The following is a 57,671-nucleotide window of genomic DNA, read 5'->3' on the forward strand; positions in this document are numbered from 1 at the left end:
CCTGTCTCTGGTCAGTTTGCTGGATACGATAAACCGGCTTCAGAGCCAATCATGAACCGCCGTGGTACGGAACCGTATGCCCGGTGGTGTGAGAGGACGGGGGAGGCAACTCCCCCTCCTACTCGATCATAGCGCTGATTATTGAGACAGATCATTTCTCCGTAACCGGGCTCGTGTTTTATTTCGTCCCGGGAGTCAATGTAATGCCAACCGGCGGCGGGCCGGCTCTGTGGAGGCTGGTGCCCGTGTGGGTGGGTAAATCCACGTATGGTGTTGGTTGCTGGCCCGTCTGCAAACGGGTAGATTACAAAAGATTTTGCCTTCCGAATGCGACTGGTTCTGCTGGGAACCGGTAGGGAGTGTCGGAGAATAAACCCGTACAAAAACAGGTATTAATCCATGAGTGACTTGATGACCAAGGCTGTCGAGCTGATGGTCGCGGGCATGGGCTTTGTCTTTGTTTTTCTGATAATTCTCGTGTTTGCAACCACGTTGATGTCGAAGGTTGTGGCCCGCTATGCGCCACCGGAACCGGCAACACCGGCACGGACTCCTCGTTCCAAACCACCCGTTCCGCCGTCAGTGGACCCTGATACGGCAGAAGCGATCAAGCAAGCGATTACCAAGTTCCGCGCACGCCATAAAAAATAATGCGGACGGCTCATCTCCTTCGACAATAAGGCTGACACGATGACAGAAGCAAAAAAACCACTCGGGATTACCGATGTCATCTTGCGTGATGCGCATCAATCCCTGCTGGCAACGCGCCTGCGCCTGGACGACATGCTCCCGATTGCGGAAAAGCTCGACAAGGTAGGGTTCTGGTCCCTGGAATCCTGGGGCGGCGCGACCTTTGACGCCTGCATTCGCTATCTTGGGGAGGATCCCTGGGAGCGCATCCGCGAGCTGAAAAAAGCCATGCCCAACACACCTCAGCAGATGTTGCTGCGCGGACAGAACCTGTTGGGGTACCGACATTACGCCGACGATGTCGTGGAGCGCTTCGTCGAGCGTGCGGCGGAAAACGGCGTGGATGTTTTCCGGATCTTCGACGCGATGAATGACCCGCGCAACCTGGACACCGCCATCAAGGCTGTTCGTAAGGTTGGCAAGCATGCCCAGGGTACGATCGCCTATACCATCAGCCCTGTTCACACCATCGATATGTGGGTCGACCTGGCTAAGGAAATCGAGGCCATGGGGGCCGAGTCGATCGCGATCAAGGACATGGCGGGACTGCTCAAGCCGTATGTGGCCTATGAGCTGGTCACCAAGCTCAAGAAGGCGCTTTCCGTTCCTGTCCACATGCAGTGCCACGCCACAACGGGGATGTCCACGGCGACGGCGATCAAAGCGGCCGAGGCCGGCATCGATAACGTCGATACGGCCATTTCGTCCATGAGCATGACCTACGGGCATTCACCGACCGAGTCCCTGGTGGCGATCCTGGAGGGTACCAACCGCGATACCGGTTTGGATATTCACCTGTTGGAAGATATTGCCGGTTATTTCCGTGAGGTGCGCAAGAAGTACGCAAAGTTCGAAGGCAGCCTGCGGGGTGTCGATTCGCGGATCCTGACGGCCCAGGTGCCGGGCGGCATGCTCACCAATATGGAGAATCAACTGCGCGAACAGAACGCATCGGACAAGTTTGACGCTGTGCTCGAGGAGATCCCCAAGGTCCGCGAGGACCTGGGCTACATTCCGCTGGTGACGCCCACTTCCCAGATCGTTGGCACCCAGGCCGTGCTGAATATTCTTACGGGAGAGCGCTACAAGTCCATTTCCAAGGAAACGGCGGCCGTCCTGAAAGGAGAGTATGGCGCGGCGCCGGCGCCGTTCAATAAGAAGCTTCAGGAGAAGGTGCTTGACGGCAAGGCGCCGATTACCTGTCGCCCGGCGGATTTACTGGAGCCGGAAATGGACAGGCTGTCTGCCGAGCTGAAAAAGCTGTCGGAGGAAAAGGGTTTCAAGCTGGCAGCCGAGTCGGTGGATGACGTGCTGACCTACGCGCTGTTCCCGCAGATCGGCCTGAAGTTCCTGGAGAACCGGGGCAAGCCAGAGGCCTTCGAGCCAGCGCCGACGGCTGAGGACGCGACTGCTGCTGCGGCTCCGGCCAGGTCAGGCGGTCCGGAGACCTACACCGTTTCTGTCAACGGCAAGGACTATGTGGTGGCGGTCAGTGAAGGCGGCGAGATCAGCCAGATCCAGCCTCACGGGGTGGCCACCGCGACGGTTACCCACACGTCGGCGCCGACACCGACACCGGCAGCCGGGGAAGGCGAACCGGTCAATGCTCCTCTCGGCGGCAACATCTTCAAGGTTCTGGTTTCTCCCGGACATCAGGTGGAAGAGGGCGACGTGTTGATCATCCTGGAGGCCATGAAAATGGAGACCGAGATTCGGTCACCCAAGGCCGGCACTGTCGGTGACGTCTTCATCAAGGTCGGTGACGCGGTCGCCGTCGGCGATGAAATGCTGACTATTGGATAAGGGCCGCTGTCATGGAGAAGATGATCACGCTGTGGACGGGCAGTGGCCTGTTCAACCTGAGTATCGGCCAGGCGGTCATGATCGCGGTCGGTCTTTTGCTGCTGTTTCTTGCGATCCGCAAGGGCTTTGAGCCGCTGCTGCTGATACCCATCGGGTTCGGCGGCATCCTGGCGAATATTCCGGAGGCGGGGCTGGCCCTGTCGGCGGCGGAAAATGCGATCCATATGGCCCAGCCGCAGGTACTGGCTGCGCTGGGGCAGATCCTGCACGTACCCTATGAAGCCGGTCAGGCCGTCACGCCGGATGTCATGCAGGCCTTCAAGGAGGCCTACAAGCACGGCGGAGTGGAGATGATCGCTGCGGCGAACGCGCTGGCCGTGGACAGCGGGTATGCCAACGGCATGCTCTACAACTTCTACACCGTGGCCATTGCCAGTGGTGCCGCGCCGCTGATCATCTTCATGGGTGTGGGGGCGATGACGGACTTCGGACCGCTGCTGGCGAACCCGAAAACGCTGTTGTTGGGAGCGGCGGCACAGTTTGGCATCTTCGGCACGATCATAGGCGCGGCGTTGCTGGACGCCAGCGGTACCATGGATTTCACCATCCTCGAAGCGGCGGCGGTCGGCATTATCGGCGGTGCCGATGGCCCGACATCCATCTACGTCTCCAGCATCCTGGCGCCACACCTGCTGGGTGCGATTGCCGTGGCAGCCTATTCCTATATGGCGCTGGTGCCGATGATCCAGCCTCCGATCATGCGTGGGCTGACGTCGGCGAAAGAGCGGGCAATCAAGATGAATCAACTGCGTCATGTCAGCAAGCAGGAGAAGATCGTTTTCCCGATTGTTGTGCTGATGCTGGTGGTACTGTTCCTGCCGGATGCCGCGCCGCTGCTGGGTATGTTCTGCTTTGGTAACCTGATGCGCGAGTGCGGGGTGGTGGAGCGCCTGAGCGATACCTCCCAGAACGCCTTGATCAATACCGTCACCATCTTCCTGGGGCTGTCGGTGGGCTCCAAACTGAGCGCGGACAAGTTCCTGGACCTGCAGACCCTGGGCATCCTGGCCCTGGGGATGGCGGCCTTCTGCGTAGGCACGGCCTGCGGCGTGCTGATGGCCAAGTTGATGAACCTGTTCACCAAGGAGCAGATCAATCCGCTGATCGGTTCGGCTGGCGTGTCGGCGGTACCGATGGCGGCACGGGTCTCCAACAAGGTGGGGCTGGATGCCAACCCGCACAATTTCCTGCTGATGCATGCCATGGGCCCGAACGTGGCCGGCGTGATCGGCTCGGCGGTGGCTGCGGGGGTGATGATCAAGCTGCTTGGCTGATCGTTTGGTGCATAAAACATAGCCTCGCAGTCGCGGGGCTTTTTAATGTTGGCAATGCCGTCTCCAGGTCCGCTGAAATGGGGCTCACCAGGGCATCGGCAATCCAGGGCGAGCACGCCATGCCCGAAGTGGTCACATCACCTCCTGGCATGGCGCGCTGTGGGAGATCGCCGGCTCAGGAGAATGCCTCGCTCCGGGTTGCCTGGATCACTCCCAGTTTGCTGGACCGGCGCAAAGCCAGCGCGCCATCACCGAGTAGCGCCTGCGCCAGGGTGGCTACCGTCAGGAGCAATGGGTATTCCCAGCCACCACCGGCATTGGTGAACAGCCAGCCATTCGCCGCGTGCGCCCAGGTGGCGCCGGCCAGAACGGGCGCGGCGAGCAGTGCTGCCCACCGGCTTTCCACTCCCAGCACCAGGGCGATACCGGTCATGGCCTCGATCAGGAAAACGACGTAGGCAACGAAGCCGGGAAGCCCGATGCTCTCAAAAAAAGACGCCGTTCCGGGCAGGGTGAAGACGATCAGTTTGAGCCACAGGCTGTGGGCGATCAGGATTATTCCCAGGCTGACCCTCAGGGTGGTGATGCCATAGTTTTGCAGGGTTTGCTCGTTCATGTCCGTGTCCTCGTGGTGTTGTTGACGCGATTTAGGTTTGGCGTAGCCGCCCTTGATGGAACTACTTTAAAATTGCGTAAGAGCAAATAGAATGTCAGATTTCGCATTCATGTATTGCAATAATGCAAGGTGCGGTAAACCTGGCTATAAGGTGCGGAAGTTATGGATTGGGGGCTTTTACCGGATTTCCTGATGGTGGCCCGGACCCGCTCATTGACGGCTGCGGCGGACCGGCTTGGGGTAAACCACAGCACGATCTACCGGCGACTGAACCAGTTGGAGTCCCAGCTCAACTGTCGCCTGTTCGAACGCCTGAGTACCGGCTATCGCCTGACGTCCGAGGGCGAGGCCCTGCTGTCTCATGCAGAGGTTATGGAGGCCGAAGCGTTTCAGGCGGAACGGCTGCTCGGTGGCGCGGACGTTACATTACGGGGCGAAGTGCGTCTGACGGCGCCGGAAAATCTGGTTTATGACTTCCTGCCGGATTACCTGAAGAGATTTCACCAGCAATACCCGGAGATCCGGGTCAGCGTGCTGGTGACCAATACCGATCTCGATCTCAACCGGCGCGAAGCCGACGTTGCCCTGCGGGCGACGCCGGGCCCGCCGGATTACCTGGTGGGACGCAAGCTAACGGACATTGGCTGGGCGGTTTTCGGAGCGCCAGAGTTCATTGAGGAGAGGGGGAGGCCGGTCGACCTCAACGCGACCAGCGATTATCCATGGATCGGGCCTGAAGCGGCCTTGATGCACATTCCGGGCTACCGCTGGGTTGTTCGCCAGATTCCGGAAAAACTCATCGTCATGCGCGGCAGCACGTTGAATGCCATCGCTCGCTTTGCCCAGTCCGGGCTGGGGCTGGCCGCCCTGCCGATGGATCAGGCCAGGCCTGAGCTGCAACCCTTGCTTGCGTTGCCGACCGCCCCCGTAAGCGCGCTTTGGTTGCTGACCCACGCAGACCTTCGGCATGTGGCCCGAATCCGGGTGCTTATGGATTTCCTGGCAGGGGCGTTCCGTGAGGATCCGCGCTGGTCGTCGTTTCCGGGTATTGCGTCGGGTGGTTCGGTCGCTTTCAGCGGAAATCCCTTGAGTGAACCTTCAGGGAGCCCAACAGGTGACTGAGATCGGTTAACTTGCCGGCCATCACGTGGACGATATCGCCTTCCCGTTCCAGGATGCCTTTCACGTGCAACAGCCGCGACTTGATCAGCGGCTGGCGTTGCCGGCGGGCCGTGTTGAGCCAGACCACCACGTTGGTATTGCCGGTTTCGTCCTCCAGGGTGACGAAGGTGACGCCCTTGCCTGATCCCGGCCGCTGGCGTCCGGTGACCAGTCCGGCCACATGCACCAGCCGGCCATTGGGGTAGGATTTCAGGCCTTCGGCCGTCTGGCAGTGCCTTAGCTGACCTTGCTCCCGGAGCAGGGCCAACGGGTGGCGCTGCAGGGTCAGCCCCTGGCTGGCGTAATCCTCCAGCACGTCCTCGCCCTCCGAGGGTATCGGCATGCGGATATCTTCAGGCTGCGGGCCGTGGACGGTGTAATGCGAGGGCTCTTCCTGCGCGAAGATGGGCGCGGGAGCGTCGTAGTCGAGGATGTCCCAGCGGGCCTGGTGCCGGTTGTCACTGAACGCGCGCAAGGCGCCCGCGCTGGCCAGGCATTCCAGGTCCCGGTTGTCGAGTGCCGCCCGCTGGCGCAGTTGCTCGATGGTGGTGTAGCCGCCGGTTGGGCGTGCCGCGACAAGTCGTTCCGCACCGGCTTCGCTGAGCCCTTTGACCAGCCGAAGACCCAGCCGTAGTTCCTCGTACCGGTTTTCCAGGGTGTGGTCCCAGAGGCTGTGATTGACGTCGATGGGGTGGATGACCACATGATGGCGCCGGGCGTCCTGCACCAGTTGTGATGGCGAGTAGAATCCCATGGGCTGGCTGTTCAGCAGGGCGCAGTAGAAGGCCGGTGCATGGTGGCACTTGATCCAGGCAGAAACGTAGACCAGCAACGCAAAGCTGGCGGCATGGGATTCCGGGAAGCCATAACCGCCGAAGCCGCTGAGCTGCGTATAGATCCTTTCGGCAAAGGCTCTGGTGTGGCCTTTCGCGAGCATGCCATCGATCAGCTTGTCCCTGAACGGTGTGAGATCACCATCGGATTTCCAGGCGGCCATGGCCCTTCGCAGCTTATCGGCCTCACTGCCGGTAAAGTCGGCCGCCACCATGGCCAGCTTGATGGCCTGCTCCTGAAAGATGGGGACACCCTCGGTGCGTTCGAGCACGGCTTTGATCTCCGGATCGCCGCCGTAGTCCGGCTTTTCCTTTCCATCCCGCCGTTTCAGGTAGGGATGGACCATGTCCCCCTGGATGGGCCCCGGTCGCACGATGGCCACTTCAATCACCAGGTCATAATATTTACGCGGTTTAAGGCGGGGCAGCATGTTGATCTGCGCCCGGGATTCCACCTGGAAGACGCCGATGCTGTCGCCAGTGCAGAGCATGTCATAGACCCGGCTGTCCTCCCGGATGACGTCCGGCATGCGAAAAGGCCGCCCTTCTTTCAGTCCGATCCACTCGAAGGCCTTGCGGATGGCAGAGAGCATGCCCAGTGCCAGCACATCCACTTTCATCAGGTTCAGGCTTTCCAGGTCTTCCTTGTCCCACTGGATCACGGTGCGGTCCGCCATGCTGGCATTCTCCACCGGCACCAGTTCGGCCAGCGGGCCTTCGCTGATCACGAAGCCGCCCACATGCTGGGACAGATGGCGGGGAAAGCCGTACAGCGTGTTCACCAGGCTGATGAACTGGCCGACGGCCCGCTCGCTGCGGGTAATGCCTTTCTCCAGCATCTGCTCGCGCCAGTCCTGCTGCTTGTCGCGCCAGTCCACCTTGTCGATCAGCTGCTCCAGCAGGTTCAGGTCAAAACCCAGGGCCTTGCCCACATCCCGGATGGCGCTGCGGTGACGATAGCGGATCACGGTGGCGGCCAGGGCGGCCCGCTCACGGCCATAGCGCCGGTAGATGTACTGGATGACTTCCTCGCGCCGCTCGTGCTCGAAATCCACGTCGATGTCCGGCGGTTCATCCCGGTCGGCGGAAATAAAGCGCTCGAACAACAGTTCCACCTTGCCGGGATCCACCTCGGTGATGCCCAGGCAATAGCAGACGATGGAGTTGGCGGAGGAGCCCCGGCCCTGGCACAGGATGCTCTCGCGTCGGGCGAATTGGACGATGTCGTGGATGGTCAGGAAGTAGGGCTCGTACTCCTTCTCCCGGATCAGGGTGAGCTCCTTTTCCACCAGCGCGCGTTTGTCCACCGGGATACCATCCGGAAAGCGCCAGCGGATGCCGTCTTCCACCAGTTCGCGCAGGTAGCTGCCCGGTGTGTGGCCGCGCGGGACCACTTCCGGCGGGTAGCGGTAGCGCAGCTCGCTGGGGCAGAAGGTGCACCGGTCGGCAATCACCAGGCTTTGCTCGATCCAGTCGGACGGGAACAGCTTGCGCAGGGTGTCGATCGGGCGCAGGTAGCGTTCGCCATTGGCAAACAGGTGGTGGCCGGCTTCGGCGACGGTGCAGCCGTGGCGTATGGCCGTCAGCACATCCTGCAGGGGCTGGCGGCTGCGCTGGTGCATGTGGACATGACCTGTAGCGACGATGGGCAACTCCAGTTGCTGCCCGAGGTGACGCCAGTGAGTCATGTTGTCATCGTCCCGGCCGTCCAGGGTCCGTTCGGCCATGATCCACAGCCGCTCCGGAAACAGTGCCTTCAGCCATTGGCCCCGTTCGGCCTGAGCGGCTTCGGAGGCCGGGTCGGCCTGCCAGAGTGCCAGGCACTCGTCCAGGGCATGGGTTTCCAGATCGTCGCCAAACAGGCTGTAGGTGCCTTTTTCGGCCCGGCGCCGGCCGGTGGTGATCAACTGGCAGAGCTGGCCATAGCCCTTGCGGGTCCGGGCCAGCAGGACCAGTTGCAGTTCCGGTGTCTGGATGAGGAACTCGCTGCCGGTAATCAGTTTGACCGGGTTGCTCTTCAGGGCGGCATAGGCCCTGGGCATGCCGGCGACGGAGCACTCGTCGGTGATGGCGAGGGCATGGTAACCCTGGCGGCAGGCTTCCTCGGCCAGTTCCCGGGGATGGGAGGCGCCCCGCAGGAACGAGAAATTACTCAGGCAATGCAGTTCGGCGTACGACATGATGCTCTATCCAAACCAGCCGTGAAGGAACCAGCCGCCGGTCCCGTCCCGGAACAGCCAGCCGGTCTGGCCGCTGTGCAGCCGGGCGATATAGTAATCCCGCTGGACCCGCTCGCCATCCCACCAGCCGGCGCTGATACGCTCCGGACCGGCGAGCCATTGGCAGGGCATTTCCCTGAGGGGCTGGGGCTGGCGCAGCAACCAGAGCGGGCGACGGGGCATGACCGGTGTCGAAGGGAGGCAACCATCGCCGACCGGCGTAGCCCGCCAGGCCCGTTCGGGTCGGTGGTCGGCATTCAGGGCCAGGTGGTGCAGGGCATCTTCCCCGAGCCGGGCCTGCAGGCGGCTGAGCAGATGCTGGCGGGCTTCTTCCTGGTGCTGGAGCGTTTCACCAAACAGGTCATCGCCCTGGGGCGTATGCCGATCGAGGAAGCGCCGGGTTTTGAGGGACAGGCCGGTTGCAGGCGCTTCCAGTGAATGACGCTCCAGTTTCAGGCGCGCCAGCTCGATAAATGCGTCCGCCCGATGCTCCGGTGCTGTGGAGCGGATTTGCAGGGGCGTCACCGGTCGACGGCGATGACGGATTTCCAGTTGCAGCGTGTCGGTCTGTTGCTGGCGCCAGCACAGTTCCGCTTCCAGTTCCTGTAACGCCCGCTGCAACGGGAAAAGCAGGCCGCTGTTGTGCTCGACGTCTTCGGCAAAATCCAGGCGTCGGTGGAAATAGGGTGGGGGGTGCCAATCGGTCTGGGGATCGACGGCGCGCCCCTCGATCTGCTGCAGGTGCAGGGCAGTCTCCGGACCCAGGCGGCGGGCCAGTTCGCGGTCGGGCAGCGCCAGCACGGGGCCGAGCGTATGCAGTCCCATGCGTTGCAGGCGTTCAGTGGTTCTCTCGTCCAGGTCGGCAGCGGCAACCGGAAGATCGTCGAGCGACTGCCGCAGGGCCTGGGCATCCTCGGTGCACCGGCCGCGCCGGCTCCGGGCCAGGATACGGGCCGACCGGGGCGTCAGGCCACAGGCGAGCCGGGCGGTCAGGCGACGCTGGTCGAGTTCGTCCTGCAGCTTCCGCCAGAGGCCCGGCAAGCCGCCATGTAGGCGCCGCAGGCTGCCGGCTTCGGCCAGGATGCCGTCCGGTGGATACAGGATGATGCGGGCTGCATGCCGGTAGAGCCAGATGGCCTGTTGGTCCAGCACGCCGGTCTGCTCTTCCAGGTCGGCCGCAATCAGGTGCAGGTTGTCGGCCAGGGCCGAGGCGGTCTGTGGGCTTTGGCCTTCGGTCACGCCGGCCCGGGCCGCTTCCGGGTTGAGTTGGATGACCTGTGGCGGGTGCCCGCCGATCAGTGCCATGGGGCGGGAGGCGGTCTCACTCTGCTGGAAGTGCTCCAGCAGCAGGTAGGGGAAGTGCAGGTAAAGCCAAAGCATGGATGGCCTCAGTGCGTTCGCGGCCAGGGGCCCCGGATCACGTTGCTGGCTGGCTCCGGAGGTCGTGTGGTGATCGCCGGTATGGCCAGTTGCAGGCCGCTGACGGGCCAGCCGCCGCGCCGCTTGAGGATATCCGGGCAGAGCTGCCCGCTGTCCTCTCCGGGATTCAGCAACAGCCGCAGGGCTGCCGGGGACTGCTGATCGGCATAGCGGCTGTGACGGAACAGGATGCAGAGGCTATCACCAGCCTCGGCGGCCAGCTGGATGCGGCGAATGTCGCTGCGTTTGGCGCTGTCCAGCCAGATCATGGCAAGCCCCGTGACCGGGGAGCGCAGGCAGTTCTCGAGGGTCCAGAGCTGGTCCTCGCGGGTCTGCGTCCGGATCGTGACGAGGTGGCGGATATCGACATCGGCACGGGCCAGGGCGGGGGCATAGGGAATGTGTGGGGCGTCGATCCAGAAAACGGTCTGGCCAGCCTGGGTCATCCGCTGCAGGGCCGGCAGCATCAGACGCAGTTCGCCGATGCCGGGCGTTGCGACCAGGCATTCGATCATCGCCCCCCGTGGCCAGCCACCGCCGGGCAGGTAGGCATCCAGGGCAGGGAAGCCGGTGCTTTCGATGCCGGGGTTGAGGGCCTGTCTCTGGCGGCTGGCCTGCCAGATCTGGGCGTTGTCGATCAGTTTGTCGAGAATGTCGCTCATTGCGTCGCTCGTCACGATACTGTTTATTTGTACAGTATATTGAGCGCTGCCCGTTTTGCAAAGGGTTGACCCATTTGCCGGCCGGGCGCAGTCTGTTGGCAGGATGCTGAGAACGCATTCGCAACCCAAGGAGGATGCCATGTCAGATCTGAAGTCTGAATCCTGCGAAGCCTGCCGCGCCGATGCGCCAGAGGTGAGCGAGCAGGAAATCAATACCCTGAGTGCCCATTTGCCGGACTGGTGTGTGGTGGAGAAGGATGGCGAGCGCCGACTGGAGCGGGTGTTCCGCTTCAAGAATTTTGCCCAGGCCCTGGCCTTTACCAATAAGGTCGGTGAACTGGCCGAATCGGAAGGCCATCACCCGGCCCTGCTCACGGAGTACGGCAAGGTGACCGTGTATTGGTGGACCCACAAGATCGGCGGGCTGCATCGTAACGACTTCATCATGGCGGCCCGGACCGACGCGCTGACGCACGAGGGCCAGTCTCGGTAATCCCCGCCGGGCCGGTGGCTTACGCCGGCCCGGACAATCCGTTATCATGCACCGTTTCGTTGGAGGCCCATGCCTCCGGACCCGTTTTTGACCGAAGGGCTGCGGCGACCATCCACCGCATGGGTGGCCCTTCCGCATGGCTGTGATAACGCATGGAACATACATATCGTCTGGTGATTTCCTGTCCTGACCGGGTCGGCATCGTGGCCAAGGTCAGTAACTTCCTGACTACCTACAACGGCTGGATTACCGAAGCCAGCCACCACGCCGACAACCAGGCCGGCTGGTTCTTTATGCGGAACGAAATCAAGGCCAGTTCCATTCCGTTCGGGCTGGACCAGTTCCGGACCGCGTTCGAGCCGATTGCCCGCGAGTTCGACATGACCTGGCACATCGCCGATTCGGCAGCACCGAAGAAGGTGGTGCTGATGTGCTCGAAGGAATCCCACTGCCTGGCCGATCTGTTGCACCGCTGGCACAGCAAGGAACTCAACGCGGAAATCGCCGCGGTCATCTCCAACCACGACGACCTGCGCCGGATGGTGGAATGGCATGACATTCCCTATCATCACGTGCCGGTCACCCGGGAGAGCAAGCCGGAGGCGTTCGCTGAAATCAGCGAGTTGTTTGCCCGCTATCAGGCCGAAGTTATCGTGCTCGCACGCTACATGCAGATCCTGCCGCCGGAGGTGTGTGAACAGTACGCCGGCAGGGTGATCAATATCCATCACAGCTTCCTGCCATCGTTTGCCGGGGCGCGCCCATACCACCAGGCCTACAGTCGCGGCGTGAAGCTGATCGGGGCGACGTGTCACTACGTGACCCAGGACCTGGACGAAGGGCCGATCATCGAGCAGGACGTGATCCGGGTGAGCCACAGTGACACCATCGAGGACATGGTGCGCCTGGGCAAGGACGTGGAGAAGAACGTGCTGTCCCGTGGCCTGCGCGCCCATATCGAAGACCGGGTCATCACCCACGAGAACAAGACCGTCGTCTTCAACTGATCCCGCATCTCTCCGGAGGTCGCCCGGCCTCCGGAAAATTCCCCCTCCTGCTTCATTTAGAAGTCATTTCAGTGTCACCCTGAGTTCCCGATTGTGGTATTATTGACGGCTTATAAATGCGCCCGAGGAAGCCTCTCACGTGCGAAAGAGGTGATTCGTCCCGGGAGACAAAGACAGCGTCGAGTATGGCGCCCTGTAGAACGCTTTTTGCGCCTCCGGTTATCTGGGGAGGACGCGTCCGTTCGCAATTCCATACAGTGACGACTTCCAGCAAACGCAAAGGAACCTTTCTCGATGGGTGAATTAGCCAAAGAGATCCTGCCCGTAAATATTGAAGAAGAGCTGAAACAGTCCTACCTCGACTACGCCATGAGCGTTATCGTCGGGCGGGCTCTGCCGGACGTCCGGGACGGCCTGAAGCCGGTTCACCGTCGCACCCTGTTTGCGATGTCTGAGCTGGGTAATGACTGGAACAAGGCCTACAAGAAGTCCGCCCGTGTGGTGGGTGACGTCATCGGTAAATATCACCCGCACGGTGACTCAGCGGTCTACGACACCATCGTCCGGATGGCCCAGCCTTTCTCGCTGCGCTACCCGCTGGTCGATGGTCAGGGCAACTTTGGTTCCATCGACGGTGACAACGCGGCGGCCATGCGTTACACCGAAATCCGCATGGAGAAGATCTCCCATTCGCTGCTGGCGGACCTGGACAAGGAAACCGTCGATTTCGTACCCAACTACGACGGCACCGAACAGATTCCCGATGTCCTGCCGACGCGGGTGCCCAACCTGCTGGTGAACGGCTCCTCCGGTATTGCCGTGGGCATGGCGACCAATATCCCGCCGCACAACCTGACCGAAGTGGTCAATGGCTGCCTGGCACTGATCGACAACCAGGACATCACCATCGACGAACTGATGGAGCATATTCCCGGTCCGGATTTCCCGACCGAGGGCATCATCAGCGGCCGCGCCGGCATTATCGAGGCCTATCGCACAGGCCGGGGCCGCATCTATATCCGTGCCCGCCATGAAATCGAGGTCGACAAGAAGACCGGCCGTGAGGCCATCATCATTACTGAGCTGCCGTACCAGTTGAACAAGGCGCGCCTGATCGAGAAGATCGCCGAGCTGGTCAAGGAAAAGCGGATCGAGGGCATCTCCGAACTGCGTGACGAGTCGAACAAGGAAGGCATTCGCGTCGTCATCGAGCTGCGACGTGGCGAGAATGCCGAAGTGGTGGTCAACAACCTGTTTGCCCACACCCAGCTGGAAACCGTCTTCGGCATCAACATGGTCGCCCTGATCAACGGTGAGCCGAAGATCCTCAACCTGAAGGAAATCCTCGATGCGTTCGTGCGTCACCGCCGCGAAGTGGTGACCCGCCGGACCATCTACGAGCTGCGCAAGGCCCGCGAACGTGGCCATATCCTGGAAGGCCTGACGGTCGCGCTGGCCAATATCGATGAAGTCATCGAACTGATCAAGCAGTCCCCGTCCGCGGCCGAGGCGAAAGAAAAGCTGATCGCCAAGGGCTGGGAGCCGGGCCAGGTCTCCGACATGCTGGAGCGTGCCGGCCAGGACGCCTGCCGTCCCGACGACCTGCCGGAAATTTTCGGCATGCGTGACGGGCTCTACCATCTGTCACCGGAGCAGGCCCAGGCGATCCTGGATCTGCGCCTGCACCGCCTGACCGGTCTCGAGACCGAGAAGCTGCAGAACGAATACAAGGAAATCCTCGACAAGATCGCCGAGCTGATCCATATCCTGAGCGAGCCGGCGCGCCTGATGGAGGTTATCCGCGAAGAATTGGAGGCCGTCGTCAACGATTTCGGCGACGAGCGTCGCACTGAAATTACGACATCCCGCCGCGACCTGACCATCGCCGACCTGATCGACGAAGAAGACCTGGTGGTCACCATTTCCCACAACGGCTACGCCAAGACCCAGCCGGTGGAAGCCTACCAGGCCCAGCGCCGTGGTGGCCGCGGCCGCTCCTCGACCGCGATGAAGGAAGAGGATTTCATCGAGAAGCTGCTGGTCGCCAACTCCCACGATACCATCCTGTGCTTCACCAACAAGGGCAAGGTGTACTGGTTGCGGGTGTTCGAGATTCCGCAGGCCAGCCGTGCGGCACGTGGCCGACCCATGGTCAACATCCTGCCGCTGGACGACGATGAGCGGATTACCACCTTCCTGCCGGTGCGGGACTACCCCGAAGATCATTACGTGCTGATGGCGACGTCCGCCGGTGTGGTCAAGAAGACGCCGCTGCCAAACTTCTCGCGTCCGCGCAGCAATGGTTTGATTGCCCTGTCCCTGGACGAGGGCGATACCCTGATCGGTGCCGCGATCACCGCCGGTGAGTCCGAAGTCATGCTGTTCTCCTCCGCCGGCAAGGCCGTGCGCTTCCAGGAAGAGCAGGTGCGGGCGATGGGCCGGACGGCCCGCGGTGTGCGTGGTATCAAGATGCCGGCAGGGCACACCGTCGTATCCCTGATCATTCCGGAAGAAAGCGGCATGATCCTGACCGCCAGCGAGAACGGCTACGGCAAGCGGACCCAACTGGACGAGTTCCCGGCCTACAGCCGCGGCAGTCAGGGCGTCATCGCCATGCAGTGTTCCGAGCGGAATGGCAACCTCGTCGCGGCCACCCAGGTGTTCGAGGGCGATGAGATGATGCTGATCTCCGACAAGGGCACGCTGGTGCGCTCAAGCACTGAAGAGGTGTCCCTGTTGAGCCGGAACACCCAGGGCGTGCGCCTGATTCGCCTGTCCCAGGAGGACGAGCGACTGGTCGCGGTTCAGCGGATCGCGGAAAGCGATGATGAAGACGAAGAGGGCGACGGTGTGGAAGAGGGTGATACCACCGACGCACCGGAAGTCGGAGGCGATGCGGACTGAACCGTCCGCTTCCCCAAGCAACGAGGAGAGAACAGGCGGTAATGAGCAGAGCGTATAATTTCTGTGCTGGTCCGGCGATCCTGCCGACCGAGGTGCTGCAACAGGCCCGCGAAGAGATGCTGGACTGGCGCGGCACAGGCATGTCGGTGATGGAAATGAGCCATCGCAGTGGCGAGTTTGTGGCGATTGCCAAAGAAGCGGAGCGGGATCTGCGCGACCTGGCCGGTGTTTCCGACGATTACGCGGTCCTGTTCATGCAGGGTGGCGCAAGCAGCCAGTTTGCCACCGTGCCGCTGAATCTCCTCGGTGACAAGTCATCGGCGGACTACATCAACACCGGGATCTGGTCCAAAAAGGCCATCGCCGAGGCCAGCCGCTTCGCCGATGTGAACGTCGCGGCATCCAGTGAAGCCGATGGGTTCACCACCGTTCCGGACCAGTCTGTCTGGCACACCAACCCCGATGCGGCCTACCTGCATTACACGCCCAATGAAACCATCGGCGGCCTGGAATACGATTTCATTCCGGAAAGCGGCTCTGTTCCCCTGGTGGCGGATATGTCCTCCACGATCCTGTCGCGGCCGCTGGATATCTCCCGTTTCGGGCTGATCTACGCCGGCGCCCAGAAGAACATCGGGCCATCCGGTCTGGTGGTGGTGATCATCCGCAAGGACCTGTTGGGGCAGGCCCGGGCGCAGACGCCAACGATGCTGAACTACCAGGTCATCGCCGATAACGACTCCATGTACAACACACCGGCCACCTATTCCTGGTACCTGGCCGGTCTGGTGTTCAAGTGGCTCAAGGCCCGAGGCGGTGTACAGGCCATGGGCGAGATCAACAGGCGCAAGGCCGACAAGCTCTACGGCTATATCGACGCCAGCGATTTCTACGCCAATCCGATCGAGCCGCGTTTCCGTTCCTGGATGAACGTGCCGTTCACCCTGGCGGACGACAGCCTGAATAGCGCCTTCCTGAAGGGCGCCGAAGAGCGCGGCCTGCTCAATCTCAAGGGGCATCGCACCGTCGGTGGCATGCGGGCCTCGATCTATAACGCCATGCCGGAAGACGGCATCGATGCGCTGATCGACTACATGCAAACCTTCGAGAAGGAGCGGGCCTGATATGAGCGACGAACAGACCCGCCTGGCGGAGCTGCGCGACCGGATCGACAGTCTCGACAAGCAGATCATGGACCTGATCAGCGCCCGGGCCCAGTGCGCCCAGGAAGTGGCGCACGTGAAAATGGCGTCGCGCCCGGACGAGGATGTGTTCTTCTATCGTCCCGAGCGTGAAGCCCAGGTCCTGCGCCGTATCAAGGCCGAGAATCCGGGGCCGTTGTCCGGCGAGGAAATGGCGCGTCTGTTCCGTGAAATCATGTCGGCCTGCCTGGCCCTGGAAAAGCCGATGCATATCGCGTTCCTGGGGCCGGAGGGCACCTTTACCCAGGCCGCTGCACTCAAGCATTTCGGGCATTCGGTCATCAGCGTCCCGCTGCCGGCCATCGATGACGTGTTCCGGGAAGTGGAGTCCGGCGCAGCCCAGTACGGTGTGGTCCCGGTGGAGAATTCCACCGAAGGCATGATCAACCATACCCTCGATATGTTCATCGGCTCGCCGCTCAAGATCTGTGGCGAGGTCCAACTGCGCATCCATCACCACCTGCTGGCTGCGAAACATACCGATGACAAGGCGATTACCCGGATCTATTCCCACCAGCAGTCGTTCGCCCAGTGCCGTCAGTGGCTGGATGCCCACTGGCACGGGGTTGAACGGGTTGCCGTGAGCAGCAATGCCGAGGCGGCCCGGCGGGCTGCCGATGAGCCGGGGACAGCCGCGATTGCCGGCGATATGGCGGCCGAGCTGTACGGTCTGCGCAAACTGGCGGCCACCATAGAGGATCGCCCGGACAATACCACCCGTTTCCTGATTGTCGGGCGAGAGGAGGTCGGACCCAGCGGTCACGACAAGTCTTCCATCCTGGTATCCATGCGGAATAAGCCGGGGGCACTCTATGAACTGCTCGAACCGTTCCATCGTCATGGCCTGAGTCTGACCCGCCTCGAGACCCGGCCTTCGCCGAGCGGGACCTGGGCATACGTCTTCTATATCGATTTCGAAGCCCACGTCGAAGATCCGCAGGTCCAGGCCGTGCTCGCTGAAATTGAAAACGAGGCCGTCGAGCTGAAACGCCTGGGATCCTATCCCATCGGCGTGCTCTGATTCCCGCAGCATGAGCAAGGGGCGGGCGCACGTCCCGCCTGCTCCACGAACCGAAGCCTGGCAGGAGTATCCATGCCGATTGATTTCAAAGCCCTGGCGGTTCCCGGTGTCCGGGCCCTGCAGCCCTACCAGCCGGGCAAGCCCATCGATGAAGTGGCCCGGGAACTGGGGCTGAAGCCGGAACAGATCATCAAGCTGGCCAGCAACGAAAACCCGCTGGGGCCGAGCCCCAAGGCGCTGGCGGCTGCCCGTACCGCGCTGGATGACCTGTGCCTGTATCCCGATGGCAACGGCTTTAACCTGAAACAGAAGCTGTCCGCCCGCTTGGGTGTGACGCCGGAGCAACTGACGCTGGGCAATGGTTCCAACGATGTGCTGGAACTGGTGATCCGTGCGTTTGCGGACAGTGAATCGGAAGTGGTCTTCTCCCAGTACGCCTTTGCCGTCTATCCGATTTCCACCCAGGCGGTCGGTGCCAGGGGCGTCTCCGTTCCGGCCCGGGACTGGGGGCATGACCTGGATGCCATGGCGGACGCTGTCAACGAGCGGACCCGCATCGTGTTCGTAGCCAACCCCAACAATCCAACCGGTACGGCACTCGGGCGGGATGCCCTGGTGCGGTTCCTGGCCAGGGTGCCGGAAAACGTCATCGTGGTACTGGACGAGGCATACTGCGAGTACTTCGAGGACGACGAATTCCCCGATGGCGTGTCCCTGTTGGCCGATCATCCCAACCTGGTGGTCACCCGGACCTTTTCCAAAGCCTGGGGCCTGGCTGCCCTGAGGGTGGGTTATGCGGTATCTTCCGCCGATATCGCTGATGTCCTGAACCGGGTGCGGCAGCCGTTCAACGTCGATTCGGTGGCGCTGGCGGCGGCAACGGCCGTGCTGGATGACGAGGACTATCTGCAGCGTTCCCGCCAGGTGAACCGAGACGGGCTGAAGCAACTGGCGGCCGGATTTGAGACACTGGGTCTGGACTATATCCCGTCCAGCGGCAACTTCATTGCCGTCGACGTCGGGCGCGATGGCAGTGCCGTATTTGAAGGGTTGTTGCGGCAGGGCGTTATCGTCCGACCAATGGGCGGGTATGGCATGCCGCAGCATCTACGGATTTCCGTGGGTCTGCCGGAAGAGAACGCGCGTTGTCTGGAGGCGCTGCAAATGGTGCTGGAGTCGCTGAATGGCTAGACCGGAATCATCGGGCGCTGGATCGGCCCCGTTATTCCAGCGCATGGCGGTTATCGGGCTGGGACTCATTGGTGGTTCCCTGGCCCGTGCCGTGCGTGAAAAACGTTTGGCGGCCCGGGTTATCGGCGCCGATCAGCGAACTGATGATCTCAGGGCCGGTGTTGAGCTGGGCGTTATTGACGAGTGGGCGCCCTCCGTCGCCGAAGCCGTGCAGGGTGCTGATCTGGTGGTTATCGCGGTGCCGGTGCGCGCCATGGAGAGCGTGCTGGCCGAGATTCAGCCGCACCTGTCCGGGGACGTTTTGCTGACCGATGTCGGCAGCACCAAGACCAGCTTTGTGCAGGCGGTCGAATCGGTGTTCGGGTGCTGGCCGGACTGGGTTATTCCCGGCCATCCCATCGCCGGCTCGGAAAAGAGCGGCATTACCGCCGCGACCGCGGATCTGTTTGAAAAACACAAGGTTATCCTGACGCCCTCCGAACAGGGCGATACGTCGAAACTCCGGCGCCTGACCGAGCTTTGGGCCGGCTGTGGGGCAATGGTGCTGACCATGCCGGCGGACCGGCACGACGAAGTGCTGGCAGCCACCAGTCATCTGCCGCACCTGATCGCCTTCTCGCTGGTCGATACCCTGGCCGGGGAAAGCGATAATCTCGATATTTTCCGGTATGCCGCAGGAGGCTTCCGCGATTTTACCCGCATTGCCTCCAGCGATCCGATCATGTGGCACGATATCTTTCTCTCCAACCGGGAGGCGGTGCTCAAGGTCATCGATCACTTTACGGCGGATCTGGCAGGGTTGCGGGAGGCCATCGACACCGGGGATGGCCGCAAACTGCTTCAGGTATTCAGTCGCGCCAAGGCGGCGCGCGATCATTTTTCCAAAATGCTCTCAGGACAGGCTTACGTGACAACCATGAGTCAGAAACAGGTAACGTTCAAACTCCAGCCCGGCGGCAGCGTCCAGGGCGACATCCGGGTCCCTGGCGACAAATCCATGTCCCACCGTTCCATCATGCTGGGGGCGCTGGCTGAAGGTGTAACGGAAGTCGACGGCTTCCTGGAAGGGGAAGACAGCCTGGCGACACTGCAGGCCTTTCGCGATATGGGCGTCACGATTGAAGGGCCGGACAACGGTCACGTACGCATCCATGGCGTCGGCCTGCATGGGCTGCAGGCGCCGCGGGCGCCGCTGTACCTGGGCAACTCCGGGACCGCGATGCGACTGTTTGCCGGCTTGCTGGCGGGACAGGCCTTCGATACTGAATTGACCGGTGACGAGAGCCTGTCCAAGCGGCCCATGGGACGTGTCGCAGATCCGCTGCGCGAAATGGGCGCGGTGATCGAGACCGCGGAGGGTGGTCGTCCGCCGCTGAAAATCCGGGGCGGCCAGGCCCTGAAAGGCATCACCTATCGCATGCCGATGGCCAGCGCCCAGGTGAAATCCTGCCTGCTGCTGGCCGGACTGTACGCGGAAGGGGAGACCGTCGTGACCGAGCCGGCGCCCACCCGCGACCATACCGAGCGGATGCTGCAGGGTTTCGGTTATCCCGTTACCCGGGAGGGGGCGACCGCCCGGGTTCGCAGCGGCGGCAAACTGACCGGCGGTCATATCGATGTTCCGGCCGACATCTCTTCGGCGGCTTTCTTCCTGGTCGCGGCCTCCATTACACCGGGAGCCGACCTGACCCTGCGTCACGTCGGCATTAACCCGACCCGTGTCGGCGTGCTGAATATCCTGCGCCAGATGGGGGCGGACATTACCGTCGAGAACGAGCGAGAGGTAGGCGGTGAGCCGGTTGCGGACCTGCGTGTACGCCATGCGCCGCTCAAGGGCATCGCGATCCCCGAAGACCAGGTGCCGCTGGCCATCGATGAGTTCCCGGTCCTGTTCATCGCGGCCGTTTGCGCCGAAGGGCAGACGGTACTCACCGGCGCCGAGGAATTGCGGGTCAAGGAGAGCGATCGGATCCAGGTGATGGCGGACGGGTTGGCCGAGCTGGGAGTCAAGACGACCGTTACCGGGGATGGCATTGTCATCGACGGCGGACAGCCGATGGCGTCCGGCACCGTTGACAGCCACGGGGATCACCGGATTGCGATGGCGTTCTCCGTCGCTGCGCTGCGGGCCACGGGTGAAATCACTATCACCGATTGCGCGAACGTGGCAACGTCCTTCCCGAATTTCCGCGAACTGGCGACAGCCGTCGGTATTCAGCTCAGCGTCGAGGAGAGTGGTTCATGATGGACGTTCCAGTCATTGCCGTCGATGGCCCCAGTGGTTCGGGCAAGGGTACCATTACGCAGATGCTGGCGCGCCGCCTGGGCTATCACCTGCTCGACAGCGGTGCGCTCTATCGCTTGACAGCATTGGCGGCGCAGCGTCAGGGTGTTTCTTATGAGGACGTCGACGGGCTGGCCCGCGTTGCCGGATCACTCGATGTGGCGTTTCAGCCGACACCGCCAGGCGAACCGGCGCGCGTTTTGCTCGACGGTCAGGATGTGACGTCCGAAATCCGCACCGAGACTTGCGGCGACAACGCGTCCAAAGTGGCGGTGATCCAGCCGGTGCGGGATGCGCTGTTGCAACGTCAGCGCGATTTCTGCCAGCCCCCCGGACTGGTGGCTGACGGCCGTGACATGGGGACGGTGGTCTTTCCGGACGCGACGGTCAAGATTTTCCTCACGGCGAGCGCCGAGGAGCGCGCCCGGAGGCGCCATCAGCAGTTGCTGGAAGCGGGTGTCGATGTTAGTATTGACGCCCTTTTAGACGAGATACGGGCACGTGACGACCGGGATATGAACCGGGCGAGTGCTCCGCTTAGACCCGCCGATGATGCGCAAGTCATTGACTCGACGGGATTAAGCATAGAAGAGGTGTTGGGGAAGGTGATGGCAGCAGCAGGCCAGGCCTAACCGCACCCTTTTGTCGTTGGAAGCTGGAAATCTGTGTTGTACGCCAGCCTTTGGCAGGTTTCCGGTAAATTTGAACAGACCGTGTTGCTGGTAGCACGGAGAACACTTGCGTTGATCACATAGGACACATAATGAGCGAGAGCTTTGCGGATCTTTTTGAAGAAAGCCTGAAAGAAATTGACATGCAACCGGGTTCCATTGTCCAGGGAACCGTGGTTGATATCGACAACGACTGGGTCACTGTTAACGCAGGCCTGAAGTCGGAAGGCGCGATTCCTGCCAGTCAGTTCCTGAACGACAAGGGCGAGCTGGAAATCCAGATTGGTGACGTTGTCGATGTGGCTCTCGACGCGGTTGAAGACGGTTTCGGTGCAACCCGTCTGTCCCGCGAGAAAGCCAAGCGCGCTGAAGCCTGGAAGGTTCTCGAGAAGAGCTTCGAGGCGGAAGAGGTTGTTAAAGGTGTGATCAACGGCAAGGTCAAAGGCGGCTTTACAGTCGACCTGAGCGGCATCCGTGCCTTCCTGCCGGGTTCCCTGGTTGACGTTCGCCCGGTTCGCGATACCGCGCACCTGGAGAACAAAGAGCTTGAATTCAAGGTGATCAAGCTGGACCAGAAGCGCAACAACGTGGTGGTATCCCGTCGTGCGGTCCTGGAGGCTGAAAACAGCGCCGAGCGTGAAGCGCTGCTGGAAACCCTGACCGAAGGTCTGGAAATCAAGGGTATCGTCAAGAACCTGACCGACTACGGCGCGTTCGTGGACCTGGGTGGTGTTGATGGCCTGCTGCACATCACTGATATGGCCTGGAAGCGCATCAAGCATCCGAGCGAAATCGTGAACGTTGGCGACGAAATCACCGTCAAGGTCCTGAAGTTCGATCGCGAGCGTAACCGTGTGTCCCTGGGTCTGAAGCAACTGGGCGAAGATCCCTGGGTCGATATCAAGGGTCGTTATCCGGAAGGTCACAAGGTCAACGCACGTGTGACCAACCTGACCGACTACGGCTGCTTTGCCGAGCTGGAAGAGGGTGTTGAAGGTCTGGTTCACGTCTCCGAAATGGACTGGACCAACAAAAACATCCATCCGTCCAAGGTGGTTCAGGTTGGTGATGAAGTTGAGGTGATGATCCTCGACATCGACGAAGAGCGTCGTCGTATTTCCCTGGGCATCAAGCAGTGCATGTCCAACCCGTGGGAAGACTTCTCCAGCAACTTCAACAAGGGCGACCGCATCACCGGCAAGATCAAGTCGATCACCGACTTCGGTATCTTCATTGGTCTGGACGGCGGCATCGACGGTCTGGTTCATCTGTCCGACATCAGCTGGAACGAGCCGGGCGAAGAAGCCGTTCGTCAGTACAAGAAGGGTGACGAAGTTGAAACCGTTATCCTGTCCGTCGATCCGGAGCGTGAGCGTATCTCCCTGGGCATCAAGCAGCTGGAGAGCGATCCGTTTGCCGAGTTCGTTCAACTGAACGACAAGGGCTCCATCGTGAAAGGTACTGTAACAGCCATCGATGCGAAGTCTGCTACTGTCGCTCTGAACGACGAAGTCGAGGCTGTCCTGAAAGCGTCTGAAATCAGCCGTGACCGCGTTGAAGACGCGCGCAACGTGCTGAACGAGGGCGACGAAGTTGAAGCCAAGATCATCAGCATCGATCGCAAGAACCGCGTCATCAACCTGTCCGTGAAGTCCAAGGACGTTGAAGACGACAAGGCTGCGCTGCAGAGCGTTCGCGAGAAATCTGCCGAAACGTCAGGTGCCACCACCATCGGTGACCTGATCAAGGAGCAGATGCAGCAGCAGAATGCCAATAAGGAATAATTGGCAGATTTGTTGAAATGTAAAAAAACGGGCTGTAACAGCCCGTTTTTTTTGTCTTTTTTTTGGGTTTAGCTAAACTACTGGCAAGAGGGGCAGGTGGGTTGTTTCCGGTAAGTCCCCGATATAAGGGAATCTCTTTGGGTCGAGCTGATGTCTTGACAACGTGAGGCGAACTTTGGACGGTTCGTACATACGAATGTCAGGATGGGCCCTGGGATAGGTGTGTCGCAATCATGAGCCCATTTGCAGGGTTGCGTGCGCCACCGAGGAACGAGTCAGTGCTTTCTCAGGGGCTGATTTCGCGATAAGAATCAGAAGGAATGATCGCATGACAAAGTCTGAGCTGGTTGAGCTGATTGCTTCCAAGCAGACACAACTGTCCGTGAAAGATGTCGAGCTTGCCGTTAAAACCATCATCGAACATATGTCTCAATCGCTGGCCGAAGGGCAGCGGATCGAGATCCGCGGTTTCGGTAGTTTTTCTCTTCATCACCGGGCGGCCCGAACGGGGCGCAATCCAAAGACGGGTGAAGCGGTGCAGCTTCCCGCCAAGCATGTTCCGCATTTCAAGCCAGGCAAGGAGTTGCGTGAACAGGTCGATGACAGCATGAAGAGCGGTTACTGAGACGGGTTCCGGAGCAGAGCATCGAGTGTAGCGTTGCAGGTGCGTATTCCGGGAATGTCCTGTGCTACCATGATGAGCCCCACCGCAACGGACGCTAACCATTCGGGAGCCGTTATCTATGGCCTGGCTGCAAAAGGTGATTATTGGCCTTGTCGTGATCTTTCTGATCCTGGTTGCCTTAGTTTTTTCCCTGAATAATCAGGTCTCAGTTTCACTCAATTTCCTGTTTTTCGAGACGGCAGCCTACGGCATTGCCTTCTGGCTGATATTGGCTTTTGTGGCGGGCGGCGTCATCGGAATGCTGTTAACCTCACTGGCCATGATCCGCACGTCTGTCAGCAAGCGGCATCTTCAGAAAAAGCTGGCGCAGACCGAAAAGCAGCTTGAGAAAGCCAGGTTGGAAGCCGGCCGGAATCCCTGATGGAAACAGTGCTTCATTGGCTGCTCCTGGTTGTTGCCGTTGCAGCGGGTTGGTTTATGGGTCGATGGGGGCGTCATGACGGTGGCCGCCATCCGAGAATCGATGATGAGGAAACCGTCCGGGATCGTCTCCAGTTCCTGTTTACCAATTACTCCGACGAAGCCATCGAGAATTTCGTCCAGTCACTGGCCGTCAATCGTGAGACCGTCAGCCTGCATCTGTCCGTTGGGGCGCATTTCCGTCTGAAAGGGGAAACCGAGCGGGCCATCGTTATCCACCAGAACCTGCTCGCCCGACCGGAGCTGCCCACCCGTTACTCGCCCCAGGTGACCTACGAACTCGCCATGGACTACATGACGGCTGGCCTGTTGGACCGGGCCGAATCCCTCTTTCATCAGTTGTTGGGCAGTCGGGACTACAGTCGCCAGGCTGCCGACCAACTGATCGAGCTCTATCAGCAGGAGCGCGAGTGGGACAAGGCGCGGCAGGTGGCCAGCACGCTGACGGTGGGCTACCCCGAGGAAGAGCTCAAGAAGCAGCTTGCCTACCTGACCTGTGAGCTGGCGGAGGATGCCCTGCGTCAGGATGATCGCTGGGGAGCCCAGAAGCTGGTCAAGAACGCGCTTGAGCAGGACAGGACGTGCGTACGGGCCAGCTTCCTGCAAGCGGATATACATCGGCGGCAGGGGAATCTGTCGGAAGTCAGTCAGTCCCTGTTCCGGGTGTTTGATCAGAATCCGTCCTTTGGCCCTGAGGCCATCGACCGGCTGATGAAACTGGCCCGGGAAAAAGGCGATGTGGCCCGTCTTGGGCGCCGTTTGCGTAAGCTTTACGAGAGCTGGCCGAGTACCAGTCTGCTGCTGGCGCTGGTCGAGTCCGTGGAGCGCAGCAATGGCCGTCTGGCTGCCATTGATCTGCTGCGCGAGGAGCTGGAGATTCGTCCCAGTCTGAAAGGCTTGCTGCGGCTCGTGGAAATGGCCGGTTACGAGAAGGGAATGACGACCGACGAAGGGCGCCTGGTGAGCCGCATGGGGCAGATGCTGCTGTCGAACCGCCCGATATACCGCTGCATCAGCTGTGGGTTCGAGGGGCGCCAGTTGCACTGGCTCTGCCCCAGCTGCAAGCGGTGGGAGAAAGTCCAGCCGATCCAGGGCGTGGAAGCGGAATAACCGACGAATTTTCGCAGAGGGCCGGCGAAAGCGGCTGGTCGTTTGCCGCAGGAATGTGTGAGGTGAGATATGCAAGATCGTAATGCCGAGTTGGGGCCGCGGATTATCGTGGCGCTGGATTTTGCCAGCCAGTCTGAGGCACTTTCCCTGGTGGATTCGCTCGACCCGGCGCTGTGCCGCCTCAAGGTGGGCAAGGAAATGTTCACCCGATTCGGGCCGAGCCTGGTCAAGGAGCTTCATAATCGCGGCTTCGAAGTTTTCCTGGACCTGAAGTTCCACGATATCCCCAATACCACTTCCGCGGCCGTGGCCGCTGCCGCCGACCTGGGGGTGTGGATGGTCAACGTGCATGCTTCCGGTGGGGAGACCATGATGGCGGCCTGCCGGGAGCGCCTGGAGAGCTTCGGAGCGGACCGCCCCCTCCTGATCGCTGTGACGGTGCTCACCAGCATGACGGCGGACGACCTGAAGGGGCTGGGGATTAGCGATTCGCCTGAGGCCCATGTCTCGCGCCTGGCGGCCATGACCTACAATGCTGGTCTCGATGGCGTCGTCTGCTCGGCACAGGAGGCGTCCATGCTGCGTTCCGAGCAGGGTGGGCGCTTCCGTCTGGTGACCCCCGGCATCCGTCCGACATTTGCCGCTCAGGGCGACCAGCAGCGGATCATGACGCCTTCCGACGCACTGCGTGCGGGCAGTGATTATCTGGTGATCGGCCGGCCGATTACCCAGGCCGGTGATCCACTCGCCGCGCTGGAGGAAATCCAGGCGGAGATCCGCCTGGACGAGGAATAGGCTGGAGCATTGTTTCGGCTATCCATGCGCCCCGGAGTTCCCGGGGCGTTCCCGTTTGGGCCGATGGTCCGGTAGCTGTGTTGTTCGTTGCTTGAGGTGGGGTGTCGGAGCAGGTTGCCCGCCGTGCCGGCTGCAATGATGGGGCATCGGACACAAAAAAAGCCGCTGGGATCAGCGGCTTTTTGAAATATTGGCTCCCCGAGCTGGGCTCGAACCAGCGACAAACGGATTAACAGTCCGTTGCTCTACCAACTGAGCTATCGGGGAACGTCGTCAGTGACGAGGCGCGTATATTACGGCGGCGCCCCATCACCGTCAACCCCCTAATCAATAAACCTTTTATGTTTTCTCAAGGGGGATCGAACCGGCTTAACCCAGTACCTTTTTCAGGCGTTCGACGGCCTTCTGCAGGTTCTCCATACTCGTGGCGAAGCTCAACCGCATATGGCCAGGCGCACCGAAGGCGGAGCCGGGAACCAGGGCCACTCCGGCCTCCTTGAGCAGCATCTCGGCCAGTTCCACGTCGTTCGAGACACCGTCGCGTGCATCGATAGCGCCCTGGAAACTCGGGAACACGTAGAAGGTGCCGTCGCCCTTCAGGCACTCGACGCCGTGAATGCCGTTCAGGGCGTCCACCAGATAGTCGTGGCGTTCCTTGAAGGCCTTGACCATCTCGCCCACACACTCCTGCGGACCTTCCAGCGCGGCCTGCGCCGCCGCCTGGGAGATGGAGCAGGGGTTGGACGTGCTCTGGGACTGGATCTTCTTCATGGCCCCGATGATCCTGGCCGGACCGGCGGCATAGCCGATGCGCCAGCCGGTCATGGAATAGGCCTTGGAAACACCGTTCAGCACGAAGGTGCGATCGTACAGTTCCGGTGTGGCGTTCAGGATGTTGCAGAACGGCTGACCGGTCCACAGGATCGGTTCGTACATGTCGTCCGTCGCAATCATCACCTGGGGGTGCTTTTTCAGGACCTCGCCAATCGCCTTCAGTTCATCCATGCTGTAGGCCATGCCGCTCGGGTTGGACGGGCTGTTCAGGACGAACAGGCGCGTTTTGTCGGTAATGGCATCTTCCAGCTGCTGCGCGGTAATCTTGAAGCGGCTCCCGGCTGAGGTTTCCAGGATCACGGGCCTGCCTTCCGCGACCAGCACCATATCCGGATAGGACACCCAGTACGGGGCCGGGATGATCGCTTCGTCACCCGGGTTCAATGTGGCCAGTGCGAGGTTGAAGAAACTCTGTTTGCCACCACTTGATACCAGTATCTGGTTGGCTTCGTACTCAAGACCGTTATCGCGTTTGAACTTCTCGATAATCGCCTTCTTCAGACCCGGCGTACCGTCAACGGCGGTGTACTTGGTCTGACCGCCCTTGATGGCTTCAATGGCAGCGGCCTTGATGTGTTCGGGCGTATCGAAGTCAGGCTCACCGGCGCCGAGGCCAATAATATCCTGGCCCGCCGCACGCAGTTCCGCGGCCTTGTTGGTGACGGCCAGGGTAGGTGAGGGCTTGATCGCTTGTACACGGCTCGAGAGTTGAAGGTCCAAACTAGCGCTCCTTAAGATGCGTCATGAGGGGCCGCCCGGATGTCGGGCCGAGGAAAAATCGGCATCGATGGCCGGGGAAGCCGGAAAAAATGCAAAACGCTGTGATGTTACCATGAAGGTTTCATCAGTATAAGCTGGCACTCAGACTCCGCGGTGCCGGCTACCGGAAATCATCGCATACTGCGACCGACTGTAAAGGGGGCATTGACGCCACATGTTCAAGGTTCATTCGGCCTACCAGCCCTCGGGAGACCAGCCCACGGCTATCGAGGGCCTGGTTGACGGGATAGAGTCCGGTCTGGCCCACCAGACCCTGCTGGGCGTGACCGGGTCGGGCAAGACGTTCACCATCGCTAACGTGGTGGAGCGCATCCAGCGGCCAACCATCGTCATGGCCCACAACAAGACATTGGCGGCGCAGCTGTACGGGGAGTTCAAGGAATTCTTCCCGGACAATGCCGTCGAGTATTTCGTTTCCTATTACGATTACTACCAGCCGGAAGCCTATGTCCCCTCATCGGACACCTTCATCGAGAAGGACGCGTCCATCAACGAGCACATCGAGCAGATGCGGCTGTCGGCCACCAAGGCCCTGCTGGAGCGGGACGATGCCATCATTGTGGCGACCGTCTCTTCCATCTATGGCCTGGGTGATCCCCAGTCCTACCTGAAGATGATGCTGCACCTGGATCGGGGCGATCAGATCGACCAGCGTTTTATCCTGCGCCGCCTGGCGGAATTGCAGTACACCCGTAACGACGTCGAGTTTCACCGGGCCAACTACCGGGTGCGCGGGGATGTCATCGACGTGTTTCCCGCGGAATCCGAGAAGGAAGCCATCCGCATCGAGCTGTTCGATGACGAGGTAGAGAATCTCAGCTACTTCGATCCGCTGACCGGGGAAGTGTTGCGCCGGGTGCCGCGGGTGACCATCTACCCCAAGAGCCACTATGTCACGCCACGCCAGGTAGTGCTGGACGCGGTCGAGAACATCAAGGTGGAGCTGGACGGGCGTCTCAAGCAGTTGCGCGACAACAACAAACTGGTGGAAGCCCAGCGACTGGAAGAGCGGACCCGCTACGATATCGAAATGATGCTGGAGCTGGGCTACTGCAACGGCATCGAGAACTACTCGCGCTACCTGTCCGGCCGTCGCCCGGGGGAGGCCCCGCCGACCCTGTTCGACTATCTCCCGGCCAACGCATTGCTGGTGGTGGACGAATCCCACGTCACCATTCCCCAGATCGGCGCCATGTACAAGGGCGACCGCTCACGCAAGGAAACCCTGGTGGAGTACGGCTTCCGTCTGCCGTCGGCCCTGGATAACCGGCCCATGCGTTTTGACGAGTGGGAGCGTATGGCGCCTCAGATGATCTTCGTCTCGGCCACGCCCGCCGTCTACGAGGCCGATCATGCCGGCCAGGTGGTGGAGCAGGTGGTGCGGCCGACCGGTCTGCTGGATCCGGAAATCGAGGTGCGTGCCGCGTCCACCCAGGTGGACGATCTGCTGTCCGAGATTCGCCAGCGTGTTGCGGCGGATGAGCGGGTCCTGGTGACCACGCTCACCAAGCGCATGGCCGAAGACCTGACGGATTTCCTGCAGGAGCACGACATCCGCGTGCGCTACCTGCATTCGGACATCGATACGGTGGAGCGGGTGGAGATCATCCGCGACCTGCGGCGGGGCGAATTCGACGTGCTGGTGGGGATCAACCTGCTGCGGGAAGGCCTGGACATGCCGGAAGTCTCGCTGGTGGCGATCCTGGATGCCGATAAGGAAGGCTTCCTGCGCTCGGAGCGCTCACTGATCCAGACCATCGGCCGGGCGGCGCGCAACGTACACGGCAAGGCGATTCTCTACGGCGACAGGATCACCGGCTCCATGCAGCGGGCCATCGACGAGACCTGCCGCCGTCGCGAGAAGCAGCAGGCGCACAACGAGGCCCATGGCATCACGCCGCAGGGACTGACGAAGAACATCGCCGACATCATGGAAGGGGCCCGCTACGGTGCCCCGGGACGTCGGCGCGGAGGCGAACGGCCCGGCCAGAAAGCGGCCGAGGAGGCCGAGGAATACCGTGCCATGGCGCATGGCAAGTCGCCGGAAGACTTGCTTAAGGATATCACCAAACTGGAAGACGAGATGTACAAGGCCGCCGCCGACCTGGACTTCGAGCGGGCAGCCCGGCTGCGTGACGATATTGCTTCACTCAAGGAAGCGTCCATCCGGACGGCCTGAGGTTGTTTAGTCCGAAACGCCCAGGTCGCGTCTGGGGCCGATAATCACGACCGCCTGCAACCGCTGCCGATGGCCGTAGCTGGCCATTTTTTCGAAGACGGCCCGGTCCACGGGCAGGTACTGTTTGTCGGCGATGGTTTCACCTTCCGCGACGTCCACCTCCGGGTCGTGCAGGTAGACAAACTGGTTATCCATGGCGCAGACAGTCACCCAGTGGGGGACCCGGCTGCGGTTGAGCTGCCAGGTGCTGACCAGGATGACCGGTATGTCGCCGCGGGCCAGGGCCTCTTCAATCACATCGACCGTGATGGGTTCGTTGTGCAGATCGATATCGGTCAGGGCCATGTCGTGGATGAAACCCTCGTGGACCAGTTCGAGGACCCGTTTTTTCTCCTCGCTGCGCACCGTATCCTTGAACAGCGCGCCTTCCCTGCTGACATAGGCCGTGACGGTGAAACCGCGCTGCCAGGCTGCCAGCGCCAGGCCGTGAGGACCACAGCCACCGTGACCGGCCAGCATAAAAATTGTGGTGGCCTCGCGCCAGATCCGCAGCTCTTCCAGGGTGGTGAGACGCCATTCAGGGCACTTGGCGGCCATGGCCATCATCAGTGCGGCCGGTCCACAGGTGAAATCGGTGGTCTGCGGGTAATAGGGCACAGGCCGCACCGCGTCTGACGGCTCGAAGAACAGGATGCGACGCTCGAAGCGCAGCGCATTGCCATGATCCTCGTAGTAGTCCCGATAGGTGCCGAACTGCCGGTAGCCCAGGCGGCGGTAGAGCCGGATCGCGCCGTGGTTATCCTCGCGTACTTCCAGGCGCATGATAATCCGGTCGGCGTCCACGGCAACCGCTTCGCTCTCGCGAACCAGTCTCTCGCCCAGCCCCTGTCCCCGGGCTTCGTCCGCGACGGCAATCGAGTAGATGCGTGCCAGGCGGGTGGCCTTGTGCATCAGCACCACGCTGTAGCCCACCAGCCGGCCCTCGGTCTCGGCCACCAGGACCCGGTCGCGGGGCATTTCCAGGAAACGGCGGAAGCTGCGGCGGGAGAGGCGGTCCTCCGAAAAACAGCGGTTTTCCAGATCGACCAGGGCATCCAGGTCGTCCGGGAGGGCGCGGCGAATCAATACATGCATGGCCAGTCCTGTAATAGCGTTCAACCAGGCCGGTAGGAGCAATTTACGCAGTGCCGGCGTGAACTATTATGGGGGGTGTTGGCAGACTGCGAAAGGTGCGTGAAATCCGCTATGAGCTAATGATTGTTTGGGTTCACGACCCGGCGTATTGTCGCGTTTTCGAGGCCGTTTCAGGAAGGAATCCGGTATGACCCGTTTGATGATTGTGGTGGATCGTGACCGTGACTGGGCCCCTTACTATCCCAGTACGGACGTCATGACCTTCGACCAGTATGTCCAGCTGTCGGGTAACAATTCCCAGCGGGTACGGGTGATCAACCTGTGCCAGAGTGCCCGCTATCTCAGTCGCGGTTACTATTGCTCGCTGTTGGCGGAGGCCCGTGGCCATAACGTGGTGCCCTCCGTGATGACGCTGAACGACCTGCGGCGCAAGGACCTGTTTTCACTGGAGTTGCAGGAGCTGGATCCAGGGGTTGTCCATTGGCTGGACGAGGCGGCAACCGCCGAGCCCGCTCCGGAGGGCGGGCGCGAGACCGTGCGCCAGGTGAAGGTGCGGACCTTCTTTGGCAAGGCCGAACACGAGGCCCTCAAACCGGTCGCCCGGGTGCTGTTCGAGCGGTTCCCGTGTCCGATCCTGGAAGTGGTGTTCCGTTATCGCAAAACCTGGCAGATCGAGTCGATGAAACCAGCATCCCCGGCGGACCTGACGGAGTCGGAACAGGATGTCTTTGCCGGGGCCCTGGATCGTTTCAGCAGCGCCCTGTGGCGCAAGCCGCGGTCGCGCCGCCAGTTCCGCTACGATCTGGCCATGCTGGTCGACCCGGACGAGAAGCTGCCACCCAGCGACGCCAAGGCGTTACAGTATTTCATCAAGGCCGGCAAGAAGCTGGGAATCCATGTGGAACCGATCACCCGCAAGGACTACATGCGGCTGCCGGAATACGACGGCCTGTTTATCCGCGAGACCACCTCGATCGACCATCACACCTACCGGTTTGCCCGCAAGGCCGAGGCCGAAGGCATGGTCGTCATTGACGACCCGGTGTCGATCCTGCGCTGTACCAACAAGGTGTTCCTGGCGGATCTGCTGAAGAACAACAAAGTGCCCACGCCGCGCACGCTGATCCTGTCCAAGGACCAGAAGGACGGCGTCGAGCAGGCCATCGAGCATCTGGGCTACCCCATGGTGGTCAAGATTCCCGACGGCGCCTTTTCCCGTGGTGTGATGCGTGCCGAGAACGAGCAACAGCTGAAGGAAGCGCTCAAGACGCTGTTCCGGCAATCGGCCCTGGTGCTGGCCCAGGAGTATCTCTATACCGATTACGACTGGCGTATCGGGGTGCTGGGCGGGCGCGCCATCTTTGCCTGCAAGTACTACATGGTGAAAGGCCATTGGCAGATCTACAGTCACGGCGACAACCAGCAGTTCGACAGCGGCGACTTCGATACGCTGCCCACCTATGAGGTCCCGCGTAATGTCATCCAGGCCGCACTGAACGCGACCCGGCTGATCGGCAACGGCCTGTACGGGGTGGACATCAAGCAGTCCGGCAATCGCGTCGCGGTTATCGAGGTCAACGACAACCCCAACATTGACGCCGGGGTTGAGGACCGCTTTCTCGGTGGCGAACTCTACACGTTGGTGATGCAGGAGTTCCTGTCGCGGATGGAAGCGCGGCGGCGGGCCTGAACCCAGGGCATCAGCCAGCCGTTCCCGGTTCCATTGGGCGCCAGACCCGAATGCTGCCCAGCCAGTTCAGGTGCGATGCCGCATCGCGGAGCTGCTGAATCGACACCGGTTGGGTCAGCGTATCGGGATTGCGGATGAAAATCTCCACCGATACGCGATCCCCCAGATAATGCAGGCGAAGGCTGCGCAGGGCTTCCGGCTCAAGCCGGTCGTGCCAGGCCCGTTCCAGGGCCTGGATGATTTCACTGCGCGTAGGCAGGCCGGATTCGGTCGGCTCAGCGCCTGAATCGTTTTCCGCATCGATGTGAAAGATCACATCGCTGATATCCGGATGGGCGTCGCGGATCCGCTGGGTGACCTTGACGCCGATTTCGTGCCCCTCGGAGACGCTGATGACGGGGCTGACAAGCAAATGCAGGTCGAGCAGTACATCCCCACCCATGCGCCGGCTGCGCAGGTCGTGCACGTCGCGCACGCCTTCGGTGGCCCGGGCGATGTCGTGGATCTCACGGGTGCGGTCATCGTCGATGGCGGTATCCACCAGTTCCTTGACGCTGCTCCAGGTCAGGCTCCAGCCAACATGGCCAATCACCACGGACACGCCGATCGCCGCCAGGGCATCGAGCCAGGCGACGCCCGTCATGGCGCCGGCAGCGCCAGCCAGGACGATGATCGAGGAGAACGCGTCCGTCCGGCTGTGCCAGGCGTTGGCGATGATCAGGTCCGAGCGGATCGCTTCGCCCACCCGTCGTGTGTAGCGGTAGATCCATTCCTTGCCGAGGATCGAGAGCCCGGCGGCGACCAGCACCGGCCATCCCGGCAGGGTCGTATCCCCGGGTTCCGACAGCATACGCTGCAGGCTGTCCCAGGCCAGGGCGCCGGCCAGTCCGATCAGGAAACTGCCCAGAACCATGGTGCCCAGGGTCTCAAAGCGTTGGTGGCCATAGGGGTGGTCGGAGTCCGGCGCCTGCCGGGCGGTGCGCATCAGGCCCAGAACCAGCAGGTCGGAGGCCACATCGGAAAACGAATGAATGCCGTCGATGACCAGTGCCTGGGAGTGGAAAAACACGCCGATGATGCACTTTCCCACCCCCAGGATGATATCGAGAATCATGCCGATAAGGGTGACCCGTGTGGCGGCCTGCTGTTCCTGTTTCAACTTGATGTCAGTCATTCCCGAAAACGCTCTCCTGGGCCAAATTTTGCTGAAGTCCTGATTGTCTTATGCACAAACCGGCGAAGCGGTGAGCCATTTTCCAGAGTGTTTCAAAATCCGGTGCACCGGTATGAGGCGCCTATAACCTATTGAAATAAAAAAGTAAATTGATTGATCAAAAAATAACCAATCTGTAGAGCGGCCCGTTCCCCAAGGGATTCGAAACTCTGCCCGCGTATTTTCAACAGGGTTATCCACAGATTTCGTGGAAAAGGTCACAAGGGCTTCACCATACAGTCATTTAGCGGTCATGTACGCCTGGGCAGACACCCTGTGGAAAACCCCTATGAGGCCCTGCACGGACGATTTCAGGCGCCGGGAGTGGCTGTATTTCCGCCGTATCCGGTATACTCCCGCCCCATCGAATGAATGGAGTATCCCCGATGTATGGCCTGATCCGAAACCTTCTTTTCCGATTACCGCCGGAGCAGGCCCATCATGTTGCGTTGCGGGCGCTGGATCTGGGGAATCGGTTGGGGCTGTTGGGAGCGTTGACGCCGAAAGTGCCTATGGCGCCGGTTGAGGTTATGGGGCTGGTGTTTCCCAATCCCGTGGGGCTGGCTGCCGGACTGGACAAGAACGCTGAGCACATTGATGCCCTGGCGGCCCTGGGATTCGGCTTCATTGAAGTCGGCACGGTGACGCCGATAGCGCAGCCTGGCAATCCCAAGCCCCGCATGTTCCGGCTGCCGGAGCATCAGGCCCTGATCAATCGTATGGGCTTTAACAACGAGGGGCTGGACGTTCTGCTGGCCAATGTCCGCAATGCCCGGTTTGACGGCGTATTGGGCATCAACGTCGGCAAGAACAAGGCGACGCCGGCGGAAGAGGCGGAGGCGGATTACCGCAAGGGAATTGCCGCGGTGTACGAACTGGCCAGCTACATCACCGTCAACGTGTCCTCGCCCAACACGCCGGGCCTGCGGGATCTCCAGTTCGGCGACTCCCTCAAGCGGCTGCTGGTGGCGATCAAGGAGGAGCAGCGCACCCAGGCCGAGCGCCAGGGGCGTTACGTGCCCGTCGCCGTGAAGATTGCGCCGGACATGGACGACCAGGCCATCCGTTTTGTCGCGGATGCGCTGATGGAAACCGGAATCGATGGCGTCATCGCCACCAACACTACCATCGAACGCAGCGCCGTTCAGGGCCATCAGTATGCCGGGGAGCAGGGCGGGCTGAGTGGAGCGCCCGTACGTGCCGCGTCCGTGCGGGTGATTGAGGGATTGTACGGCGAGCTGGGCGACCGGTTGCCCATCATCGGCGTGGGCGGGATCACCGATGGCGACAGTGCCGCTGAGAAAATCCGCGCGGGCGCGAAACTGGTACAGATCTATACCGGCTTTATCTACGAAGGCCCGGCACTGATCGCGGAGGCGGTGAAGGCGATTGCGGCGCTGGAGCGTTAACGGACAGGAACCGGGCGGGTCGAAAAGCGTGGCCTGAAAATAAAGTGGGCCCGCTGAGCGGGCCCGTGCGGGGGATAAACCCCGTGGCGTTGCTTTCTTTGCTGGTAAGGATCGAGTGGACCCTTTGGGTTAAATAGGTTTCCAGTTTGTTTTTTGGTTGCTAACGCTTGCTGTAAAGAGATCCTGATTGAGAGTTTTTGGTTGAAAGCCGAGTCACTGAATCTGGATAAAAGACAGTGGGCTTATCTGCTTCAGACTGAGATGTTTGGTAATCGATGGATGCCTGAAACCCCCGTAAGGCCTTCCCAATTATCCATCCGTCCTTCTCGCCAACCATTCAGCCACTCCTGCCGGGTGTCCACCTGTTCAAGAGGGCAGCTATCCTTGGATTTACCGGAAATGCCGGCCAGATAACCCCGTTTGAATGCGCGAGCACTCATATCTCTTTTCTGTCTTTTCATGCTGTTCCTCACCTCATGGGTTTACAGATCATGGGGTGCGCACCGAAGCATGCCAAACGACTGTGAAAGCAGATATCGCGGGACTCCGCCCGGAGGGATCCGCCTGGGCCGCAGGCACCAGGATCCTGTTGCTGACGTCGACAAACGTCAGCGCTTGAAAAGACGCGTCAATGACAAGGTAAGACGAAACCGTTGAAGATGTACACTATTAATTTCATCTAGATGACGGTTGCTTTATGTTTGTGTGACATAAAAATCCGTACGCTTAGTAGACGATTGCGCAACAATCAGCGGCTTAGCGCATTTTCTTCTAAGCACCTCTCAGCCATGTGGCTGTCGATTCTGTAGCCGGAAAGGCGGGACGAAGCTGTCCCCGGTCAACTCGCCTCCGGACGGCTACGCTGTCACAGGCGATGACGACGAATAACCATTGGAGCCCGAAGTGTCCCAAAACGAGTTTTTCCTGAGCTGTCCCAAAGGCCTGGAGTATCTGCTTGCCGACGAAATGGCGGGCTTTGGCATGACCGTCGCCCGGCATGCGCCGGCCGGTGTCTGGGGGCAGGGCACGCTGGAAAGCGGCTACCGGGCCTGCCTGTGGTCGCGTCTGGCGAACCGGGTCATCCTGCATCTGGCCACGGTGGAGGGCCGTTCCGGCGATGCGATGTACGAGGCGCTCAAGGCGATGGCCTGGGAGGAACACCTGCATGTTTCCGGGCGCTTCCGGGTGGTGTTCATCGGCCAGAACGAGGCCATCCGCAACACCCAGTACGGCGTCCAGCGGGTCAAGGACGCGATCGTCGACCGGTTACGCAAACCTTCAGGCGTGCGTCCGGCGGTGGATACGGACGACCCCGACATCACCATTTCGGTCCGGCTGCATCGAGGCGAAGCGCAGGTCGGCCTGGATCTGAGTGGCGAGAGCCTGCACAAGCGCGGCTATCGCACCGAGAAGGGTATTGCTCCGTTGCGTGAAAACCTGGCGGCAGCGCTGTTGCTGCGTGCGGGCTGGCCAGACATGGCGCGGACTGGCGGGGATCTGGTCGACCCCATGTGCGGGTCCGGCACACTGCTGATCGAAGGCGCGATGATGGCGTGTGACATGGCTCCGGGTCTGGCGCGGACCGCTTACGGTTTCAGTCGATGGCCGGGCCACGATGCCCGCCTCTGGGAGACGTTGCGGGCCGAGGCCGACGAACGGGCCCAGATCGGTCGTCGCACCAGCCGCAGCCGTTTCCGTGGATACGACGAGAACGCGCGGGTGATCGCCACGGCCTGGCATAACATCCAGCGGGCAGGCCTGGAAGACCGGATTCATGTTGAGAAACAGGCGCTGGCGGATTTCCAGAACCCGTCGAACGCGTCCACCGGCCTGATCCTCACCAACCCGCCGTACGGTGAGCGCCTGAGCGAGCGCAAGGCGCTCGGCCCACTGTACGAGACGCTGGGCGAGGTGGTTCGGACCCATGCCCAGGGCTGGGAACTGGGCGTCTTCACCGGGGCACCGGAGCTTTGCCACGCGTTGGGGCTGCGTAGTCATCGCCAGTACAAGCTGTTCAATGGCCAACTGCCGGCCCAGTTGCTGCTGTTCACCGTCGCGCCGGAAAACGAGGCCCGCGTTCGGCACCCCGGGGAACCGGGCAAGGTTGAGCCCCGAATCGCCAACCCCGAACGGGCGGAGATGCTGCGTAACCGGTTGCGCAAGAACCTGAAGCAAATCGGTCAGTGGGCCCGGAAGAACAACATCGAGTGCTACCGCCTGTATGACGCGGATATGCCCGAATACGCCCTGGCGATCGATTGCTACGGTGACCAGGTGCACCTGCAGGAGTATGCGCCACCCAAGTCGGTGGATGCCCGTGCCGCGCGGGAACGGCTGGGGGAGGCGTTGGCCGTGGTTCCGGAGGTCCTGGGTATCGATGCCGACAGGCTGGTCTGCAAGCAGCGCCAGCGTCAGGCAGGCAAGGCCCAGTACGAGAAGCAGTCCGCCAGCGGCCGGTACTTTACGGTCCACGAGGGCGGCTGTGCACTGCGGGTGAACCTGCAGGACTATCTGGATACGGGACTCTTCCTGGATCACCGCCCGGTGCGGCAGTGGATCCAGTCCCAGGCGAAGGGCAAGCGCTTTCTCAACCTGTTCTGCTACACCGGTGCCGCCACGGTACACGCCGGCGTGGGCGGTGCCCGGGAGACCGTCAGCGTCGATATGTCGAAGACCTATCTGCAGTGGGCCCGTGAGAACCTGCGGCTGAACCACCTGGACGACCGGTATCACCGTCTGGTGCACCAGGACTGCCTGCAGTGGCTGGAGGCCAAGCCGGGTAAGGGCGAGCGCGACTTCGACCTGATCTTCATGGACCCGCCGACCTTCTCCAATTCGGCGCGTATGGAGGGGGTGCTCGACGTGCAGCGGGATCATCCCCAACTGATCCGCCAGGCCATGGCGCGTCTGGCTCCCGGAGGCGTGTTGGTGTTCTCCAACAACTTCCGTCGTTTCCGGCTGGATCCATCGATCAGCGAGGCGTTCGACGTGCGGGATGTAACGCGCCAGACCATCGACCGGGACTTTGCCCGCAACCCCCGGATCCACCAGTGCTGGGAGATCCGGGCGAAAGCCTGAGCGGGCGGGGCTCAGAACTCGTAGCGGACGCCACCGTTGAACTGGTAGCCGCTGGCGGAGCTGTCGGTGTCCTCGAACAGCCGGCCGCCCTCGAGCGTCAGGTAGGTGTTGTCGACGACTTTCAGGTCGATCCCGGCCAGCCAGCTGAAGGCAAAGGAGCTGCCCGGGAAGTCGTCGTCCAGCTCCTCGTAGGCGGCTGGGGTCTCGTCGGTGGCCTTGACGTTGGCGTTGCCGTCGATGTGGGAGAAGCCGACCTGGGCATAGGCGTTGGAAAAGTCCGTCAGCCCATAGTGGATGCCCATGTACCAGCTGGCAAACCAGTCCATGTCCACTTTTAGGTTTTCCGACACCTCGGAGTCGCCAAGACCGGCGCCGGCCCGGACCTCCACATGGAACAGGTCCGAGATGTTCGAACCCAGCACCAGTGTGCCGGCAGAGAGCCAGCCGCGACTGTCGGGCAGGCCGCCTACCTTACGGTACTGCAGGGCCATACCCTGCACGCCAACATAGTCGAGGCCGGCCCGGCTCTTGGGCGGTTCCTGGGCGTGGGCGGGGAGGCTGAAAAGCCCGCCGGCGAGCAGGAGGGCGAGCAGGGGGCGGCGGGTAGACTGCATCGTCATAAGGGAATCCTGGCCTGGAGGTCTGACCGCCGCAGAGCGGTTCTTATTCTCGGTGGGGGCGGGTGATGCTCCCTAACCCCGGGATTCTGCGTTATGAGACGCAGCCTTGCGTCGACTCAGGTCACAAATCGCCGGTATCCGTCCCCTCCGGTATCAGCCCGCCGTCCCGTGCCAGCATCAGCAGGGCAAAGACGCTGCTCTCCGGCAGTTGCGGCTCCAGGCCGTGGGTGAACAGGAGCTCCCGGCGCCAGTCTTCCAGGTCCTCGTAGGGCATGTGCTTGATCAGGTGGTCGACCGTCGCCAGTTCGAACGGCACCGGCATCCGCAACGTATCGAACAGCAGGTCGACCAGACCTTCGTCCGGATCCAGCCCATCCACGAAAATGGTCTGGTCCGCCAGGTCGTCGTTCAGCTCGCGGGCCAGTTCCAGTAGGGGCACACCCTGTTCCTGCAGGTAGTCGAGGTCCACGTCCAGGCCGTCGGCGTCGTCCGGCAGCCAGGTTTCGTCCGGCTCGATCACCACGGTTTTCATCGCGCCATCGGCCAGCGACCAGGCCATGGCGGTGGGAAAGCAGGCGTCGTGTGATTCGACGAATTCGATATCGAGGAACTGGGGCAGGCGCATGGCTTCTCGGGGGGCGATGGGTGGTTTGACAAGGATACCAGCTTCCCGGCGCCGACGAGAGAGGTGGTAGAAGGCGCAATTTCGACAGATTGGCCGTTCGTGCGATACTGGCCTTCGTTTTTTCGGACAACGGATATTTTGGATCAGCATGGACAACGCCGTTTTCAATTCGAAGCTCTTTGATTTCCTCAAACAGTCTCCCACGCCTTATCACGCTGTCCAGCGGATGGCCCGCCGTCTCGAGGCGGCCGGGTTCGAGCGCCTCGACGAGCAGGCCGCCTGGTCCCTGGCGCCGGGCCAGCGTTATTACGTGACCCGCAACGATTCCACGATCATCGCCTTCCAGACGGGGCAGAGCGATCCGGTCACACACGGTATCCGCATGATCGGCGCGCACACGGACAGTCCCTGCCTGCGGGTCAAACCGAATCCGGAGATCTACAAGAAGGGGTTCTATCAGTTGGGCGTCGAAGTCTATGGCGGCGCGCTGCTCAATCCCTGGTTCGACCGCGACCTGTCGATGGCCGGCCGAGTGAGTTACGTGGACAGCCACGACCGGCTGCGGGATGCGCTGGTCGACTTCGCCAGGCCGGTGGTGACGATTCCCAGCCTGGCCATCCACCTGGACCGGGAGGCGAACAACACCCGCACGGTCAATCCGCAAACCGACATTCCGCCCATCCTGATGCAGGCGGACGAAAAGGAGGCGGTGCCGTTCCGTCAACTGCTGGCCGACCGGATTCGCGCCGAGGATCCGGAGGCGGATGTGGCGAAAGTGCTCGACTACGAGCTGAGCCTGTACGACACCCAGCCGCCGGCGACCGTGGGGCTGAACGACGATTTCATTGCCTCGGCCCGGCTCGACAACCTGCTGAGCTGCTTTATCGGTCTGCAGGCGTTGGTGCAGGCCGATCCCACCCAGCCGGCGCTGCTGGTCTGCAACGATCACGAGGAAGTCGGCAGCATGTCCGCCGAGGGCGCGCAGGGGCCTTTCCTGTCGTCGGTGCTGGACCGCTGGGTGGGCGCCGCCGACAGGCCCCGGGTCATCGCCCGGTCAATGATGATTTCAGCGGACAACGCCCACGGGGTGCATCCCAACTACGCCGATCGTCACGACGGCAACCATGGTCCGTTGCTCAATGCCGGCCCGGTGATCAAGGTCAACAACAACCAGCGCTACGCCACTAACAGTCGCACGGCGGCGTTGTATCGTCATATCAGCGAGTCGCTGGATCTGCCGTGCCAGTCTTTCGTGGTACGTACGGATATGGGATGTGGCAGCACCATCGGTCCGCTGACGGCGGGTAACCTGGGGGTGAGGACGCTGGATATCGGCGTGCCGCAGTTCGCGATGCACTCGATCCGCGAAATGGCCGGTGCCCGGGACGGGTACGTCCTGTACCAGGTCCTGCGCCGTTATCTCGAGTTGGAACAGATCGATTAGGTTCAGGCGTCCGTCGGGGCGCCTTAAGGCAGGCTGGCATCCCGGGCGAGGACAGGATTCTCCGAAGGGGTGTCGGCAGGTTAAGCGCCTGAAACGAAAAAGGCCGCTCGATTGAGCGGCCTTCGGAATTCGGTGGCTCCCCGAGCTGGGCTCGAACCAGCGACAAACGGATTAACAGTCCGTTGCTCTACCAACTGAGCTATCGGGGAACAGCTGTGATCAGCAGGCGCGCATATTAAGGAAGTTCCGATGAGGGGTCAACCCTTGCCGGAAGAAAAAAGAGGTCTCCAGAAACAACGCATGTCCGGTCACCAATCCCGCGCCTATCCCTTGCCCTCGGGGCTGGCTTCCAACATTCGCAGTTACCGTCCGCCGCTCTGGCTGCGGAATGGCCACTTGCAGTCGGTCTGGCCGACGCTGTTCCGGCGTATTGCGCTGGCGGAGCCCGTGACCCAGCGTATCGACACCCCCGACGGCGACGAACTGCACCTGGACTGGTATCGCCAGGGAAGTCCGCGTCTGGCCATCCTCTCCCACGGCCTGGAGGGACACAGCCGTCGTCCCTACATGCAGGGCCTGGCCCGCGGCCTGCTGGCGGACGGCTGGGACGTACTGGCCTGGAATTTCCGCTCCTGTGGCGGGCGCATGAACCGTCTGCCGCGTTTCTACCACAGTGGCGCCACCCAGGACCTGCATGCCGTCGTGAGCCATGCGCTGGCGGACAGTGCAGGCTATGGGCATCTGGCCCTGTCCGGTTTTTCCATGGGTGGTAACCTGACCCTGCTTTACCTGGCCGAACAGGGTGAACGGATCGACAGCCGGATCCGCGGTGCCGTCACCTATTCGGTGCCCTGCGACCTGGCCGGTAGCGCCAGGGTGTTGGCGTTGCCCAGCCGACGGATCTATATGCAGCGCTTCCTGAAGGACCTGCAGGTCAAGATGGCCGACAAGGCGAGGGATTTCCCGGACCTGATCGATATGACCGGGTTTGACGATATCCGCAGCTTCCAGCAGTTTGACGATCGCTACACCGCGCCCCTGCATGGCTTTCGCGATGCCGACGACTACTGGGCCCAGGCGTCGTGCCTGCCGCGCCTGCCGGAGATCCGGGTGCCGTCGCTGATCGTCAATGCGGCGGACGACCCATTCCTGTCCGCCGCCTGTTATCCGGAAAAGCGGGGCCAGTTGGGCCCCTGGGTCACCCTGGAGGCTCCCCGGTGGGGCGGCCACGTCGGCTTCGTGGAAATCGCCCGGGACGGTTACTACTGGTCGGAGCGCCGGGCGCTCAATTTCCTGCGCGGACTACTGGGCTGAAGCAGCGTCCAGCAGGGGCTTCAGGTGCGGCCAGACGTTGGCCAGCAACTGCGGCTGGCCTTTTGCGGTAGGGTGAATGCCGTCGGCCTGCATGAAGCCGTCACGATCGTAGATGCCATCGAGGAAGAACGGGACCAGTGCTGCGTCCTGCTCCCGGGCAATGTCCGGGTAAATGGCGGCAAAGACTTCTGTGTAGCGTGGACCATAGTTGGGTGGCATCTGCATGCCGATCAACAGCACGCGGGCGCCGGACTGTTGGGCCAGTGTCGTCATTCGGGCGATGTTCTGCCGGGTCACCTGGGGTGGAAATCCGCGCAGCCCGTCGTTGCCACCGAGCTCGATGATGACGATCGCCGGGGCCCGGTCGTCGAGCAACGCCGGCAGGCGACGCAGCCCGCCGTCGGTGGTCTCGCCACTGATACTGGCATTGACCACCTGCCAGCTGCCGTAACCTTCTTCGCCGAGCTTCTGGCGCAGCAGGGCCACCCAGGCCTTGTCCGTTTCCACGCCGTAACCGGCACTGAGGCTGTCGCCCAGGATGAGCAGGGTGGACTGCGCGGCGGCCAGACCGGGAACCAGGAGAAAAAGGCATAAAGCGATTGATCTCAGGAACATAACTTCCGTATCCATTGTCAGTAAAAGATGGCGTGCAATAACATCGGCCCTTAGTGGCGTCTGGCTGCGGCTCCGGATGACGGGAGAGTGGGGCAGCTCAGGATACGGTTTTACCGTCGGGGAGACACTGTGGCAACTGGAAGCGACATTCTGAAAGTAACGGACCTGACCCATGAGGTGGCCCTGGGATCGGGAACACTGCGTATTCTGCACAACGTCAACCTGAGCATCGGCGCCGGCGAGTCCGTGGCCATCGTTGGGCGATCTGGCTCGGGCAAGACCACGCTCCTGGGGCTCCTCGCCGGCCTGGATACGCCGACACACGGTCGCATCGAGTTGGACGGCCAGCCCATCAGTCAGATGAGCGAAGACGAGCGGGCCAGTCTGCGGGCCCGGCGGGTCGGTTTCGTGTTCCAGTCATTCCAGTTACTGCCGGCGCTGACGGCCCTGGAAAACGTCATGCTGCCGCTGGAGCTGGCCGGCCAGACCGATGCGTCGGACCAGGCCACCGAGCTGCTCCGGCGTGTGGGACTGGGCGAGCGGCTCCAGCATACTCCCCGCCAGCTTTCCGGCGGCGAACAGCAGCGAGTGGCCATTGCCCGGGCGTTCGCCGCACATCCGAAGATCCTGTTCGCCGACGAACCCACCGGCAACCTCGACAACAATACCGGTCAGGCGGTGTCCGACCTGCTCATGGCCCTGAACCGGGAGCAGGGCACCACCCTGGTGATGGTTACGCATGATGAGCATCTGGCCGCCCGCTGCGGGCGCCAGCTGCATATCGAGGCTGGCGAGGTGTCGGAAAACGGTGTGGTGCCAGCGCAGGGAGTGGCGGTCTGATGGCCGCGACACAACTCGCCCGGAGCAACCGGGACTGGCGGCAGCGGGATGTCCGGGTGCTGGTGGCGGCCCTGATCGTCGCCGTGGCGACCGTTGCCACCATTGCGCTCTACGCCAGCCATTTGGAGCGGACCCTGGTCACTTCGGCCAGCGCGTTCCTGGCTGGTGACCGGCAACTGGAGCGCGAAAACGGCCAGCCCGTTCCCCAGGCCTGGCGGGACGAGGCCGAGCGCCAGGGATTGGCGACAGCCCGCATGGTGGAGTTTTCCACCATGGTGTTCGGTGGCGGCAATTTTCAGTTGGTGTCGGTGAAAGCGGTCAGCGACAGCTACCCGCTGCGTGGACAGGTGGAGTTCCAGGCGGATACGGACGCGCCCCGGCAGATGCTGTCCCATGGGCCCGGCCCTGGGGACGTCTGGCTGAATCCACGCCTGCTGCGTCTCCTGGGCCTGGAAATCGGCGGTACGGTCGAGGTCGGGAACCGTGACCTGAAGGTGACGGGCCTGCTGATCCGCGAGCCGGATGCGGGCTTCAGCATGTCGGCGCTGGCGCCCCGCATCATGATGCATGCCGATGACGTGCCGGCGACGGGCGTGATCCAGCCCGGCAGCCGGGTGGAGTACGTCAACCTGTTTGCCGGCGCCGACGACGCCCTGGAGCGTTTTCACGCCTGGCTCGAGCCGAAGCTTGGGCCCAGTGACGAGTGGAAGAGCATCCAGGATGGCCAGGCCTTGTCCGATTCCCTGACCAAGGCGCGGCGTTTCCTGCTGCTGGGTGGCAGCCTGGCTGTCCTGTTGGCGTCGGTGGCCGTAGCGGTCGCCAGCCGCCAGTACGCGATGGGGCAACGTGACACCGTGGCATTGCTGAAGACGCTGGGCGTGCCCGGGAGGCGTATCAGTCGCCTGTATCGGGTCCGCCTGTTGGTGTGGGGCATGACCGGCACGCTCCTGGGGATCCTGTTGGCTTTGCCGGTGTTCTGGGGGCTTGCGTCCCTGACCGCCGGAATGCTGGACCGTAAGATGGATTACAGCGTGGATGTGCTGTCATTGTGGCCGGCGCTGGTGACGGCGCTGGTGGCGCTGTTTGCCTTTGCCTATCCGCCAATCCAGCGATTGCGCAGGGTGCCGGCGATGCGGGTCCTGCGGTCGCAGCCCGGGGAAGCGGGCCGCGGTGTGTGGATGGATGTTGTCATAGCGGTGATAGCGGTATTCGGGCTGCTCTGGCTCTATGCCGGCGAGCTCTGGATGGTGCTGGCACTGCTGGGTGGCCTGGCGGCGTTGCTGGGCATCCTGGCGCTGGCCGGCTGGCTGCTGGTGCTCGGCCTGCGGCGCGTCGTGGGTAGTGGCAACGCCTGGCGTCTGGCGCTGGTCGGGCTCTACCGGCATCGCAGGGCCAGCCTGTCGCAGATTGCCGTCTTCGCCATGACACTGATGCTGGCGGCGACGCTGATCCTGGTTCGCTCCTCACTGCTGGATGACTGGCAGGCCCAACTGCCCGCCGACGCGCCCAACCATTTCCTGATCAATATTGGTCCTGAAGCCGTCGACGAGGTGCGTGACTTTCTGGGCAAACACGACCTGTCCACCGACGAGTTGTATCCGATGGTGCGTGGGCGACTCACCGAGATCAACGGGAAGCCGGTACGTGAAGCGGTAAGCAAGGACCGGGAGGTCAGGGCCCTGAACCGGGAGCTGAACCTGACCTGGATGCAGGATCTGCCGTCGGACAACCAGATCGTCAAAGGCAACTGGTTCCAGCCGGGGCAGACCGAAGGGCTGTCCATCGAGTCCGAACTGGCCCAGCGTCTTGGCGTGACGCTGGGCGACCGGTTGACCTTCACCATCGGGTCCCAGACCATCACGGAACCCGTGACCAGTATCCGCACGGTGCAATGGGACAGCATGAAGCCCAATTTCTACATGGTGTTCCCGCCCGGCGGCGCGCTCGACGGTCTACCGGCCACCTGGATCACCAGTTTCTACCTGGGGTCTTCCCGCAAGGGCATCCTCAACGACTTTACGCGACGCTTCCCGACTATTTCCGTGCTGGAGATCGATCACATCATCGATCGTATCCGCGAGATCGTGCAGCAGGTGACCCAGGCGATCGAGGCGATCCTGGCAATGATCCTGGCAGCGGCGATCGTGGTTATGGCGGCTGTCGTCAGCGCCACGCTTCAGGATCGCCAGCGGGAAGGGGCCCTGCTACGAACGCTGGGAGGCCGGCAGCGCCTGTTGGTCAACAGCACCATGCTGGAGTTTGCGCTGTTGGGGCTGTTCGCCGGTATTCTCGGGGTGTTGGCCGGCGAAGTGGCGGTCTGGGCGCTGCAGTACCGTATGTTTGAGGGGGCATTCCACTGGCACTGGCGGGTCGTTCTCCTGCTGCCGCTGGTCAGCGCGGCGGTGCTGGCGGTCTTTGGACGTTGGCAACTGAATCCGGTGTTACGCGTCTCACCGATGCTGTTGTTGCGCCGTCTGGAGTGAGGGGCGGCCGTTACTGGTAGCTGGCAACGATCGCGTCGAGCTCGCCGCTGGCCTTTATCGCATCGAGCTCGCGATCGAAACGCTTGGCGAAATCGGCCATGTCCGGCCGCAGCATCAGGCTCAGGCCAAAATCGCTCAAGGCGCCATCGCTGGTCGAGAACTGGCCACGCCAGCCATTCTGGCGGATCATCCAGCGCCCCACCAGGCGATCTGAAATGGCCATGTCGAAACGGCCGTCTCCCTGCAGGAGATAGCTGAACATGTCCCGATCCCTCGGCACATCGAACCGACGGGCCCGGTTGGACTCGAACAGGTCGTGCAGGTAGGGGTACTTGTAGCCCAGGTGGGTGAGGATCACCTTGCCCTTGAGGTCACTTGGGTCGTTGTAGACAAACGGCTTGTCGCCCACGGTAAAGAAGACTTCCTGGACCCGCACGATCGGTAGGGTGAACACGAAATTCTGGGGATGCTCCGTCCATTCCGGTGCCCGTGCGGTCGCATCGATGTAGCCCTCGAGCAGCATACTGTCGACGCGCTTGCGGGGAATCTTGCGGGCCTCGACGTCAAATCCCAGGCGTTGCCCGATGAGCGTCGCCACATCCCAGACGATGCCGGACACCGAATGGTCGCCGACGACGGTGTAGGGAGGATAGCCATTGGGCGAAACGTTGAGGCGTAGCGTTTGCCCGGGCTCCGCATGGGAGCGGGCGGCACACAACAGCACGGCAGAAGCGGCGAGAAGCAATGGCAGTTTGCGCAACATGATTTGGCGAGCCCAAAAGCAAAAGACCCGGTATTGGCGCCAGCAGCGTTCCATAGCGTCGGCCGGGCGGGTCGTCGAATAACAGTGCTGTTTGCTTCCGTGCACCAACGGCCATTCTGCCAAACCTTTCTATCAACGTCCCGTTGAGAATTGTAAAAAATCGCCAATCAATCAATGGGCTGCCCCTTGAAGCCATCGTCGGGGCAGCCCGGTTATGACGCTAGCCCGCATTTCTCGCCAAGGGTTCGGATTTTTGCGTGTTCCTGGCAAAACAGGTGGACCAAATGGGCCGCCGGGCGTGGCCGTAGCCCCGTCCAAGGGCCATTTGGTCCAGATGTGAAGTCAGGGGCAGGCAAAAACCGAACAGATCCAAATTGGATTCCCGGATATGGAGCAAAATTCAATGTAGTTGTCTAATATTAAACGTTATTTTGATATCCGTGATCGGCCTTGGTGAGAAATGCGGCTAGCCCCAGGCCCGCTTGAGAACCGCCAGGGCATCGTCAAGCGTGACTTCGCGCGGGTTGAACATGATCGAACCGTCATCGAGGGCCACCCGAGCGATCCTGTCGAGCTGATCCTGCTCGACGTTGCCAGTCTCCTGCAGCGTTCGCGGCAGTTTGCAGTGCTGGTAGAGGGCATCACGCAGCTTGCGGATGGCGGATATGCATTCCTCCGCCCGGCGGTTGGCCGGCGTGGTGGCGTAGACGTCCGGTCCGGCCATGTACAGCAGCAGCTCACCCAGTGGTTCGCGAATGGTTTCCAGGTTGTATTCCAGGACGTAGGGGAGATACAGGCTCATGCACAGGCCGTGGGGCAGGTGGCAGATGGCACCGGTGGCGTGGCCCAGGGCATGGACCAGGCCTACCATGGAATTGGAGAAGGCAATGCCGGCCATGGTGGAGGCTTCGGCCAATTCGAGGCGGCTGTCCGCATTCTTCGGGTTATCCATCACCTTCAGCAGGTTATTGCTGATTTTCTTGACCGCCGCCGTGGCATAGGCGTCACTCAACGGGTTCTTGGCCATGCAGGTGAAGGCTTCCGTCGCGTGGGTGAGGGCATCCATCCCGGTGGCCGCCGTGATGTGCGGCGGCAGGGTCAGCGTCATGCGCGGGTCGATGATGGCCGCATCCGGCAGCAGGAACGATGAAGTGAAGGGCAGCTTGACCGATTTCTCCGTGTCGGCGATCACGGCGACCGACGTCACCTCCGAGCCGGTGCCGGCCGTGGTGGGTACGACGAAGAACGGTTTCAGCGGGTTTGTGAGAACACCGGCGCCGGCGTAGGCGGAAAGGTCGTCGCCGCCCTCGGAGACCAGGATGTTCACCGCTTTGGCGGTATCTATGGCCGAGCCGCCACCGACCGCAATGATCGAGTCGCATTGCTCGCTGCGGTAGATGCCGGCGATGTCCTTGACCACGTGGGTCGAGGAGTCCGGCGGCACGTCGTCGTAGATGGTGACGATCTCCTGGCCACCTTCCTCGCAGGCTTCCAGCACAGGCTCCAGCAGGCCGGCCGCGCGCACGCCCTTGTCGGTGATCAGCAGGGGGCGACCGGCGCCCAAGCCGGACAGTTCATAGGGGATGTGTTCCAGGGCTGCCTTGCCGGCAATGACTTTGACGGGGCAGAAAAACTCGTAATAACGCTGACTCATGATGCTCTCGCTGTGTCAAAGAATTGGGTGGCAACCTTCAGGTAGATCCGCGCGGCGCTGAGGACCTTCTGCGGTAGCTTGAGGTTGGCCGGATATTCCTTCACCGCCCGGCTGGCCACCAGCTTGGGCAGGATAAAGGCTTCCAGTCGGTTGAGGATGCGGGTCATGCGCAGCGCATAACCGATGTCGCCGTCGACCAGCATGCGGTCGTGGGCAAACGCGACGGAGGTCTTTTCCTGGAATGACACCACCAGGAAGGCATGGGCGATGTGCTTGAACTGGATCGACAGGTCCACCGGACGTGGCGGATTGTCGCCGTGGTAGTGGAAGCGGCCTTCGCCGGTATGCTCCACCACCAGTGATGGCCCCCTGGGGCGGACCATCATCTCGAACAGGAACCCTTCCGGGAGCTCCCGGGCTTCGTCCCGGGCGACCTGGTCCACTTCGCTGATGCCCTGCAGTGCGCGGCCCATCACCTGGAACATCAATTCGACGTATAGCCGCCGGGCCTGCAAGGCCATGGGTCTGAGAGGTTTGGCTAACATGCTCACCCGCCTTTCTTATCGTGTTTACTGATTTTTAGAGCTTTTACTCTATTAAGTCAACTGGCGGAATGATGAACACGCTGTCGGATTGGGCCAGAAAAACGGGATCGGTAACGGAAGATACAAAAAAGGCCCGTAAAAGAGGCTGCGTGAAAACGTCGCGAGCGCGGGCCAGGCAAGGCGGAATTGACCGAAAAAGCGCAGTTTGTGTGCAATAAATGAGCAATTTGAGGTCAATTCCAACGCCGTATGGTCAAGCGCAGCAGTTTTCACGCGGCCTCTTAAAACGGGCCTTTGCAATGGGTTTCCCTAAGCTATCAGCGCTGCAGGGCGGCCAGCTTCTGCTGGGCCTCCTTCGCCAGCTCGCTGTCTGTCTGGGCCACGGCGGAGTAGTACTGCGCGGCCTCTTCCCGGCGATTCTGCTTGACGGCGATGTCCCCGAGCCGGAGGTAGGCGATGGCGGTCGGTACCACCTTGTTGGCCGTTTCCAGGTCGGTGCGCGCCGCGCTGAGTTTGTTGGCATCGAGATAGCCCAGTCCCCGGTAAAGGTGATAGCTGAACATATCCGGGTAAAGCGACACGGCTTTGTCGAAGTCCTGTTGGGCGGCGTCCTGCTTACCCTGTTTTTTCAGGATCTGTCCGCGCAGGGCATAGAACGACGGATCCTTGGGTTCGATCCTGATCGCTTTGTCCAGTTTGTTGATCGCGGCATCCAGGTTACCTTCATTGGCCAGCTTGACCGCCTCCTCCTGCGCGTCGTAGGCCGGCTGTTTGCTGCGCAGGTAGGCCAGCTTGTTATCGTAAACCTGTTCGCCGCGATAACCTCCCGGATCGCCGAGTTTGTCCACGAGCTGCTGGTTGGCCTGGACCCGCTCCCGGGACGGTGGGTGTGAAGCAAACAGGCCATCCACCCAGCTGCTGTTGTGGCCTTCGGCCAGCTTGACGAATATTTCCTGTAACTCGACGGCGGCCTGCGGGTCGTAACCGGCTTTCGCCATGTACTTGACGCCGTAATGGTCCGCTTCCAGTTCATTGCTCTGGCTGTACTGGGCCATGGTCAGCTGGCTGCCCAGGGCCGCGCCACCCATGATCAGCGAGGCGTAGTCGTTGTCCGACAGGGCAATGCCCAGACCGGCGATGCCGGCGTTGAGAATCATGCCCTGCTGCATACGCTGGACGCTGTGGCGGGCGGCGGCATGCACAATCTCATGTCCGAGGACCGAAGCCAGTTGGGCTTCGTCCTCCAACCTGGTCAACAGGCCGCGATTGACGGCGATCTTGCCGGAGGGCAGGGCCCAGGCGTTGGGGACGCTGCTGTTGAGAATCACGAATTCGTAGGGCAGGTCCGGCCGGTCACTGACGGCCGCCAGTTTCTGGCCGACCTGCTGGACGTAGTCCGTCAGCTCCGGATCGGCCTGGTATTGCCCGCCCTGAAGCTGCACGGTGGGCTTGTACTGCTCAGCGCCCATGGCCATTTCCTGGCTTTCCGAAATCAGGGAGAGCTGGCGCTCGCCGGTCACCGGGTTTACCGCACAGCCGCCCAGGGCGAGCAACAGGCCCATCGCCAGGGCTGTCAGGGGCAATCGCAAATGTCTCACTCGTCACTCCGTGAAAGGTGGGGTTTGCTTCAGGTTATAGCATATCGGGTGCCGAACGCGCAGAGGCAATAGGGGAGTGGATCAGAGGTTCCTTAGCGCCTTGTATAATAGAGGTATTTTCGACCATCCATTATGCTTCGGGGATGGGGCGCCGTGGGCGCGCCCGTTCCACGCTGCTGATGGATTGTCTTGATGATACCTCTACTGGACCTGATGGCGCTGGCCTGGTTCCTGATCTGCTGGCTGGGATACAGCGAGTATTCCCGGCGCAAGGCCCACGACCGGCCCTGTCTGTCCAATACCCTCGATCTTTATCGTGAAGACTGGATGCGCGCCATGCTCAAGCGAGGCAATCGGATTGCCGACGCCTCGGTGGTCGGGAACCTGGAGCGCAACGGCGCCTTTTTCGCGTCCAGTTGCCTGTTGATCCTGGCGGGTCTGTTGACGGCCCTGGGTTACACGCAGGAAGTGATGGAGGTTTTCAGCTCGCTGCCGTTTGCCAGCAGTGGTAACCGGTCGGTCTGGGAAATCCGGCTGTTCATGCTGATGTTGGTGTTCGTGTATGCCTTTTTCAAATTCACCTGGTCCATGCGCATGTATAATTTCGCGGCGGTCCTGGTGGGTGGCGCACCCTTGAGCGACGACAAGCAGGTATCCCCGGCTTCCCGCGAAGCCTTTGCCCAAAGCTCGGCACGGGTCTGTAGTCTCGCCGGCGATGCCTTTAACCTTGGGCTGCGTTCCTATTATTATGCGCTCGCCGTGGTGACCTGGTTCGTGCACCCGGCCTGTTTCATCATCGCGTCCACGCTGGTGGTGATTATCCTGTACCGTCGGGAGTTCCGCTCCGATGCGCTGGATACATTGCGGTCGGGCAAGGTGTTCGACGACCCTGTATCAAAGAAAGGCGACGACCAGTAGCGCGGTCCTGCAAGCGCCGTCGTCGCCGTTGAGGTAGTGACTGGCATGAACGATTCCATCCGATTCGACCGGGTCAACCGGTTTATCCATACCCTGGAGCAGGTCCAGGCCCTGGGCATCGATGTGGCGGAAGCACGCGAGAACCACCTGGTGCTGCGTTTGCCCTACAGCGAAAAGATCATTGGCAATCCGGATTCCCGCATCATCCACGGCGGGGCGATCACCACGCTGATGGACACGGCCTCCGGTTCGGTCATCATCTGCGCGCTGGAGGACTTCGAGCTTTGTCCAACGCTGGACCTGCGGGTGGACTATATGCGTCCGGCCGAGCCGGACGAGGCGGTGCTGGCGCGCGCCGAAACCTATCGGGTGACCCGCAACATCATCTTCACCCGCTGCGAGGCCTATCAGGAGAGCCACGGCCAGACTATCGCCAACTGTGTGGCGACGTTCATGCGGATTGGCCGTGAAGCGACGCCCAAGGCGTATCGTGAACTGATCACCGGAGGTGTGGAATGACCAGCGCCGAAACCCTGCGTTACACCCAGGAGACGGGGGATTTTTCCCGGTTGTTGGCCGACATTCCCTACGCCGGGACCATCGGCCTGCTGTGCGATCGCTTTGGCGATGACCTGATCTTCCGCCTGCCGCGCAAGAAGGAAAACCTGGGCAATCCCATCCTGCCGGCGATCCACGGCGGCGTGATTGGCGGGTTTATGGAGCTCTCGGCAGCGATCTACCTGATGATGTCCCAGGAATCCCTGCGCATGCCGCGGATCGTCGACTTTTCGCTGGATTATCTGCGGGCCGGGCTGGACCGGGAAACCTACGCCGAGTGCCGGTTGACCCGGCAGGGCAACCGCGTCGCCAACGTGATGGTCACGGCCTGGCAGAAGTCCCGCAGCCAGCCCATCGCCACCGCCCGGGCCCACTTCCTGATGGAGGACTGAGGCTCGCCGGCCCTCCGTTGCCGGGCGATCAGGCAAGTTCGTTGCCCGGCATCATCCCGCTTTAAGCCCGACCTTGCCCAATACGCTTGAAATGAAAACAAGCGCCCCAATCTTCTTTGCCTAGCCAAGGGTGGTCAGTCGGTAGACCGGCTGGCCCGCTAACAAGACGGGTACTGAGCAAGGAGAACCATTCCCCATGACGGTCGAAACGCAGAAAGAGACTCTGGGCTTCCAGACCGAAGTGAAGCAGCTGCTTCACCTGATGATCCATTCGCTGTATTCCAACAGGGAAATCTTCCTGCGGGAGCTGGTGTCGAACGCCTCGGACGCCGAAGACAAGTTGCGCTTCGCGGCCCTGAAGGATGACAGCCTGTTCGAGGACGATCCCGACCTGAAGATCCGCCTGGACTACGACAAGGATGCGAATACCGTCACGCTGACCGACAACGGTATCGGCATGAACCGTGACGATGTCATCCAGAACCTGGGGACGATTGCCCGGTCCGGTACCGCTGAATTCCTGAACCAGCTGACCGGGGACGAGAAGAAGGACAGCAAGCTGATCGGCCAGTTCGGCGTCGGTTTCTATTCCGCGTTTATCGTCGCCGATCGGGTGGAAGTCTTCACCCGCCGCGCCGGCGAGCCTGCCGGAGAAGGCGTTCACTGGGAGTCTACCGGTGACGGTGAGTTCACCATCGAGAGCGTGGACCGTCCGGCGCGCGGCACGCAGATCGTGCTGCACCTGAAGCAGGAAGCCAGTGAGTTTGCCGATGGCTACCGCCTGCGCAGCCTGGTCAAGAAGTATTCCGATCACATTTCATTCCCGGTCGTCATGAAGGCTGAAAGCAGCGATGAGGACGACAAGGACGCCGAGCCCAAGGACGAGACCGTCAACGAGGCCACGGCACTGTGGACGCTGCCGCGGACCGAAATCGACGACGAGGAATACAAGAGCTTCTACAAGCACATTGCCCACGACTTCGAGGATCCGCTCACCTGGTCCCACAACAAGGTCGAGGGCAAGCTGGACTACACCAGCCTGCTGTACATCCCCAAACGCGCGCCGTTCGACCTGTACAACCGGGACGCACCGCGTGGCATCAAGCTGTATGTCCAGCGTGTCTTTATCATGGACCACGCCGAGCAGTTCCTGCCGCTGTACCTGCGTTTCGTGAAGGGTGTGGTGGATTCCAACGACCTGTCCCTGAACGTGTCCCGCGAGATCCTGCAGAACGACAGCACGGTTGAGAACATCAAGTCCGCGCTGACCAAGCGTGTCCTGGACATGCTGGGCAAGCTGGCCAAGAAGGAGCCGGAAAACTATCAGGGGTTCTGGGATGAGTTCGGCACTGTCCTCAAGGAGGGGCCGGCGGAAGACTTCAGCAACCGCGAGAAGATCGCCGGCCTGCTGCGCTTTGCCTCGACCCACTCCGGTGAGCCGACCGAAAATGTCTCCCTGGCGGATTACATCGAGCGGATGAAGGACGGTCAGAAGAAGATCTACTACATCACCGCCGACAGTTTCACGGCCGCCAAGAGCAGTCCGCACCTGGAGGTCTTCCGCAAGAAAGGTATCGAGGTGCTGATCCTGTCCGACCGCATCGACGAGTGGATGATGGGCTACCTCACCGAGTTTGATGGCAAGCAGCTGCAGGACGTGGCCCGCGGCGAGCTGGACCTGGGTGAGGAAGAGACCGAGGAAGACAAGAAGCACCAGGAAGAGGCGACCGAGGCCCATAAGGGGCTGCTGGAGCGGATCAAGACTGCGTTGGATGATCGTGTCCAGGAAGTGCGTGTCACCAATCGCCTGACCGAGTCGCCGGCCTGCCTGGTGGTGGGTGATTACGACATGGGCGCGCAGATGAAGAAGATCATGGAAGCGGCCGGGCAGAAGGTGCCGGACAGCAAGCCGATCTTCGAGATCAACGTGGATCACCCGCTGGTGGCTCGACTGGAGCAGGAGGCTTCCGACGAGCGCTTCGGCGATCTGGCTGCGGTCCTGTTCGATCAGGCCACGCTGGCCAGCGGTGAACAGATCAAGGATCCCGGCTCCTACGTCAGCCGGCTCAACCGACTGCTGCTGGAAATGAGCAACGCCTGATGCAGTCGATTGTGGTGGACCTGGCCATCAGCCCTGAGGAGTGGATCAAGCTCTATCAGGGCGTGGCCCGTGATGTCCACACCGTGGCCCGGGACGGACGCAGCGTCCGTTTCCCGGCCCGCATCCTGTCCCGCTTTGCCCTCCGTGACGGTGTTCACGGGTCCTTCCGGATTAATTTCGATGCCGAAGGGCGCTTCAAGGATATTGTTCGCCTTTAGCCTTGCCGATCCTTACTTATAGCTATTTTCTTTTAAAGATCTAGCCATAATTGATTGTGGCTTTTTCTTTCGCTGGCCTAGATTTCAGTGGTGACAAGCGCAACAAACGAAGGAGAGGGTCATGGCGATATCGAAGTGGAGTCGGGCGTTTCTTGAGTGGATGGATTACTACGTGAACTATGCGCTTTCCCAGTGAATGTGTATGCAGGTCTATTGCATATATAGCATCCAAGACCTTAAGCCCCTGCCAGGGAAGCAAATGGGTCGCCTTGCCTTCGCTGTATTAGACGGCCGTCCATGGCCGGCTAATACGACCGGGACATCCTTGTCCCTCCTTCGGCAAGGCGACCCATTTGCTTCCGGGTAATCACGAGTTTTCGCGACCCTGCAAAGAGCCTTGAGGGTATTACTGCCGAAGTTGTCCGAATTGCGGGTTGTTCTTATCATGCACACCAATCCCTTCCTTTCGCCCCGCAACGTTCTACAATGGCGCCCAAAGATTCTCTGGATATCCCCATGCGCCTGTTTCTCGCCCCGATGGAAGGGCTGGTTGATTGCTATATTCGTGAACTGCTGACGTCGGTTGGCGGCATTGACCGTTGTGTCACCGAGTTTATCCGGGTGGCGCGCGGGACCTTGCCGGAGCGGGTCTACTACCGCTTTGCGCCGGAACTGAAGCGGGGCGCCAGGACCCGGGCCGGGGTGCCCGTAGCGGTGCAGCTGTTGGGTTCCGATGTGCGGCAGGTGGCGATTCACGCGGCGAAGGCGGCGGAGTTGGGGGCACCCCAGGTGGACCTGAATTTCGGTTGTCCCGCCAAGACGGTCAACAAGCACCGCGGGGGTTCGGTGCTGATGCGCGAGCCGGAGTTGATGCACAACCTCGTGGCTGCCGTTCGGGAGGCGCTGCCTGAGGATATCCCGGTCACCGCCAAGATGCGTCTGGGCTATGACGACCGGTCCATGGGCGTTGCCTGTGGCGAGGCCCTGGAAGCCGCCGGGGCCAGTGAGATCTGTATCCACGCCCGCAGCAAGGTGGATGGCTACCGGCCGCCGGCCTACTGGGAGGAGATCGCCCGGGTTCGCGAACGGGTGCGTACGCCGATTATTGCCAATGGGGATGTCTGGTCCGTTGAGGATTACTGGCGTTGCCGAGAGGTGTCCGGCTGCGACGACGTGATGATCGGTCGTGGCCTGGTGGCGCGCCCCGATCTGGCGCGCCAGATCAAGGCCAGCCAGGCCGGTGAAACCTGTGAGGATTTGCCCTGGTCCGGCGTTGTGGCGCTGTTGGTGGATTATTCCCGCACCCTGCACACCTTCCTGGAAGGCCGCTACGTCACCGGCCGTATCAAGCAGTGGCTGAACTACACGCGTCGTCAGTACCCGGAAGCCGAGGCCTGTTGGCACAAGGTGAAGCGGGTCAGCGAGCCGGAAGCGGTATGCCGGTTGCTGGAGGAAAGCGCCGGGGCTGGTGTCGATTGGCGAGTGAGCGCTTAAGGCTCGGGTGAGGCATGGCTGCGATGGCGGGATGCCACCGCAGCCAACCGGATCAGGCCGGGCGGCCTGTCGCTTTCAGAATAAAAGGCAGGGCATCCGCGGTCGGGATGTCCTGGCGGTCCGCATCGCTGCGGCCCTTGTATTCCAGCGTGCCGGCCTGCAAACCCCGGTCGGAGATGACGACACGGTGGGGAATGCCGATCAGTTCCATGTCCGCGAATTTCACGCCCGGTCGTTCATTGCGGTCGTCCAGCAGTACGTCCAGACCGGCCTGGCGCAGCTGGTCGTACAGCTTTTCCGCCGCTTCCATGACCGTCGGCGACTTGTGCGCGTTCAGCGTCACAACCGCCACTTCAAACGGCGCGATGGCCATCGGCCAGATGATGCCCCTGTCATCGTGGTTCTGCTCGATCGCCGCCGCAACGATGCGCGACACGCCGATGCCGTAACAGCCCATTTCCAGGATGGCGGACTTGCCGTTCTCGTCCAGCACCGTGGCATTCATCGCCTGGCTGTACTTGTTGCCCAGCTTGAAGATGTGGCCTACTTCGATGCCGCGCTTGATTTCCAGGTGCCCATCGCCGGCCGGGCTGGGATCGCCCTCGACGATGTTGCGGATGTCCTCAACCCGGCCCAGGGGCACATCCCGCTCCCAGTTGACGCCGGTCAGGTGGACGTCATCCTTGTTGGCGCCGCAGACAAAATCCGCCATGTGAGCAGCGCTGCGATCCACGATCAGCGGGATGGACAGGCCGACCGGCCCGATGGAGCCGATACCGCAACCCGCGGAGGCTTTGATCTCTTCCTCACTGGCGAACGTCAGGGGCTCGGCCACATCCGGCAGGTTCTCCGCCTTGATTTCGTTCAG

Annotated in this window: 47 protein-coding genes and 2 tRNA genes (1 of these 49 running past the window's edge); 31 read left to right on the top strand and 18 right to left on the bottom strand. The window is 61.5% G+C overall.

Annotated elements, in window-relative coordinates:
- Window positions 1-399: 399 nt before the first annotated feature.
- Genes EZI54_RS13070 through EZI54_RS13080 form a run of 3 tightly spaced genes read left to right on the top strand, consistent with a single transcriptional unit; the run spans window position 400 to window position 3,827 of the window.
- On the top strand, window positions 400-651 hold the full coding sequence (locus EZI54_RS13070; RefSeq protein WP_131482337.1) for an OadG family protein: 252 nt from the start codon (window positions 400-402) through the stop codon (window positions 649-651).
- A 39-nt stretch (window positions 652-690) separates the two neighbouring features.
- On the top strand, window positions 691-2,493 hold the full coding sequence (oadA, locus tag EZI54_RS13075) for a sodium-extruding oxaloacetate decarboxylase subunit alpha (protein WP_131482338.1): 1,803 nt from the start codon (window positions 691-693) through the stop codon (window positions 2,491-2,493).
- A gap of 11 nt (window positions 2,494-2,504) precedes the next feature.
- Window positions 2,505-3,827: a sodium ion-translocating decarboxylase subunit beta gene (locus EZI54_RS13080; protein WP_131482339.1), complete on the top strand. Its 1,323-nt coding sequence runs from the start codon at window positions 2,505-2,507 to the stop codon at window positions 3,825-3,827.
- 175 nt (window positions 3,828-4,002) lie between these two features.
- Here EZI54_RS13080 and EZI54_RS13085 read toward each other — a convergent pair whose 3' ends face one another.
- The gene (locus EZI54_RS13085; RefSeq protein WP_131482340.1) at window positions 4,003-4,443 is read right to left on the bottom strand and encodes a DoxX family protein; all 441 of its coding nucleotides are present in this window, start codon (window positions 4,441-4,443) and stop codon (window positions 4,003-4,005) included.
- A gap of 162 nt (window positions 4,444-4,605) precedes the next feature.
- On the opposite strand from EZI54_RS13085, the gene EZI54_RS13090 reads away from it, so the two are divergent.
- Window positions 4,606-5,565, top strand: a complete 960-nt coding sequence (locus tag EZI54_RS13090) for a LysR family transcriptional regulator (RefSeq protein WP_131482341.1) — start codon at window positions 4,606-4,608, stop codon at window positions 5,563-5,565.
- On the opposite strand, the gene EZI54_RS13095 is transcribed toward EZI54_RS13090, so the two are convergent.
- The 3 genes from EZI54_RS13095 to imuA are packed head-to-tail and all read right to left on the bottom strand — an operon-like array spanning window position 5,516 to window position 10,737.
- Window positions 5,516-8,617 carry an error-prone DNA polymerase gene (locus EZI54_RS13095; protein ID WP_131482342.1) on the bottom strand — a complete coding sequence of 1,034 codons (3,102 nt, stop codon included), beginning with the start codon at window positions 8,615-8,617 and terminating at the stop codon, window positions 5,516-5,518. The two genes, EZI54_RS13090 and EZI54_RS13095, sit on opposite strands and share 50 nt — an antisense overlap.
- A 6-nt stretch (window positions 8,618-8,623) precedes the next feature.
- Entirely contained in the window at window positions 8,624-10,036 is a 1,413-nt protein-coding gene (locus tag EZI54_RS13100; RefSeq protein WP_131482343.1) for a Y-family DNA polymerase, read from the bottom strand.
- An 8-nt stretch (window positions 10,037-10,044) separates the two neighbouring features.
- A complete protein-coding gene (gene imuA / locus EZI54_RS13105; RefSeq protein WP_131482344.1) occupies window positions 10,045-10,737 on the bottom strand; it encodes a translesion DNA synthesis-associated protein ImuA in 693 nt (230 codons plus the stop codon).
- A 139-nt stretch (window positions 10,738-10,876) separates the two neighbouring features.
- Between imuA and EZI54_RS13110 the strand changes: the two genes are divergently transcribed.
- The 13 genes from EZI54_RS13110 to pyrF all read left to right on the top strand — a co-directional run bounded on the left by EZI54_RS13110 (window position 10,877) and on the right by pyrF (window position 26,304).
- Window positions 10,877-11,230, top strand: coding sequence for a 4a-hydroxytetrahydrobiopterin dehydratase (locus EZI54_RS13110; protein ID WP_131482345.1), 354 nt, complete (start codon window positions 10,877-10,879; stop codon window positions 11,228-11,230).
- A gap of 152 nt (window positions 11,231-11,382) precedes the next feature.
- Window positions 11,383-12,237, top strand: a complete 855-nt coding sequence (gene purU / locus EZI54_RS13115) for a formyltetrahydrofolate deformylase (RefSeq protein ID WP_131482346.1) — start codon at window positions 11,383-11,385, stop codon at window positions 12,235-12,237.
- Window positions 12,238-12,531: 294 nt separating this feature from the next.
- Window positions 12,532-15,141, top strand: coding sequence for a DNA gyrase subunit A (gene gyrA, locus EZI54_RS13120; protein ID WP_131482347.1), 2,610 nt, complete (start codon window positions 12,532-12,534; stop codon window positions 15,139-15,141).
- A 41-nt stretch (window positions 15,142-15,182) separates the two neighbouring features.
- The gene (serC, locus tag EZI54_RS13125; RefSeq protein ID WP_131482348.1) at window positions 15,183-16,265 is read left to right on the top strand and encodes a 3-phosphoserine/phosphohydroxythreonine transaminase; all 1,083 of its coding nucleotides are present in this window, start codon (window positions 15,183-15,185) and stop codon (window positions 16,263-16,265) included.
- Between the two features lies 1 nt (window position 16,266).
- The gene (gene pheA, locus EZI54_RS13130) at window positions 16,267-17,364 is read left to right on the top strand and encodes a prephenate dehydratase (RefSeq protein ID WP_131482349.1); all 1,098 of its coding nucleotides are present in this window, start codon (window positions 16,267-16,269) and stop codon (window positions 17,362-17,364) included.
- A gap of 72 nt (window positions 17,365-17,436) precedes the next feature.
- Window positions 17,437-18,555 carry a histidinol-phosphate transaminase gene (gene hisC / locus EZI54_RS13135; protein WP_131482350.1) on the top strand — a complete coding sequence of 373 codons (1,119 nt, stop codon included), beginning with the start codon at window positions 17,437-17,439 and terminating at the stop codon, window positions 18,553-18,555.
- Entirely contained in the window at window positions 18,548-20,800 is a 2,253-nt protein-coding gene (locus EZI54_RS13140; RefSeq protein WP_131482351.1) for a bifunctional prephenate dehydrogenase/3-phosphoshikimate 1-carboxyvinyltransferase, read from the top strand. The genes hisC and EZI54_RS13140 overlap by 8 nt, the downstream gene beginning before the upstream one ends.
- Entirely contained in the window at window positions 20,797-21,471 is a 675-nt protein-coding gene (gene cmk / locus EZI54_RS13145; protein ID WP_131482352.1) for a (d)CMP kinase, read from the top strand. Before EZI54_RS13140 ends, cmk begins: the two co-directional genes overlap by 4 nt.
- Before the next feature lie 131 nt (window positions 21,472-21,602).
- Window positions 21,603-23,294, top strand: a complete 1,692-nt coding sequence (gene rpsA, locus EZI54_RS13150; RefSeq protein WP_131482353.1) for a 30S ribosomal protein S1 — start codon at window positions 21,603-21,605, stop codon at window positions 23,292-23,294.
- A 304-nt stretch (window positions 23,295-23,598) separates the two neighbouring features.
- Complete coding sequence (locus tag EZI54_RS13155; RefSeq protein ID WP_278248721.1) at window positions 23,599-23,919, top strand: integration host factor subunit beta; 321 nt, start codon at window positions 23,599-23,601, stop codon at window positions 23,917-23,919.
- Window positions 23,920-24,037: 118 nt separating this feature from the next.
- Window positions 24,038-24,340: a lipopolysaccharide assembly protein LapA domain-containing protein gene (locus EZI54_RS13160; protein ID WP_131482355.1), complete on the top strand. Its 303-nt coding sequence runs from the start codon at window positions 24,038-24,040 to the stop codon at window positions 24,338-24,340.
- Window positions 24,340-25,509: a lipopolysaccharide assembly protein LapB gene (gene lapB / locus EZI54_RS13165; RefSeq protein WP_131482356.1), complete on the top strand. Its 1,170-nt coding sequence runs from the start codon at window positions 24,340-24,342 to the stop codon at window positions 25,507-25,509. Before EZI54_RS13160 ends, lapB begins: the two co-directional genes overlap by 1 nt.
- A gap of 69 nt (window positions 25,510-25,578) precedes the next feature.
- Complete coding sequence (pyrF, locus tag EZI54_RS13170; RefSeq protein WP_131482357.1) at window positions 25,579-26,304, top strand: orotidine-5'-phosphate decarboxylase; 726 nt, start codon at window positions 25,579-25,581, stop codon at window positions 26,302-26,304.
- Window positions 26,305-26,495: 191 nt separating this feature from the next.
- On the opposite strand, the gene EZI54_RS13175 is transcribed toward pyrF, so the two are convergent.
- Window positions 26,496-26,571: transfer RNA gene (locus tag EZI54_RS13175), tRNA-Asn, on the bottom strand.
- 102 nt (window positions 26,572-26,673) lie between these two features.
- The gene (locus EZI54_RS13180; protein ID WP_131482358.1) at window positions 26,674-27,858 is read right to left on the bottom strand and encodes a pyridoxal phosphate-dependent aminotransferase; all 1,185 of its coding nucleotides are present in this window, start codon (window positions 27,856-27,858) and stop codon (window positions 26,674-26,676) included.
- Window positions 27,859-28,072: 214 nt separating this feature from the next.
- On the opposite strand from EZI54_RS13180, the gene uvrB reads away from it, so the two are divergent.
- Window positions 28,073-30,097, top strand: a complete 2,025-nt coding sequence (gene uvrB / locus EZI54_RS13185; protein ID WP_131482359.1) for an excinuclease ABC subunit UvrB — start codon at window positions 28,073-28,075, stop codon at window positions 30,095-30,097.
- 6 nt (window positions 30,098-30,103) lie between these two features.
- Here the strand turns inward: uvrB and rimI are convergent, their stop codons facing one another.
- Window positions 30,104-31,231 carry a ribosomal protein S18-alanine N-acetyltransferase gene (rimI, locus tag EZI54_RS13190; protein WP_131482360.1) on the bottom strand — a complete coding sequence of 376 codons (1,128 nt, stop codon included), beginning with the start codon at window positions 31,229-31,231 and terminating at the stop codon, window positions 30,104-30,106.
- Window positions 31,232-31,418: 187 nt separating this feature from the next.
- Between rimI and EZI54_RS13195 the strand changes: the two genes are divergently transcribed.
- A complete protein-coding gene (locus EZI54_RS13195; protein WP_131482361.1) occupies window positions 31,419-32,921 on the top strand; it encodes a RimK family protein in 1,503 nt (500 codons plus the stop codon).
- 10 nt (window positions 32,922-32,931) lie between these two features.
- Here the strand turns inward: EZI54_RS13195 and EZI54_RS13200 are convergent, their stop codons facing one another.
- On the bottom strand, window positions 32,932-34,095 hold the full coding sequence (locus EZI54_RS13200) for a cation diffusion facilitator family transporter (protein ID WP_131482362.1): 1,164 nt from the start codon (window positions 34,093-34,095) through the stop codon (window positions 32,932-32,934).
- 425 nt (window positions 34,096-34,520) lie between these two features.
- Between EZI54_RS13200 and EZI54_RS13205 the strand changes: the two genes are divergently transcribed.
- Window positions 34,521-35,543: a quinone-dependent dihydroorotate dehydrogenase gene (locus EZI54_RS13205; protein ID WP_131482363.1), complete on the top strand. Its 1,023-nt coding sequence runs from the start codon at window positions 34,521-34,523 to the stop codon at window positions 35,541-35,543.
- Window positions 35,544-35,794: 251 nt separating this feature from the next.
- Here the strand turns inward: EZI54_RS13205 and rmf are convergent, their stop codons facing one another.
- Window positions 35,795-36,004 carry a ribosome modulation factor gene (gene rmf / locus EZI54_RS13210; protein ID WP_131482364.1) on the bottom strand — a complete coding sequence of 70 codons (210 nt, stop codon included), beginning with the start codon at window positions 36,002-36,004 and terminating at the stop codon, window positions 35,795-35,797.
- A gap of 442 nt (window positions 36,005-36,446) precedes the next feature.
- Here rmf and rlmKL point away from each other — a divergent pair, with 442 nt between their 5' ends.
- Window positions 36,447-38,621: a bifunctional 23S rRNA (guanine(2069)-N(7))-methyltransferase RlmK/23S rRNA (guanine(2445)-N(2))-methyltransferase RlmL gene (gene rlmKL, locus EZI54_RS13215; protein ID WP_131482365.1), complete on the top strand. Its 2,175-nt coding sequence runs from the start codon at window positions 36,447-36,449 to the stop codon at window positions 38,619-38,621.
- Between the two features lie 11 nt (window positions 38,622-38,632).
- Here rlmKL and EZI54_RS13220 read toward each other — a convergent pair whose 3' ends face one another.
- Window positions 38,633-39,241, bottom strand: a complete 609-nt coding sequence (locus EZI54_RS13220; RefSeq protein ID WP_242674457.1) for an outer membrane beta-barrel protein — start codon at window positions 39,239-39,241, stop codon at window positions 38,633-38,635.
- 121 nt (window positions 39,242-39,362) lie between these two features.
- The gene (locus EZI54_RS13225) at window positions 39,363-39,866 is read right to left on the bottom strand and encodes a hypothetical protein (RefSeq protein WP_131482366.1); all 504 of its coding nucleotides are present in this window, start codon (window positions 39,864-39,866) and stop codon (window positions 39,363-39,365) included.
- Window positions 39,867-40,014: 148 nt separating this feature from the next.
- Between EZI54_RS13225 and EZI54_RS13230 the strand changes: the two genes are divergently transcribed.
- On the top strand, window positions 40,015-41,310 hold the full coding sequence (locus EZI54_RS13230; protein WP_131482367.1) for a M18 family aminopeptidase: 1,296 nt from the start codon (window positions 40,015-40,017) through the stop codon (window positions 41,308-41,310).
- Between the two features lie 133 nt (window positions 41,311-41,443).
- On the opposite strand, the gene EZI54_RS13235 is transcribed toward EZI54_RS13230, so the two are convergent.
- Window positions 41,444-41,519 (bottom strand) — tRNA-Asn (locus EZI54_RS13235).
- A 91-nt stretch (window positions 41,520-41,610) separates the two neighbouring features.
- On the opposite strand from EZI54_RS13235, the gene EZI54_RS13240 reads away from it, so the two are divergent.
- On the top strand, window positions 41,611-42,624 hold the full coding sequence (locus EZI54_RS13240; RefSeq protein ID WP_131482368.1) for a YheT family hydrolase: 1,014 nt from the start codon (window positions 41,611-41,613) through the stop codon (window positions 42,622-42,624).
- Here the strand turns inward: EZI54_RS13240 and EZI54_RS13245 are convergent.
- Window positions 42,613-43,233 carry an arylesterase gene (locus EZI54_RS13245; RefSeq protein ID WP_242674462.1) on the bottom strand — a complete coding sequence of 207 codons (621 nt, stop codon included), beginning with the start codon at window positions 43,231-43,233 and terminating at the stop codon, window positions 42,613-42,615. The genes EZI54_RS13240 and EZI54_RS13245 overlap by 12 nt on opposite strands.
- 135 nt (window positions 43,234-43,368) lie before the next feature.
- Between EZI54_RS13245 and EZI54_RS13250 the strand changes: the two genes are divergently transcribed.
- Window positions 43,369-44,079: an ABC transporter ATP-binding protein gene (locus tag EZI54_RS13250; RefSeq protein ID WP_242674458.1), complete on the top strand. Its 711-nt coding sequence runs from the start codon at window positions 43,369-43,371 to the stop codon at window positions 44,077-44,079.
- On the top strand, window positions 44,079-46,562 hold the full coding sequence (locus tag EZI54_RS13255) for an ABC transporter permease (RefSeq protein ID WP_131482369.1): 2,484 nt from the start codon (window positions 44,079-44,081) through the stop codon (window positions 46,560-46,562). The genes EZI54_RS13250 and EZI54_RS13255 overlap by 1 nt, the downstream gene beginning before the upstream one ends.
- Window positions 46,563-46,572: 10 nt before the next feature.
- Here the strand turns inward: EZI54_RS13255 and EZI54_RS13260 are convergent, their stop codons facing one another.
- The 4 genes from EZI54_RS13260 to EZI54_RS13275 all read right to left on the bottom strand — a co-directional run bounded on the left by EZI54_RS13260 (window position 46,573) and on the right by EZI54_RS13275 (window position 51,086).
- Complete coding sequence (locus tag EZI54_RS13260; RefSeq protein WP_242674459.1) at window positions 46,573-47,325, bottom strand: substrate-binding periplasmic protein; 753 nt, start codon at window positions 47,323-47,325, stop codon at window positions 46,573-46,575.
- Window positions 47,326-47,791: 466 nt separating this feature from the next.
- Window positions 47,792-48,979, bottom strand: coding sequence for an iron-containing alcohol dehydrogenase (locus EZI54_RS13265; protein WP_131482371.1), 1,188 nt, complete (start codon window positions 48,977-48,979; stop codon window positions 47,792-47,794).
- Window positions 48,976-49,524, bottom strand: coding sequence for a hypothetical protein (locus tag EZI54_RS13270; RefSeq protein WP_131482372.1), 549 nt, complete (start codon window positions 49,522-49,524; stop codon window positions 48,976-48,978). Before EZI54_RS13270 ends, EZI54_RS13265 begins: the two co-directional genes overlap by 4 nt.
- Window positions 49,525-49,841: 317 nt before the next feature.
- Window positions 49,842-51,086 carry a M48 family metalloprotease gene (locus EZI54_RS13275; protein WP_131482414.1) on the bottom strand — a complete coding sequence of 415 codons (1,245 nt, stop codon included), beginning with the start codon at window positions 51,084-51,086 and terminating at the stop codon, window positions 49,842-49,844.
- 228 nt (window positions 51,087-51,314) lie between these two features.
- On the opposite strand from EZI54_RS13275, the gene EZI54_RS13280 reads away from it, so the two are divergent.
- The 6 genes from EZI54_RS13280 (at window position 51,315) to EZI54_RS13305 (ending at window position 56,803) form a co-directional block, all read left to right on the top strand.
- Window positions 51,315-52,040: a DUF599 domain-containing protein gene (locus tag EZI54_RS13280; RefSeq protein ID WP_131482373.1), complete on the top strand. Its 726-nt coding sequence runs from the start codon at window positions 51,315-51,317 to the stop codon at window positions 52,038-52,040.
- Between the two features lie 45 nt (window positions 52,041-52,085).
- Window positions 52,086-52,559, top strand: coding sequence for a PaaI family thioesterase (locus EZI54_RS13285; protein WP_131482374.1), 474 nt, complete (start codon window positions 52,086-52,088; stop codon window positions 52,557-52,559).
- Window positions 52,556-52,990: a PaaI family thioesterase gene (locus tag EZI54_RS13290; protein ID WP_131482375.1), complete on the top strand. Its 435-nt coding sequence runs from the start codon at window positions 52,556-52,558 to the stop codon at window positions 52,988-52,990. Before EZI54_RS13285 ends, EZI54_RS13290 begins: the two co-directional genes overlap by 4 nt.
- 196 nt (window positions 52,991-53,186) lie before the next feature.
- Entirely contained in the window at window positions 53,187-55,091 is a 1,905-nt protein-coding gene (htpG, locus tag EZI54_RS13295; RefSeq protein ID WP_131482376.1) for a molecular chaperone HtpG, read from the top strand.
- Entirely contained in the window at window positions 55,091-55,309 is a 219-nt protein-coding gene (locus tag EZI54_RS13300) for a DUF2835 domain-containing protein (protein WP_131482377.1), read from the top strand. The genes htpG and EZI54_RS13300 overlap by 1 nt, the downstream gene beginning before the upstream one ends.
- Window positions 55,310-55,825: 516 nt before the next feature.
- Window positions 55,826-56,803, top strand: a complete 978-nt coding sequence (locus EZI54_RS13305) for a tRNA dihydrouridine synthase (protein WP_131482378.1) — start codon at window positions 55,826-55,828, stop codon at window positions 56,801-56,803.
- A 52-nt stretch (window positions 56,804-56,855) separates the two neighbouring features.
- On the opposite strand, the gene EZI54_RS13310 is transcribed toward EZI54_RS13305, so the two are convergent.
- Window positions 56,856-57,671: the 3' portion of a proline--tRNA ligase gene (locus EZI54_RS13310; protein ID WP_131482379.1), read on the bottom strand. Its footprint extends 915 nt past the window's final position; only the last 816 of its 1,731 coding nucleotides appear in the window; the start codon falls outside the window, past its right edge; it ends in the stop codon at window positions 56,856-56,858.

This window comes from Marinobacter halodurans (assembly GCF_004327985.1).
Classification (GTDB): Bacteria; Pseudomonadota; Gammaproteobacteria; order Pseudomonadales; family Oleiphilaceae; genus Marinobacter_A; species Marinobacter_A halodurans.

Bases quoted from the DNA above. Each gene is read 5' to 3' on its own strand.
- purU (WP_131482346.1), top strand. From the start codon at position 11,383: ATGGAACATACATATCGTCTGGTGATTTCCTGTCCTGACCGGGTCGGC.
- EZI54_RS13140 (WP_131482351.1), top strand. From the start codon at position 18,548: ATGGCTAGACCGGAATCATCGGGCGCTGGATCGGCCCCGTTATTCCAG.
- EZI54_RS13305 (WP_131482378.1), top strand. From the start codon at position 55,826: ATGCGCCTGTTTCTCGCCCCGATGGAAGGGCTGGTTGATTGCTATATT.
- EZI54_RS13205 (WP_131482363.1), top strand. From the start codon at position 34,521: ATGTATGGCCTGATCCGAAACCTTCTTTTCCGATTACCGCCGGAGCAG.
- pheA (WP_131482349.1), top strand. From the start codon at position 16,267: ATGAGCGACGAACAGACCCGCCTGGCGGAGCTGCGCGACCGGATCGAC.
- EZI54_RS13095 (WP_131482342.1), bottom strand. From the start codon at position 8,617: ATGTCGTACGCCGAACTGCATTGCCTGAGTAATTTCTCGTTCCTGCGG.
- EZI54_RS13200 (WP_131482362.1), bottom strand. From the start codon at position 34,095: ATGACTGACATCAAGTTGAAACAGGAACAGCAGGCCGCCACACGGGTC.
- EZI54_RS13110 (WP_131482345.1), top strand. From the start codon at position 10,877: ATGTCAGATCTGAAGTCTGAATCCTGCGAAGCCTGCCGCGCCGATGCG.
- EZI54_RS13270 (WP_131482372.1), bottom strand. From the start codon at position 49,524: ATGTTAGCCAAACCTCTCAGACCCATGGCCTTGCAGGCCCGGCGGCTA.
- EZI54_RS13285 (WP_131482374.1), top strand. From the start codon at position 52,086: ATGAACGATTCCATCCGATTCGACCGGGTCAACCGGTTTATCCATACC.
- lapB (WP_131482356.1), top strand. From the start codon at position 24,340: ATGGAAACAGTGCTTCATTGGCTGCTCCTGGTTGTTGCCGTTGCAGCG.
- EZI54_RS13160 (WP_131482355.1), top strand. From the start codon at position 24,038: ATGGCCTGGCTGCAAAAGGTGATTATTGGCCTTGTCGTGATCTTTCTG.
- EZI54_RS13300 (WP_131482377.1), top strand. From the start codon at position 55,091: ATGCAGTCGATTGTGGTGGACCTGGCCATCAGCCCTGAGGAGTGGATC.
- EZI54_RS13080 (WP_131482339.1), top strand. From the start codon at position 2,505: ATGGAGAAGATGATCACGCTGTGGACGGGCAGTGGCCTGTTCAACCTG.
- serC (WP_131482348.1), top strand. From the start codon at position 15,183: ATGAGCAGAGCGTATAATTTCTGTGCTGGTCCGGCGATCCTGCCGACC.
- cmk (WP_131482352.1), top strand. From the start codon at position 20,797: ATGATGGACGTTCCAGTCATTGCCGTCGATGGCCCCAGTGGTTCGGGC.
- EZI54_RS13090 (WP_131482341.1), top strand. From the start codon at position 4,606: ATGGATTGGGGGCTTTTACCGGATTTCCTGATGGTGGCCCGGACCCGC.
- gyrA (WP_131482347.1), top strand. From the start codon at position 12,532: ATGGGTGAATTAGCCAAAGAGATCCTGCCCGTAAATATTGAAGAAGAG.
- rpsA (WP_131482353.1), top strand. From the start codon at position 21,603: ATGAGCGAGAGCTTTGCGGATCTTTTTGAAGAAAGCCTGAAAGAAATT.
- EZI54_RS13225 (WP_131482366.1), bottom strand. From the start codon at position 39,866: ATGCGCCTGCCCCAGTTCCTCGATATCGAATTCGTCGAATCACACGAC.
- EZI54_RS13280 (WP_131482373.1), top strand. From the start codon at position 51,315: ATGATACCTCTACTGGACCTGATGGCGCTGGCCTGGTTCCTGATCTGC.
- oadA (WP_131482338.1), top strand. From the start codon at position 691: ATGACAGAAGCAAAAAAACCACTCGGGATTACCGATGTCATCTTGCGT.
- pyrF (WP_131482357.1), top strand. From the start codon at position 25,579: ATGCAAGATCGTAATGCCGAGTTGGGGCCGCGGATTATCGTGGCGCTG.
- EZI54_RS13085 (WP_131482340.1), bottom strand. From the start codon at position 4,443: ATGAACGAGCAAACCCTGCAAAACTATGGCATCACCACCCTGAGGGTC.
- EZI54_RS13220 (WP_242674457.1), bottom strand. From the start codon at position 39,241: ATGACGATGCAGTCTACCCGCCGCCCCCTGCTCGCCCTCCTGCTCGCC.
- rmf (WP_131482364.1), bottom strand. From the start codon at position 36,004: ATGAAAAGACAGAAAAGAGATATGAGTGCTCGCGCATTCAAACGGGGT.
- EZI54_RS13290 (WP_131482375.1), top strand. From the start codon at position 52,556: ATGACCAGCGCCGAAACCCTGCGTTACACCCAGGAGACGGGGGATTTT.
- htpG (WP_131482376.1), top strand. From the start codon at position 53,187: ATGACGGTCGAAACGCAGAAAGAGACTCTGGGCTTCCAGACCGAAGTG.
- EZI54_RS13255 (WP_131482369.1), top strand. From the start codon at position 44,079: ATGGCCGCGACACAACTCGCCCGGAGCAACCGGGACTGGCGGCAGCGG.
- hisC (WP_131482350.1), top strand. From the start codon at position 17,437: ATGCCGATTGATTTCAAAGCCCTGGCGGTTCCCGGTGTCCGGGCCCTG.
- imuA (WP_131482344.1), bottom strand. From the start codon at position 10,737: ATGAGCGACATTCTCGACAAACTGATCGACAACGCCCAGATCTGGCAG.
- EZI54_RS13240 (WP_131482368.1), top strand. From the start codon at position 41,611: ATGTCCGGTCACCAATCCCGCGCCTATCCCTTGCCCTCGGGGCTGGCT.
- EZI54_RS13265 (WP_131482371.1), bottom strand. From the start codon at position 48,979: ATGAGTCAGCGTTATTACGAGTTTTTCTGCCCCGTCAAAGTCATTGCC.
- EZI54_RS13195 (WP_131482361.1), top strand. From the start codon at position 31,419: ATGACCCGTTTGATGATTGTGGTGGATCGTGACCGTGACTGGGCCCCT.
- EZI54_RS13260 (WP_242674459.1), bottom strand. From the start codon at position 47,325: ATGTTGCGCAAACTGCCATTGCTTCTCGCCGCTTCTGCCGTGCTGTTG.
- EZI54_RS13100 (WP_131482343.1), bottom strand. From the start codon at position 10,036: ATGCTTTGGCTTTACCTGCACTTCCCCTACCTGCTGCTGGAGCACTTC.
- uvrB (WP_131482359.1), top strand. From the start codon at position 28,073: ATGTTCAAGGTTCATTCGGCCTACCAGCCCTCGGGAGACCAGCCCACG.
- EZI54_RS13070 (WP_131482337.1), top strand. From the start codon at position 400: ATGAGTGACTTGATGACCAAGGCTGTCGAGCTGATGGTCGCGGGCATG.
- rimI (WP_131482360.1), bottom strand. From the start codon at position 31,231: ATGCATGTATTGATTCGCCGCGCCCTCCCGGACGACCTGGATGCCCTG.
- EZI54_RS13275 (WP_131482414.1), bottom strand. From the start codon at position 51,086: ATGGGCCTGTTGCTCGCCCTGGGCGGCTGTGCGGTAAACCCGGTGACC.
- EZI54_RS13230 (WP_131482367.1), top strand. From the start codon at position 40,015: ATGGACAACGCCGTTTTCAATTCGAAGCTCTTTGATTTCCTCAAACAG.